This is a genomic window from Salinivibrio sp. PR919 (assembly GCF_001995355.1).
In the GTDB taxonomy this organism is placed as follows: domain Bacteria; phylum Pseudomonadota; class Gammaproteobacteria; order Enterobacterales; family Vibrionaceae; genus Salinivibrio; species Salinivibrio proteolyticus.
Window position 1 is genome coordinate 1 of sequence record NZ_MUFL01000006.1, and the last position, 57671, is coordinate 57671.

The following is a 57671-nucleotide window of genomic DNA, read 5'->3' on the forward strand; positions in this document are numbered from 1 at the left end:
GGGTGCAGCGTGCCCGTAGTGCGGGCACCAAAGCGGCGTTAGAAGCGGAATTTCGTCAAATTCAATCGGTTTACCAAGCTTGGTTCCCGGTGAGTGCGCCGGCTAACGCCGTGATGCACACCCAGCTATGTCAGCTAATCGATGCGGCAAAAGCGGCGCAGTGGATGGTGCATACTGACGCTACCATTGACCGCAAAGTAAGAGTGATCTCTGACGGGCAGCATTCATTGGCAGTGTGTCCCGATGCGACTCAAGCGGCTTTTGACTCAGAGGGCGTACTGGTTAAGCCGTTAAGTGTGTACGTGCGTGGCCCAGAAAACACCTTTATTGGTTGGGCACATCAAGCAGGATTAGCACCGACGAAAGTGACTGCCTATAAGTCAATCGTGAAATACCATGCCGAGTATCTCATTTGGCCACAAAACCAAGCAGATAGTTTGATGGTGATGCCCGTACCGACAACCCAAAAATAATCGATATAAACCGCCAGTTGGCGGTTTTTTCTTCATATAAAGGCAAGTACACTAAGGCCATTCTCGTTGTTGCGTGGAGTCGCCTGTGTCTGCCTTGTCTCGTCCTTTCTTTGATGCTGTTTTTCTCAAGCGTTTACTGTTAATTGCGATTCCCATTGCGCTGCAAACCATGATGTTTTCCAGCCGCAGCTTGGTGGATATTTTAATGGTGGGGCAGTTGAGTGAAGCCGATGTCGCGGCGATTGGCATCGCCGGGAAAGCGATGTTTGTCTCAACGTTATTGATTTTTGGCGCGATGACGGGTGGATCCATGCTGGTTGCCCAGTATTGGGGCGCAGGTAATATGCAGGGCTTTCGCGAGAAAATTGCACTCACGGTAACCTTGACCAATGCCACCGCCGCACTCAGTGCACTCATTTTTTGGCTCTACGCAGATTCGATTATTAGTGTTGCCAGTGATAACCCCACTGTGATTGCGTTAGGAAAAGATTATCTGCAAATCGCGGGTCTGTCGCTTTTTTGTCTGGCGAGTGTGTCAGGGTTAGCTGCTGGTTTGCGTGCCATGCACAAGCCAGGGATCAGCACGTTTTTCAGTGGCGTGGGGATCAGCGTTAACATCCTCTTGAACTGGGTGTTTATTTTCGGTCACTGGGGGGCGCCTCAAATGGGCTCCAAGGGTGCCGCAGTCGCGACYGTATTGAGTGGCATTGTAGAAATGCTGGCTTTATACCTGTACTTGTACCAGCGCCAACATCTTGTTGCTTTTTCGCGCGCGGAATGGGTCTCATCCCTGACACTGAAAGCCGTCAAGCGCTTCTTGGCATTGTCCTTGCCCACCGCCTTTAATTTTTTAATGTGGTCGTCAGGATTGTTCGTTTATCACGCGATTATTGGTCATGTGAATGAGGCCGGACTTGCCGCCATCGCGGTCATCACGCCGGTTGAATCCTTATCTTTATCGTTTTTGATCGGCACGGCTAATGCTGCCGCCGTGTTGGTGGGGAATAATCTCGGCGCCAAGCAAACCGAGACTGCGTACCAACAAGCTTGGCAAGTGGGCGTGTTTAATTTTATTGCCGGTGTGTTTATTGCGCTGGTGATGTTAGCGATTCAACCTTGGGTGCTAGGTTTTTTCCCTGCCTTGACCGGAGAAACGGCGCAAATCACCGCATACTTCTACTGGGCAATGTGCGCGCTTATCGTGGTAAAAACCATTCCRATGGCAATGATCGTCGGGGTGTTGCGTGCGGGTGGTGACGTGCGTTACTGCTTAGGGCAAGATTTTGTTGCCCAGTGGTTGATCGGTATTCCTGTGGTGCTGGCATCCGCGGTGGTGTTTGAGTGGCCGGTTTATTGGGTTTATGCCTTATTGGCGACCGAAGAGCTGGTAAAGTGGGTCGGCTCGCTCATCCGTGTTAAATCCGGTGTATGGCTGAACAATTTGGTTAGCGACAGCAATTGATTTTGTTATCAAATAATAATGGGAAGCTGCCCACAGTTTTTAGCCCTTTTCTCAGCGTGTTAATTGGGGTACATTGCGAATTCGTTCAGACAGTGTGACTTACTTCTCGTTTATCGCTGCTTTTATGACGTTAAAGGGTACGAATTGGCATGTTAGCAATTAAGGCGCTGTGTAAGGGCTATCAGGATGGAAGTGATTTTCATCCCGTGCTGCAAGGTGCCGCTTTGTCTGTTTCTCCCACCCATCAATTGGCCTTGATGGGGGAAAGTGGGTCGGGCAAAAGCACGCTACTTAATCTGATTGCCGGCTTGGACAAAGCCGACAGCGGTGAAATCTGGTTTGATGATAAACCGCTTCATCAAATGAATGAGCGCGAGCGTACCCAATTTCGTCGCCAGAATGTTGGCTCTATTTTTCAGCAGTTTAACCTACTACCAACCCTGACCATTGCCGACAACATCCGCTTTTGCCGTCAACTTAAAGGCTTGAAAGACGATGCAGCGCTGTGGCGTCAGATTGTCTCCCAACTTGATTTGATGCCGTTGTTGAATCGTTACCCCGAAGAAGCCTCGGGAGGGCAACAACAGCGCACCGCGATTGCTCGCGCGCTATATATGGAACCCAAGCTGTTATTGGCTGATGAACCAACGGGAAGCCTCGATGAGCGTAATGCGGATGCCGTCATGCGGCTACTTACCACATTAACGCGCCAACAAGAAGCGGGCTTGTTGGTGGTTACGCACAGTGAAACTGTTGCCAATTACTTACAAGGTAGCGTCATGCTGCAAGGGGGCGTGCTCAGTGTTCGGGCCCGTCGCTAATGCGTTATGGGGGCATTATCGCCGCCATCCTTTTCAAATTTTACTCGTTTGGCTGGGGCTTACCTTAGGTGTCTCCTTGTTGGTGGGCGTATTATCAATCAACCAACACGCGCAAAAAAGCTACCGAGAAGGGGCCAAGCTATTTAGTAATCCCTATCCGTTTAGCATTCATCATACTCAACGCACGCAGCGCGTACCGCAAGCGTTTTATATCGATTTACGTCGGGCGGGATTTACCCAATGTGTGCCGATCGAGCGTTTACAAGTTGTGACGCCGTCACTTGATGATCTCAACCTGATGGGCGTCGATACGATCGCGATGTTACCGATGCTCAGCGAAGGTGATGGCGGTGAGGGCATTTCTCCCGTCGATGCGATGTCTCCACCTTATCCCGTTTACGTTGGGGAAGCGATGGCGTCGCACAAGGGTTGGCAATCGGGACAAATGATCCCCTTGCTAGATTATCCGGCGATTGGCCCGTTGCGTATTGTCGATAACGATGCGCTTAGTATGGGCACCTACTTAGTAGCGGATATGGCGCTATTACGCGCCTTGGCTCCTCATGCCGGCATTAGTGAAGTCTTGTGTGGCACACTGAGTCAGGCCGAGCGCGAGCAGATCCGCCAATTATTACCCCCCGCTTTAACACTCGCGAAAACCCAAACTACCCAGTTAGGGCCACTTACCAACGCATTTCACCTCAATTTATTGGCAATGGGATTGCTCGCGTTCGTGGTGGGGTTGTTCATTTTCTATCAAGCCATTTCTCTTTCAATGACGCAGCGTCAGCCACTGGTCGGCGGCTTACGTCAATTAGGCGTAGACGGTCGACAGTTGTCACTGGTGATGGCGATTGAGTTAGTCGGCTGGGTCGTCCTAGGTGTGATCAGCGGGAATGTGCTTGGGTTATTGCTTGCTAAACAACTGCTTCCTGCGGTCGCCACGACATTGTCTGACCTATATGGTGCCGAAGTTGACTTGATCATGCACTGGCAATGGCAGTGGGGGTTGTACAGTGTGTTGTTAGCCTTGCTGGGGGCTGCAATGGCATCGGCTTGGCCACTCATCCGCTTAATAAAAACGCCTTCGGGACGCTTATYGCAGCGGATGACCTTATTACGCGGTACACGTCGAGAGTTTTCGGTACAAGCGGTATTGGCGTTGTTGCTTGCGGTAGCTGCGTGGGGCGTGTCGTATTGGCCTAGCAGCCAGTGGCAAGGCTTTACGTTAATTTCGCTAACCATGCTAAGTGCTGCGTTGGTCTTACCCTATTTGTGTGGCGGCTTATTTCATCTATTGGCGCAATGGCACCAAGGCGCACGTTGGCGTTGGTTTTTTACTGATGCGGCGGCCAGTTTAAGCTATCGCGGTGTGGCGGCAATGGCCTTTATGTTGGCGGTGTCGGCACATATTGGCATGGAAACCATGGTGGGCAGCTTTCGTGCTAGCACCGAAACATGGCTACAGCAGCGGCTGGCGGCGGATGTGTATGTTCGTCCTAGTAATGAGCTATTGCCCCGCATGGAATCTTGGCTGGTTAAGCAAGACAATGTCTCGCAGTTTTGGACAACGTATCGTCGTGAGCTCGAYGCACCGCAAGGCCGACTTGAAGTCCTCTCGGTTGGTAATCGTCCCCTCGAGAAACAAGCACTAGCGATCAAGAACGCCCAACCGGATTATTGGTCGCAGCTCCATCAGCAACGAGCCGTATTACTCAGCGAATCGCTGGCCGCAAAATTCGGTGTGGAAGCGGGTGAAATGGTGAATTTACCCGCCCCGATGGGAGAGCGATGGCAAGTCGCGGGTGTCTATTATGATTACGGGAACCCCTACGGTCAGTTAGTGGTATCTGCGCGCGGTGACGTAGGAAATTGGTTAACTGCTGGCAGGCCATCGATGGCGGTTGTCCTCGATCAAGGCGTTGAAAGCGACCTGTTTATTGCGCAGATTCGTCGGACATTCTCACTAAGTAACGGCCAAGTTCAAAACCAAGCCGATATCATGCAGTACGCGATGCGCATTTTCGACCGTACGTTTACGGTGACCGAAAGTCTGTGTGTATTGATGCTGATTGTTGCCATCAGTGGTCTGTTTTTCTCTACGTTGGCCACCGAATTGTCTCGCCAGCGTCAGTACAGTTTGTTGCGTTGTCTAGGGTTGTCGGGGCGCGAGTTGATTGCGCTCGGAGGCGGGCAGTTGGTGATCATCGGGGTTGCCAGCGCTGTGATCGCAATTCCGTTAGGGCTACTGCTGGCGGGGATGCTAATCCATGTGGTGCTCAAAGCGTCCTTTGGTTGGACGATGACCATGAGCTTTTTCCCGCTCACCTATGCCACCACTATCGGGCTATCAATGCTTGCATTAATGTTGGCTGGTGCTTGGCCCGTCTATCGCATGATGAAGCGTACTGCAGCCGTCTCTTTGCGTGACGCGCAGTAACGGCAGGAGTTAGTGGGATGAAAGTAAGTCGCAAACTGTTTGGCTCCATGCTGGTGATGATGTTAGCCATCGCGCTGGGGAGTCTGATTTGGTGGGGGCGTCAGCCTGCGCCCCAAAGCAGCGCATCGACAGGCTTTGATGTGTTTGCCCAGCAGTCTGGTTTTCAAGCCGTGACCCCCGATTATCACCCGGAATATCCGAAAGATATGGCGGCCCATCCTGGCTTTGCCACTGAATGGTGGTATTTAACCGCCACACTTGAAGATAGCCAAGGCCAAGCCTACGGCGTGCAATGGACCCTGTTTCGCCGCGCGATTCGACCCGAGCAGGCGCTTGGCTGGGCTAGCCCACAACTCTATATGGCACATGTCGCGATAACACGCGCAGATCAGCAGTGGGAATCAGAACGGTTTGCCCGCGGAGGCATTGGTCAAGCCGGCGTGACGTTGTCACCATTTCAGGCGTGGYTGGATGATTGGCAATGGCAAGGTCAAGCCGATCCTTTTCCGGCTACAGTTGAAGCACAATTTGAGGCACAGAATACTGAGGTGGGCTTTGCTCTGCAGGTTGAAGACAGTGGTCTGAGAGTGAAGCAGGGCGAACAGGGGTATAGCATTCGTCATGAAAGTGCGCCGTCGGCCTCTTATTATTTCTCGGTGCCCCAATTACGCATTACAGGCTCCTTGACGCTCGACGGCAAGTCTTTTTCTGTGACAGGGAGAGGGTGGTTTGATAAAGAATGGTCGAGCGGTGCCATGGCCGACGACCAATCCGGATGGGATTGGTTTGGTTTGAATCTAGACGATGGGCGCGCGCTGATGGTGACTCAAATCCGCGGCCCAAAGCCCTTTGTATTTGGCTCTTTGACTTCGGCCGATGGCAAGGTGCGATCACTTGATAAACATGCAATACGCATGGTGCCGGTCAACCACGCCACACTTTCCGATAAACGTACACTGCCAGTGGGTTGGCAAATACGTGTTCCCGATGAAGGGATCAACGTGACCACGCAGCCTCTAAACCCAGATAGCTGGATGGCGTTAAGCATCCCATATTGGGAGGGACCCGTGCGTGTCGAAGGGAGCGTGAGCGGCCGTGGCTTTATGGAAGCCACGGGTTACTGATCATAATTAGCTTAAACCGACCCAAGCCTGAGTTTGATGCGGGCGCCAAATCGGTTGACGATCGACGGTGATCACACCGGGTTGGTTGTCGCCTTCGGCGGCTGAAATAGCGAGGCTTAACGCGGCATCGCTAATCGCATCAAATTGCTGTGGAAGCGACTGCACCCCAAAAGGTAAAAAGTCCAAGATGCGACTGTCCCCGAATGTGGCAAAGTATAAGGCGGTCGGCGCAATGCCTGTTTGCCGGATAGCATCCAATACGCCCTCACATAGGGTGAATGAGGTGGTAAGCAAGGCATCGGGTAAATCGCCAGCGTTTATCCATTCAGTCATTAACCGTTGACCTTCGCTGCGGCTAAAGGCGTTGCCATAGCGCACTTGTCCATCCACATTGCCGACCTCCAATGCGTTACGAAAGCCTTTTTCACGCTCTTGCGAGATGGCTAAAGAGGGGACGGCACCAATCAATCCTGCCTGATATACATCGCTAGGCGCAATAAGTGTCTCGGTTAATTGATACGCACCTTTGGCATCATCACTCAATACATTGGCGAACTGGGTCGCGTCTAGTTGTCGGTCGATAGCCACCACAGGTGTGCCTTWTCGCTGCACATCAGGATAAAAAGCATTATCCGCTGGCAGACACGAGGCGACGATCAACGCGTCAATCTTTCGAGAAATCAATGTAGTGGCAAGGGTTTGCTCGCGCTGAGGATCATCATCCGAGCCGGTGATAATCACTTGGTAGCCTTGATCATGGGCTTTGCGCTCTAGCAATTTGGCCAAGAGGGCATAACTGCTGTTGGCAAGATCAGGAACCACCAATCCGAGGGTACGTGTTGTTCCTGCCCGTAGCGCAGTTGCGGCACGGTTGGGTTGATAGTTATGTTGGTCAACAACCGCCATCACCCGTTCTCGGGTCTTAGCGCTGATCCGATAACGATCGGCTTTTCCGTTAATCACGTAGCTGGCCGTGGTGCGTGACACGCCGGCAAGGCGTGCTATCTCATCGAGCTTCATAGAAAGGATCCCGTATCAGGCCAATCGTTATTGATGGCTTTGTGAATGCGATCAAAGTTTGCACACATCCGATCAAGATTATGTTTGCATTATAAGCTAAAACGATTCAGCCTTAAAGCTGAAAGGTTTCAGCTGTTCTGTATGACACTACTTTTGTCACATATTTTCCAAAGACAGGACGGCAAAGAGTGAGACCGGATTCAACGTTGCGATAAATAGACCCAAAGACAACACCTTTGAGGTCTGACTGTAACCAAAAGCTGAAACGATTCAGCTTGGCGTGAGTTGAGTGATACGAACCATCTCGCGCCTTCAAGGATTGAACAGAATGTGAGTCGATGATGCAGGCATCCGTCTGGCTCACCTTCTACGATTTACCATGCAGTTGCTGCGATGCGGTGATTGTAATGAGCCCAATATATTGCGTGCGCAAGGCGCACAAACGAAGAGGATTAACCTCATGCTCGCACTAACAGCACAAGATATCTATTTACAGCAGTCTGCCGCCTCGAAAGAAGAGGCGATCAAAGCTATGGCCACGCGACTGATTGACAAAGGATTGGTCGCGCCCGGTTATCAAGCGGGTATGTTGGCGCGAGAAGCGCAAACGAGCACCTATTTAGGCAATGGTATCGCGATCCCGCATGGCACCACAGACACCCGTGATCAAGTAAAACAAACGGGTGTGCAAGTGTGTCACTTCCCACAGGGCGTAGACTGGGGAGACGGTGAAACAGCCTATCTTGCCATCGGTATTGCGGCGAAGTCAGATGAGCACCTGACAATCCTACGCCAATTGACCCACGTGTTATCACAAGACGGCATTGAAGCGCAGTTGAAACATATTGAGAGCGCAGACGCTATATTGGCACTCCTCAATGGCGATACGAAGAAAAGTAATCAGGGTTTTACGTTTACCTCAGATATGATTTTAAGTGGTTTCCCAGCGCGAGATATCACCACACTGCAAGCAGCCGGCGCGGGACTTTTGAAAAATAAAGGATGCCTAGATACCTCAGGAGTTGGTCATCTGATTGCCGCAGTGCCTGTTCATTTGGGTGAGGGGCATTGGGTGTTAGGTATTGCAAATGGCGTGTCTCACACTGGGGTGTCGCTTGTCATGCCTTCTGAGCCATTGAATATCGGTGAGCATGTCGCCCATGCTTTATGGTGTTTTGCGGCCAATAATGACGCGCACATAGCCCTGCTTGCCAAGCTGACCCAACTCAAAGCAGAGGGTAAATTGAACAGCCTTATCAACCAATCACCTGACGCGCTTGTGTCGGCGGTCATGCATTCGGATGCCGCTGACATAGAGACTGTGCAGCCACCAGCACCCGCGGCGAATATTGAGGGTGAATCGGGACTATTTACCATTACCAATGCACATGGCCTGCATGCGCGACCCGGCGCCATGCTGGTGAACACCGCCAAAAAATTTAGCGCGGATATTCAAGTGGCCAATGCTTCCACCCAATCGACTGCCGTCAACGCGAAGAGCTTGATGAAAGTCATTGCTCTAGGAGTAAAACATGGCCATCAGCTTCAGTTTACCGCCCAAGGGAGTGATGCGCAGGAGGCGATAGCCGCCTTGGGTGAAGCTATTCGTCAAGGCTTAGGAGAACACGCATGAGTGCAATCTTAACCGTGACCTTTAATCCTGCTCTCGATATGACGGGGGCGCTTGGTATCTTGCAAGCTGGCGATGTCAACTTAGTGCAAAAGTACAACCTGCATCCTGCAGGGAAAGGGGTGAATGTGGCGCGGGTGTTGGCTGATTTGGGCGCTAAAGTGACGGTATCTGGCTTTTTGGGTGAGGAAAATCAAGACCCTTTTGCGCACTTATTTGTTGAGCATGGCATTTGTGATCGCTTTTTACGCGTACCGGGCGTGAGTCGAACAAATGTCAAACTGGTAGAAAAAGACGGTCGTGTCACGGATCTCAACTTCCCGGGAATGGCAGTGGAAGGGCGCGATATTGAGGCGCTCACGCATACCTTATTGGAATTAGCTGATGGGCATGACTGGATTGTACTGGCAGGTAGCTTACCGCCAGGCGTCAATGCTGATCAGCTCAGTGACTGGGTTCAGGCTCTCACCGAGGCCGGTAAGCAGGTGATTGTCGATACTAGTCAGCATGCTCTGCGTGCTGCGGTGTCCGCCAAGCCTTGGCTTGTGAAACCCAATGAAGCTGAGCTTGCTCAGTGCTTGAACGCGCCAATCAGTAATGAACTCGATACCTTATTGGCACGTGGTGAACAACTATTCCAACAAGGGATTGCCAATGTGGTGATTTCTCGTGGTGTAGATGGTGTGCTGTGGCGCAACCATCAAGGTTGGCTGCAGGCCGTCGCACCTGCGCAAGAGGTCGTCAGTACCGTTGGTGCGGGAGATTCACTGGTTGCTGGTTTGGTATGGGGATGCCAAGCCGGTGAAGAAAAAGCGACGGTACTTCGTCGAGCGGTCGCGCTATCTGCGCTGGCGGTCACCCAAGTGGGTGTCGGTGTCTCTGATATCGACCGCGTTTATCAAATGATAGAAAAAATTAGCGTGTCACCGGTCACTGTGTCCGCACACGCCGAATAAACAATCCAAGAGTGGGGTAAAAGGTATGAAACTGGTCATTGTGACGGCGTGCCCAAGTGGCGTCGCGAACACAGTTATCGCAGCAGGATTGCTTGAAAAAGCAGTCGGTGAGCGAGGCTGGCAAGCAACCATCGAATGTCAATCAAGCATTAAGGCGTCAACACCGGTCTCGTCTGAGGCGATTGCCGACGCGGAGCGTATTCTGCTCGTCGGTTCACCGGCGCAGACGGCACGTTTTAACGGTAAGCCGGTTTATCAGGCATCATTAAGTGATGTGATGGACAATGCGCAAGCGGTTCTTGATACGGTGGCATCTCACGCTGAGATTTATCAAGCGTCAGAGGAGCCTGAGGCGGACCAATCCATGCGTATTGTCGGCATTACCGCATGTCCGACCGGGGTTGCGCACACGTTTATGGCGGCTGAGGCGATTGAAGAAGCAGCCAAAGCGAAAGGCTACAGCGTTAAAATTGAAACGCGGGGCTCGGTGGGGGCAAAAAATGCGCTGACCGATCAAGAAATCGCTGATGCGGATGTGGTGTTTATTGCCGCAGACATTGAGGTTGATTTAAGTCGCTTTGATGGCAAGCGATTATATCGAACCAGCACAGGCGTCGCGTTGAAAAAAGCCGCTCAAAGCCTTGATGATGCGGTCGCCAATTCGGAGGTCTACCACGCAGCCAAAAAACACACCAGTGGACAAGCGAATGCCAGTCAAGGTGAGCGAACAGGGGTGTATAAACACTTGATGACTGGGGTATCGCACATGTTGCCACTCGTGGTCGCGGGCGGCTTGGCCATTGCACTGTCATTTGTGTTCGGCATTGAAGCATTTAAAGAAGAAGGCACATTGGCTGCTGCATTAATGCAAATTGGCGGTGGCAGTGCGTTTGCCCTGATGGTGCCTGTCCTCGCCGGTTTTATTGCCTTTTCTATCGCGGATCGGCCCGGTCTTGCTCCCGGCCTTATTGGCGGTATGCTCGCAGCCTCAACAGGCGCAGGGTTTCTTGGCGGGATTCTGGCGGGCTTTATCGCCGGTTACAGTGCCAAATTTGTCGCTGATAAAGTGCAACTGCCTGCAACCATGGAAGCCCTCAAACCCATTTTAGTGATCCCATTGGTGGCAAGCTTATTCACGGGCTTAGTCATGATCTACGTGGTGGGTGGTCCTGTTTCGGTAGCGATGGATAGCTTAACCACCTTCTTGCAAGGCATGAACTCAACCAACGCAGTGATCTTGGGTGTACTGCTGGGTGCGATGATGTGCTTCGACTTGGGTGGTCCAGTGAACAAAGCCGCATACACCTTTGGTGTGGGTTTGATCGACAGTGGCACCTACATGCCAATGGCAGCGATCATGGCCGCAGGTATGGTGCCGGCCCTGGGGATGGGACTGGCAACATTTCTGGCGAAACGTAAATTCAACGATGCCGAGCAAGAAGCGGGTAAAGCCTCGTTTGTGCTGGGGCTGTGCTTTATCTCTGAGGGGGCGATCCCTTTCGCGGCCAAAGACCCAATGCGAGTTATTCCGGCGTGTATTGCTGGGGGCGCGCTGACTGGAGCCATTTCGATGCTGATTGGCGCGAAGCTAATGGCGCCCCACGGTGGATTATTTGTACTGCTTATCCCCAATGCAATCACCCCCGTGTTTATGTACTTGGCTGCCATCGCCGCCGGTACGTTAGTCACAGGGATTGTTTACGCGTTGATCAAATCTGTCAGTCAGCCATCGCCGCTGACAGCTGCGAAGCAGTCATAGTTTGCTCTTTGCTTAGCAAAAAGGCCCATTCGGGCCTTTTTTTATGCTCTACACCTGATTACAGGCTTGCGGGCTCTGGGACCAATGGATAGCGAACGCCCATCATTTTCTCCATGCAATGAACCACTTGGCAGCTATAGCCAAATTCATTGTCGTACCAGATATACAGGACGCAACGGTTTCCATCCGCGATAGTTGCTTGGCTATCAACCACGCCTGCAAAGCGAGAGCCGATCAGATCGCTGGAAACCAACTCAGTAGATTGGGTAAAGTCGATTTGGCCGGATAGCGGCGAATACAAGGCAACATCTTGAAGATAAGCATTAATCTCATCTTTGCTTGTTGCGTTATCCAAATTCAAATTGGCAATTGCCATCGAAACGTTTGGCGTAGGGACGCGTACAGAATTCCCCGTGAGCTTACCTTTCAATGCAGGCAACGCTTTCGCGACAGCACTAGCGGCACCGGTCGAGGTGAGCACCATATTTAAGGATGCTGAGCGACCACGGCGATCACCTTTATGATAGTTATCAATCAGGTTTTGGTCGTTGGTGAATGAGTGCACCGTCTCGATATGGCCGCCATCAATGCCAAATTTGTCGTGCATGGCTTTAAGTACTGGCGTGATCGCGTTGGTGGTACAGCTGGYCGCTGAGATAATCGTATCATCGTCGTTGATAACGTTATCGTTGACGCCGAATACCACGTTTTTGATATCGCCTTTGCCCGGCGCGGTGAGCAAGACCTTTTGGGCGCCCTTGCTTTTTAGGTGTTGGSTCAACCCTTCTTCGTCACGCCACATTCCCGTGTTGTCGACCACTAATGCATTGTGAATACCGTATTGGGTATAGTCCACGTCTGCTGGGCTATTGGCGTAGATCACCTGAATAAAGTTGCCATTTGCGATTAACGCACTGCGGTCTTCATCAACGGTGATGCTGCCGTTGAATGGGCCATGAACCGAGTCGCGACGTAATAAGCTGGCACGTTTTTCTAGATCGCCTTCGCGTCCACCACGTACAACAATAGCGCGTAAACGTAACGGATAACCGGGACCGCTTTTCTCAACTAAAAGTCGTGCTAACAAACGACCAATACGGCCAAAACCATATAAAACGACATCTTTAGGCTCAACACTGTTGCCCGTTCCCACTAAATGGCCTAATTGACTGTGGAGAAAATCAGCAATGCCGTCTTGGTTGTCATGTGATTGCCAATAGGTCCAAGCTAATTGGCCGACATCGATTTTGCTCGGCGCGAGATCCATTTCCGCCATCACTTCAATCAAAGGCAAGGTTTGACTGGGTGCTAAGGTGCCTCCGGTGTAACGGCGGGCGACTCGGTGCGCCTTGATAATATCAATGGTACTGGCGTTGATCAGTTGACGGCCAAACAGTTGGATTTCGACCCCTTTTTGGCGATAAAGCTGACTGAGCAGCGGATACATGGTTTCAGAGTGATTTTGGCTGGTTTGCCAATCGAGTAGGTAGTGTTCTGGACTCATGAGTCAACCTTTTTTCACGAATGATAATGGAGTGGGCAGGGTGCCCAGCAGGGTTTTGACTGATCTTTTGCCAGCCTTATGATTTTGTGGCGCAGTCTATACGATGCAGAATTATTCACCTACTAAAAATAACTGACGTATTAAATGAGGGAAACGATTAAAAAATGGCGAGATTTTGATTGAGATTCGTTCTTGCCATGTGATGCTAATCAAATGAAGATTGCGATAGGATGCAAAAAGAAAGTTAATAAATTGAGGTTGCGCAATAATAGGCGTGTTTTATTTTATCATGTAAAATTAGTCACGGGTTCGACAAGGTGAGAGTGAGTCTTCCCAACCACTAACTATGGTGACGTTAATGGTTGGGGTACCCGAGTTTCAAAGGGATAACGATTAGATCCCTAGCTCGTCGAGTAGGTCATTATTGCCGCCACCCGTTCCTTTTTTCTCGGCAGGTTTCTTCTCAAGTTGACGCACGGTTTCTTCTTCCAGAATCGCATCTGGATTAACCTCTTCGCCTTCTTCAAAGTCTTGCAACTGGATGAATTCAGTTCGCTCCATCGCCAGCTCTAGATAGAAGATGTGGTTATTTTCAGTGGTAAAGCTCACTCGACGCGCCTGCGGCTTATCAATGTTGCTGTCCACGGAAACCGTGAGGTTTTTGTTCACTGCCATCATCTTCGGCTGATTCTGAGTGATAGAGGTTTGAATCGAGCGTTTAATTTTCCCTGTGAAGTCACCAATGATTTGGTTCATCAACTCGCCAAGTACGTCGCCGACTTCATCGGCAGTGTGCAAACTCGCAAGCTCTTCAGCGGGGATCCCCATGTGTTGCATATAGTTGTTGTAGATCTCCATTGCCGCAGCAGAGGAGAAGTTGATGACGACAAGGCCAGAGAAGCCGCCATCAAATAAAACAAAGCAGCCTAAATCAGGCTTTAAACTGGTTTTGGCAATTTTCTGTACCATCGCGGCGTGATGAACCGGCGAATTGGTGGCCTTGGTCAACACAGCGGTGGCTGACTGGCAAAGCTTGAGTAATATGTCCTCGGAGGTGACGACCTTGGTTTTTCTCATTATTCACTACCGTAGTTGTTTAAGTGTCTCTTACTCAGTGTGGCACTGGATTGCGCAATTTGTACACTGGTTTTACCGATATCCGGATATGGGATCACGTTATCCCTTGTCATCCGCCGCTGATACCGCTATTCCGACCCGTCCAGAATTTGCGCGATGGCTGCCTCGAGGCGAGGTAGTGCATGGTTGAGTTGGCGAAGCGCCGTATCTAATTCAGCGCTATCTTGTGCGTCCGCCGCTTTTTCTGCCGCTAGGCAATAGTGATACGTTTCTTGCGCCCCGATACTGCCTGCCGCGGATTTTTGTTTGTGTGCGGCGTCTTTTAATGCCGCCCAGTCGTGAAACGGTGGTGTGTGTTGTACAAGCTCATGTAGGCAGGGCAGGCTGCGTGTTTTAAAAACGGCGATGATGTCTTGGTAAGCATCCTGTTGCCCAGCATACAGTCGCGTGATCACGCTGGCGTCTAGGACGAGACGCTCGGCTGTCTGTTCCGCCTCAGGCGTGGTGTGCATATCGTCTGAGACAGGGACGCCTGAGGTGAAAGCGGCAAGCGCATTGTCGTCGTTCAACCACTTTTGTAAGGTCTCATGGAGTGCGTCGAGCTCAATGGGTTTGGTGATGTAATCGTCCATCCCAGCTTGAAAACAGCGGGTGTCTTCACCGCTCAGGGCGTTGGCGGTAATGGCTATGATTGGAATGCGTTGACCGCCTTGCTGTCGTTTTCTTAGTGCCGCGGTGAGATCGTAACCATCCATTTTGGGCATGTGGCAATCGGTGAGCACTAAATCCACCTCATGCTGTTGGTAAACACTGAGGGCATGTTCACCATCTTCTGCCATCAGCACATCGAATCCGAGATAACTAAGCTGCTGGACCAGCACTTGCTGGTTAGTGGGGTTATCTTCGACGACTAAAATTCGACCCCGTCCGGTTTTGAGTGGGGCTGACAGTGATAGCTCGTCACTATATTCGCCGAGCATACTGACATCGGGGCTTTCTAGCCCTAAGCAGACACGAAGACCGTGCACCAGTCGACGATAGGTCAATGGTGAGGCGAACAGTTCTACCACACGCTTATCTTGGTGACGAGTTAAGGAGAGGGTATGTCGCAGTGCAATCACATGGGCGAAAGTATACTGGTGAAGTTGGCTATCATTTAATACCGTTTCTGGGTCTTGGGTGATAATAACGAAGTGGGTGTTATCCGTTTGAGTTGAGCAGGGATGCGCATCAAGCGGTGTGAGCGTTTTATTGTGTGTCACTCGGTGTTTGATATCTAAGTGTTTTAAATAAGCGGTAATGGCGGTGCGTAACGCTCCGGCGGGTAAATCGATAAGTACCCACAGTGGCGCGCTCGATTCTGTGGCAATGGCGGGTTTAGTCTTTTCTGACAGGGGATTGATCGTGTACTCAAGCTCGACACGGAACTGTGTGCCTTTCCCTTCCTCACTGTGCACGCGGATCACGCCGCCAAGCAGGTCAACAATATTTTTACAAATCGCCAGTCCTAGGCCGGAACCACCATACTCGCGTGTGGTAGATGATTCAGCCTGATTGAATGGCTGAAAAATGGTTTCGAGCTTCTCTTGGCTAATACCAATTCCATTATCGGTGATTTCGATATCGAGCTTGGTTTTATCCGGCGAAGAGGCAGGCTGAGGCATGATCCAAACATCGACTTTCCCGGTCTGGGTCGACTTTCCGCCGGAAAACTTCACCGCATTACCAACCAAGTTATACAGCACTTGTTTAAGACGGTTGGGGTCTCCAATCAGCTGATCAGGAAGGCGCGGATCAATAAACAATGACAGTGTAACGTTACGCTTGTTGGCATGGTGACTCACCGTGTCCATGACTTGCTCGACTGTCTCCGAGAGTGAAAAGGTGACCCGTTCAAATTGGAGCTTGCCCGCCTCCGTGCGAGAAAAATCAAGAATATCGTTAATAATCGACAACAGCGATAATGCTGATTCTCGCACCGTTGCAATCAGACTATGTTGCGACGGTGAGAGCGGTGAGCGGCGTAACATATCAATCATGCCGATGACGCCATTCATTGGCGTACGAATTTCATGGCTCATGGTGGCGAGAAATTGAGCCTTCGCACGCGAGGCACTTTCTGCGCGCTCTTTTTCTCGCATCAGCTGTTCTCGTGCTTGGTTGCGAGAGATGATATGCGCACGGAATATCACTAAACCATGCGCGATTTTACCAACCTCATCGGTGCGTTCTTGGTAGTCACTGAGCGGGGGCGTCATATCGCCTTTCACCAAGCTTTGCATGGTATCGGCCAGGTTGACGATAGGTTGTGTGAATGTGCGGTAGATATACACATACATGGCACCGCTCACAAACAAAATAAATAGCAGCAAATAACCAAGATTAAGCTGATTGGAATGAAGAATATCTTGCAAATCAACCATTGAGCTGCTGACAACCATACCCGTTTCGCGTGCAAAGCCGGAAAGCGCATTTTCTAGCGCTTGATATTCCTGATCACTGAGCGTTCGCACCGCCTTCATAGCTTCTATTTTGGCGCGAGGTTGATAGTTATTGAAAATGGCAATGCCACTGCGCTTCAGGCTGGTAAAGTGCTGAGAAATTAATTCCAGCTTGTTCAGAGACAAGGGATCATTGAGCTCGAACTTCGCCAGTGATAGGTAGCGCTCGAATGTTGCCATGTCGTCAGTAAAGTCACGACGACTGTTTTCTTGACCATCGAGGTATTGGTTGAGCTCGGTGAGCATGTCGCCGTTTTCATCCACGAGCTCATCAAGGTATTGTAAAATCGCGACGTTGTCGGGTTGCGTCAGCTCTTGAGCGGCTTTTAATTCGGCGACGAGGCTATCGATCGGGCGGACCACATCAATCGATAAACGTAATACTTGCTTGCGAGCCCATTGCTCAGCAATCGGATCAAACTCGGTTAGTACTTTCTGATGAGCTTTACGTTGAAATCTTTCATACAGATGACGAATTTCCGCAAGCCGCTGGTGGCCACTTGGTTTGATCCGTGCCAGCTTGTCTAGTTGGTTCTCGAATTCTTGTTGGTTTTCAAGAAACACGGCCAATGATTCATGACGCCCCATGACATATTTGAGCATGCTGGCATTCATTTCACCCGCCGCCCGCAGTAAGGTCATGGTAATAATGGCACTGGGGATTTCTTGGTTCGTGGCTTGCTCAACATCCCGATTAACGCGCTCTTGCATCACGTAACTGGATACAGAGAGGCCGAGCACCATCAGGGTGATAAAGGTCATGATCAGCCCGATTTTGCTGACAATACTTTTGCTAAATGGGCGGGCACGGTTAGCTGTCATGCGTGTTTCCTACATCCTTGTGCGTGAATAGCGACGGGGTCATCCCGGCTTGTTGCCATTGAGGCCTCTGCATCTTTGCCAACCCCCAGCTATACTGCTGGTAGTTGCACTGGCGTTCAGTCCTTTGTATGAGCTTGTGCCTCAACACGGATTGTGGTTGTATGCTTGCCTAGCTCACGAATTTGACGACGTGTCGGTTCGACGTGGTCGCATGGCGTGCTATACACAATGCTATCTTATAGTATACATAGCGTTAAGCGGTGTACGAAGAAGCGTGACTAGCTTTCTAATTTCGTGCGCAAAAGGCGCATACACTTGACGATCGCGATACAATAGCGACATTAGAACAGTCTAAGGACAAGTAATCATGGTAGTAGACTCAGACGGGTATCAAGCACTGATCGAGCATTTTGCGTTTAATCTCTCTGTGTTTGAGCAACCGGGCGAAGCCATTGGCGATGATACGATTGCCGATATCGTCCATGATTTGGTCGCATCCAATATTATGACTATATGCGAGCAGAATCCTGGCCTTTCGTCAGCGTTGCGCTTTACCATCCTGAAAGAAGCTGACCGTGTGGTAGAAGATATGGAAGAAGTACTCGCGGGACGCTGGGAGCAACCTGTTACGGCAGAACAAGTGGGCTTTTTGGAAGAGTACATTGCACTCGTCAAAAATTTGTTTGATGGCGCTATGGTTGAACTGCGCTAAACAAAAGATCACTACATGCCACAGAGCTCAGTGTTGACTGGGCTCTTTTCTTGTCAGCACACCCCCTTTCAGCACTGCATCCTATTTTACTTTGCGTATAATAGGCGCCTTTATCGTTATTGCCTGCTTACCTTATGCCTAACGCAACCTCTTCCCATGCCATTCACCGCTTATACGAGAGGCGCCTTGCTCGCGCCACACGACCTTATCTTGCCCGAGGTGCAGGTGTTGAACGTTGTACCCAATGCATGTTGGTTCGCCGCTATTGTGTGTGTGAATACCGTCGCCAGTGTGAGACTAACGCCGCGTTTATGTTGATCATGTACGATGACGAAGTTCTCAAGCCGAGTAACACGGGGCGACTCATTGCTGACTGTATCCCTGATACCTCGGCGTATATTTGGTCGCGTACTGAGCCAGATCCTGAGATGCTGACGCGATTAGCCGATCCCGCTTACCAGCCTTATATTGTGTTTCCCGCCCAATATGCTGAGCCGTCTCGCGTTGTTTCTTCCCCAAAGCCTCATCCTAGCGGTAAACGTCCGCTATTTGTGATCATTGATGGCACATGGCGAGAAGCGAAGAAAATCTTTAGAAAAAGCCCTTGGCTTGATCGTTTTCCGGTTTTGAGTATTCAACCTGAGGCATTATCACGCTATCAAGTCCGTGACGCACACGGAGAGAACCAATTAGCGACCGCAGAAGTGGCAGCGCACGTGCTCGAAAACGCGGGTTACCGCCGAGCTGCGGTGCATTTAAGCCAGTGGTTTGATGTCTTTCGCGAACGCTATATTGCTGGGAAGCGACAAAAAGCGTTACCTGAGGGAGATGCGTTAACCCAGTTTATAGCGATGCGTGACCAAACATCTTACGCAGGATAAAATATCTTGTTCTAAAGTAACGAAATATGTTGCGGCTCACGGACATTTATGACCGTTTGCTGAATAATAATTTGTATAAATAACGACACACAAAGGTGGCTGGGCCATGTATTACGGCTTTGATGTGGGCGGAACCAAAATTGAATTTGGCGCCTTCGATAAACAACTCAATCGTATAGCAACTGAGCGCTATGCGACACCGACTAAGGATTACGCAGCCCTGATTGATATCCTCGCCATGTTGGTCGAAAAGTACGACGCGAAGTTCGGCGAAAAGGGGACGGTGGGGATTGGCATTCCCGGATCAGAAGCGGCAGACGGCACGGTGTTAACCGTGAATGTGCCAGCAGCAAACGGTATGCACTTGCGAGCGGATTTAGAAGCACGCGTCGGTCGAGAGGTGCGGGTGAGTAATGACGCCAATTGCTTCGCGCTATCGGAAGCTTGGGATGAGCAAGCCAAAGAAGCGAAAACCGTGCTTGGTTTGATTCTGGGTACCGGGTTTGGTGGTGGCTTGGTGATTAACGGTAAGGTGATCAACGGTAAAAACCAAATGGCCGGTGAAGTGGGTCATATGCGCATGCCTATTGATGCCTGGCTACGCTTGGGGGATAAACCACCCATGTTTGCCTGTGGATGTGGTAATCAAGGTTGTCTCGATAACTACTTGTCAGGACGCGGGTTTGAACAACTTTATGCCCATTATTACGCGCCGCTATCTGCCGTTGAGATCATCGAGCAATACCGCTTAGGTGAAACGAAGGCCGTTGCGTTTGTTGACCGCTTTTTTGATGTGTTGGCGATGTGCTTTGGTGGGTTATTAACCGCGCTTGATCCCGATATGGTGGTACTGGGCGGTGGTTTGTCCAACTTTGATGAAATTTATCATGAGTTGCCCAAACGTCTTCCTCATCACCTTTTGTCCGCGGCAAAACCACCGATGCTGATGAAAGCACAGCACGGTGATTCTGGTGGTGTACGCGGTGCGGCGTTTTTGCATCTCGCTCAGTAAGCAACGCCTGATAAAATACACAGCAAAAAGCCGACTTAATTGTCGGCTTTTTTTCAGCATGTGCGTATGTACCAAGCGTTAGGGCTAGGCTTGGCGGTTCTGACATTGATCAACCGCGTAGGCAAGTAGCTCAAGCGCGGTTTTATCTGTGGCGGGTAATTCTGCATCCGATTGTTGCAGTGGCGTGGTGCGTTCACCCCAACGAATCAATCCCGCTCCCCAAGTTAAACCAGCTCCAAACGCGGCGGTTAACAATTGGCTATGGGGTTTAACCACACCTTGTTCCACCGCTTCGCAAAGTGCGATAGGAATGGTTGCTGCCGAGGTGTTGCCATAGTGCTGAATATTCACAAATGCTTTATCTAGGCCAATGCCGGCGTGGTCACAAAGCGCTTCAATAATGCGTTTATTGGCTTGGTGAGGAACCACCACGTCAATTTGCTCAGCGCTGAGCTGGTTACGCGACAATACTTGATTCGCGGCAGCCCCCATTCCTTTTACGGCACGTTTAAAAATGTCGCGGCCGATAAAGTCAAACGCGAAGTGACCATTTTGCGGGTCAAATCTGTCCATCGCGGTACCAAAAGCAGGGATCGCTAATACATCGCGTCCTGCTGAGTCGCATCCGAGMTGGGCGTCGAGAAGGCCCACTTCTTGATCGGTTTGACTGATAACCACCGCGCCAGCGCCATCACCGAACAACACCGCAGTATCGCGTTTGCTCCAGTCGAGGTACCACGTTAAGTGTTCAGCCCCGATGATCAGCGCATGCTGATAATGGCCGGCTTGAAGCATCTTGGTTGCGGTTTCTAGGCCATAGAGAAAGCCGGTGCAGGCCGCATTCATATCAAATGCCGCCGCGCGCACCGCACCAAGATTACCTTGGACTTTGGAGGCAATGTTAGGAATTAAGGTATCCGGTGAGCAGGTCGCAACAATCAGCAGATCAAGTTGTGCTGCCTCAATCCCTGCGGCGGCCAGCGCACGTTGAGCGGCCACGGTAGCAAGATCCGAGGTTTCAACATGACTGACTCGGCGTGACTCAATACCGGTACGTGATCGGATCCACTCATCGTTTGTTTCAATAATCGTGCTGAGGTCATCATTGGTCAGCACGGCCGGAGGAAGACATTTTCCCCAGCCTGTAATTTCTGCAAATGCCATAGTTAGTTACGGTTAATGAAGCGTCGCAACAGTGTAAACCTGAAACTCTATTGAAACAATTTCGGGGTGAGAGTAGAGGAGAAAAACACTACCTAGCGCAAATGCTAGGTAGTGTGAGTGAACAGGGTTACCAGAATAACCAAGTAAAGACGGCTAAAACCATGATACAAATAATGTTTAGGTACAAACCAATACGCATCATGTCACGCTGTTCGATATGACCGGAACCAAAAACAATGGCATTTGGCGGTGTCGCGACCGGCAGCATAAAGGCACAGGATGCGGCAATCGCAATCAGTGCAGATAGCGCCACAGGGGAAACACCTAACGCTTCTGCAATCGTGGCAAACACAGGAACGAGTAAGGCAGCACTGGTGGTATTGCTGGCAAACTCAGTCAGAAAAATCACAAAGGCGACGACACCTAACATGGTGAAAAAGATGCCAGAGCCGGTCAGGGCGCTGCTTAGGTGGTTAGCCAAAAATAGGCTTGTCCCAGTGGCTTTGAGTACGTTGCTTAGACAAATCCCGCCACCGAAAAGAAGTAAAACGCCCCAATCAGCAGTCTTTTCGATCTCTTTCCATTTCACGACACGGGTTGCACCCAGCAGCACAATGGCAGATAGGGCGACGATGGAGTCAAACTTACTGAGGCCACCTAACAGAGAGTTTAGTGGTTTGCTAAAGATCCAAGCCGCGACGGTGAGTGCAAAAATGCCCATGGTGACTAAGCGAGGTTGCGTCCATTCGAAGTGACGCTTCTCTGCCTCAAAGGCGTGACTTAAATTAGGCTTGGTCAGCACATAGAGCACCAAGACGGCGATCGGGAGTAATACCAAGGTGATAGGCAATCCGATTTTCATCCAACCAACAAAATTCAGTCCCGCTTCTGCTGCGGCAATCGCATTGGGTGGGCTGCCGACGATGGTCGCAATCCCGCCGATACTCGCGCAATAAGCAATCCCCAGTAACACAAACACATAGGTTCCATGATCTTTTTGGTTACTGACTTTACGCAAAATGCCGAGCACAAGCGGCAGCATCATCGCCGTGGTAGCGGTGTTGCTTATCCACATTGACAAGGCCGCAGTGACCCCAAACAGCATCATCACGGCAACGGACATTTTTCCTTTCGCGACCGTCAGTACCTTATTAGCGATGGCTTGATCCAGACCTTGGGCCTGCAATGCCGCGGCAAGGGCAAAGCCACCCAAGAATAGGAAAATGATAGGGTTAGCAAAATTCGCCATCGCCGCAGGGGTTTCAAATACCCCTAAGACGACCGACAGAATGGGAACGAGAATGGCAGTGATGCTGACATGGATAGCTTCAGTGAGCCAGAGCACCGCGATAAAGACGAGAAGGCTGAGACCTGTAGTCACTTGAGGGTCAAAGGGCAGGCTGTAGTACAGCACGAAAAAAAGTGCGATATCGGCAAATAGGATCCACGCTTTTCTATCCAATCCGGAGGATTGGGAGGTCAAAGATTGCACATCCATAGGGCTTCCTTTTTGTTACAACGTTATCGTGCATGCAGCACGTATTATTATGTTTTAAACACCGCACAGCACCTGCTGTGTCAGACGGCGCTAATATACGCCTTATTGAAGAGGGTGTTAATCGATTGCACGCTACTTTTTGAACGCTTAATTAAAAAGATGTGAAATTTGTGAGAGGAAAGAGAAAGAAGGGGTGGATTTATACCCATTTACGATTCAGTGGCAGTGACACCATCAATTGGCTCTTTCGGGCCAGTAAACTTGGGTTTCACATTAAGGATAAAGCTATCTAACACGGCTTTAGTGCGTGCGAGCACTTCACGCAAACGGATCTTTATGCCAGCCCAGCCTTGTGGGCTTGCTACGGCATAGCAAATCGCATCAATATTGTTCACGTCAGCAAGAAATAAGGCACGCTCACAGTGAAACTGCTGACTGACAACGGTAAAGCGGGCCAAGCTGAATACCGTTTTTGCTCGAACCACGGAGTCGAGTGTACGAAATCCAGCATAATCAAGGTGAATGGCGTCGTCTGCGATCCCAGCTTTCAGTAGATCGCGCTTCATGGTCCAAGGTTCATTATAGGAGCGGTGCGCATTATCGCCGCTTAAGAGTAAATGACTCACCTTATTTGCTTTATACAGTGCCTCTGCGGCCTCGATGCGGTGGGTATAGTAAGGATTCGGGGTTTTACCAATATATTTGCTGGTACCAAGCACTAATGCCACTTGGCGTTTGGGCAGGTCGTCGACGTCGGTATAAACGCGGTCACGCGCATTGAGCGTGATCGCTAAGTCACTAGCTACCATGGTAACCAGTGCGAAAATCACTGCGATAAACACCAATCGTGCGAGGCGCCGGATCGCCATACTACTTACTGTCCCTTTCAGAAATGCCATGCGGATAAGGCGTCAAGGTTGGCGCCTCAAGTGAATGGAATCCTAGCAAAAAAAGCTCCTCGAAAGGAGCTTTTTGTGTCAACCGCTGGTTAAAACGACGTGCGTTTATACTCACGGTATCTGGGTTCCCAGAAGCTATCATCAATGCGTTTTTTCAATGCCTCATCAGACAGCTCGGCCGCGACGCCTTCTTCAATCGCCTGTTTCGCAACCGCAAAAGCAATTTGCTTTGAAACATAGGTAATATCTTCCAGTGAAGGAAGTAAGGCACCGGTGCCGCGCTTCGCTAACGGCGAACACTCAGCGAGTGCACGCGAAGAGGCCATTAACATACCATCGGTCACGCGAGTGGCGTCCACTGCAAGGACACCTAGGCCAATACCCGGGAAGATATAGCTGTTATTACATTGCGCGATTGGGAAGGTTTTACCATTGTCTAGGCGCACGGGTTCAAACGGACTACCTGTCGCAACCAGTGCTTGGCCGTCTGTCCAGCGAAGAATGTCAAAGGGAGTGGCTTCGACTCGGCTGGTTGGGTTTGATAGGGGGAAGATAATCGGCCGTTTACAATTATCATGCATGGCCTTAATTACATCTTCGGTAAAGAGGCCTGGTGCCCCAGAGACTCCAATGAGCACGGTTGGCTGGGCATTACGTACCACATCCAACAGTGAAATATTATTGTCTTCTAATTGCCAGTCTTTTAATGCGCTGCTCTTTTGAACCAGTTTTTGCTGGAAGTCGAGTAGGTTTGGCATGGCATCGATGAGTAAGCCCCAGCGATCAACCATAAAGACACGCGCACGCGCTTCTTGATCGGAAATCCCTTCCGACACCATTTGGGCAATGATAGCTTCAGCAATGCCACAGCCGGCAGAACCTGCACCGAGGAAGGTGATGCGTTGCTCGGAGAGCTTGGTGCCAGCGGCTTTACAGGCAGCAATTAACGAACCCACGGTGACGGCGGCCGTCCCTTGGATGTCGTCGTTAAAACAGCACACTTTGTCTTTGTAACGCTCAAGAATAGGCATCGCATTTTTCTGTGCGAAGTCTTCAAACTGAATGAGTGCATCCGGCCAGCGACGCTGCACCGCTTGGATGAATTCTTCAATAAAGTCGTCGTAGTCTTGGCCGCTTATCCGAGTATGGCGCCACCCCATGTACATAGGATCTGACAGACGCTGTGGATTATTGGTGCCCACATCGAGCACGATTGGAAGCGTATACGCTGGGCTAATGCCCCCACATGCGGTGTACAAAGATAGCTTTCCGATTGGAATGCCCATGCCGCCGATGCCTTGGTCGCCAAGACCAAGAATTCGCTCACCGTCGGTAACGACAATCACTTTCACATTGTGACGTGACGCGTTGTTTAAAACATCATCAATTCGATCGCGGTTTGGATAAGAGATARAAAGCCCACGGCCTCGACGATAAATATTAGAGAAGTTCTCGCAGGCAGCACCGACCGTTGGCGTATAGATGATTGGCATCATTTCGGTGATGTGATTCGACACTAAACGATAAAATAATGTCTCGTTGGTATCTTGAATATTACGCAAGTAAATGTGTTTATCGATATCGTTTTCAAAGCGTTGATACTGCTGGTAGGCGCGCTCGGTCTGCTCTTCAATGGTTTCAATGGCATCGGGTAGCAAGCCCTCGAGGTTAAAAAACTTACGTTCTTCGACGCTAAACGCACTGCCTTTGTTGAGAAGCGGGGTTTCGAGTAACGCAGGTCCCGCATAGGGAATGTAAAGAGGTCGCTTTTGATTATTCATGGGTTTTCAGACTCGGCATTGTCCAGGCTGGAATATGACTGACTTTTATTGCTCACTCAGTAACCTTATTCGTTAGAGTACGCATTATTAATGAGGCCTAATTGAGCAATTATATGAAACAAGGGGTAAAGTTTAGTCATTAATGGTGACCTAATTCAACTTTTTTGCATAGGAGTGGGCGGCCAAACACGTGTTTTTTGCGTGAAAGGGACGTGAGTATTCTTGTTATGCGTCATAACAAGGCCTTGCTTTGTGTATCAAGGTGTTGAATTGTAAAAAACAACAATGAGGAAGACTCATAAGCGCGTTTAAAATTACGCAGGGTGATTCTTCGCTGACTATACTCAGCAGTGATAACGGTTAGCACGGTGCTTGTCTGTGGCTGAGCCACAACCGCATGAACACCATGGTGTGGCAACCCAAAAGTAGCGTCATACATGAGTACGGGTTATCCGAATAATAATATTGGCTGGGCGTCTGTTTTTATGGAATGAACAACAAAGAGGTAGTCCAATGAAGTCACTCATTGCCGCCAGTTTACTGGTATTTTCAACTACGACAGTAGCTGCCAACCTAAGCGACTTAAATTATATCACTGAGGTTTATCCCCCTTTTAACTATGAAGAGAACGGGCAGTTGAAAGGAATTGCCGTGGATTTTCTCGAAGTGGCTACCGAAGCAGCGGGCGAACCGATTACCCGTGATCAAGTTAAGATCCAACCTTGGGCGCGTGGCTATGCCACCGCATTGTCTGAGCCAAACACGGTACTGTTTTCAACCACCCGCACGGAAGAGCGCGAAGATAAGTTTAAGTGGGTAGGTCCCATCACAGATACCAAAATTGTCGTGTGGGCACCGAAAAGTAAAGGGATTACCATTAATAGCGGCAGCGACTTTGCCAACTACAAAGTTGGGGTAGTACGTGACGATGTCGGTGAGCATTTGTTACGCAGCCTAGGCGTTAGCGATAACGCATTGCGTCTCTCACCTAAAGCAGATTTGCTGGCTAAACAGCTCGCGGCGGGCCGTGTTGATATGTGGGCGTATGAAGAAAACGTCAGTTCCTTCATCATGAGTCAAAATAATGTGGACACAAGCCAGTTTGAAGTGGTGTATGTGTTGAGTGAAGCGCAATTGTATTACAGCCTGAGCAAAAGTACGCCTGATAGCTATGTAGAGAAATTGCAAGCTGGGGTAGATAAAGCGATTGCAAGCGGGGCGCTCGATGAAATCAAAAGCCAGTATAAGTAGTGTTAGCTGATAACGACACTGTCTTTACAAGCAAAACGGGCCAAATGGCCCGTTTTTTGTGGCAGATGTTGCACATTAGTCGCGAAAGTTTTCGAACTGGAACGGCTGCTCAAAATCACTGTCTTTTACCAGCTGAATCACCGCTTGAAGATCATCGCGTTTTTTACCGGTTACTCGGACTTGTTCGCCTTGAATTTGTGTTTGTACTTTCATTTTGGCGTCTTTGATAGCTTTAGTGATTTTCTTGGCAACGGGGGTTTCAATGCCATTTTTGAATTTCACTTGCTGCGAGAAGCTTTTGCCTGAGTGCACCATATCTTGAATATCCATGGCACGAGAATCCACGCCACGTTTGGCAAGGTTATTACGCAGGATATCCATCATCTGGTTGAGTTGGAAATCTGCCTCTGCAATGACTTTCACGGTTTCTTTGTCCAGCTCGAAGCTCGCTTCAACGCCACGAAAATCAAAACGCGTCGCCAGTTCGCGACTTGCATTATCTACGGCGTTCTTCAATTCAACCTTGTCGATTTCAGACACAATATCAAAAGAGGGCATAGTTCTGTCCTTTTCTCACATGACGGATGTCATGTCGCTGATAAATAATTAATAGGCTTGATGTCGCTTAGCACTTGCAGTGGCCAGTCGCTCAAGCAAGCGTTCAGTATCCTGCCAGCCAAGGCAAGGGTCGGTAATAGACTGGCCATATCGGCGCGTCGCGCTATCACCCATAGGTTGGTTGCCTTCTTCTAAAAAGCTTTCTGCCATAATACCCGCAATGGCGGTACTTCCGTTAGCCAGTTGCGTTGCAATATCCTCTGCGACATCTAACTGACGGCGATGCTGTTTCTGGCAGTTGCCATGGCTAAAGTCTACCACTAATTTGGCCGGCAACCCGAAGCTCGATAAGGTTTCTGAGGCCGCTTGCACATCTTTTTGGTAGTAATTGGGTTGATGGCCGCCACGTAAAATAACGTGGCCATCAGGGTTACCCGCTGTGCGATAAATGGTCATGGTGCCATGCTTGTCTGGCGAGCAAAACAGGTGTGACTCACGGCTCGCACGAATGGCATCGACAGCGATACGAATATTGCCATCAGTGCCATTCTTAAACCCTACTGGGCAAGACAAGGCGGATGCCATTTCGCGATGGATTTGAGACTCGGTTGTACGCGCACCGATGGCCCCCCAACTGATCAAGTCGGCAATATATTGACCGGTGATCATATCGAGAAACTCGGTCGCAGTGGGTAAACCCATTTTATTGATATCGAGTAACAACTCACGGGCAGTGAACAGCCCAGCACGAATATCACCGCTCCCATCAAGGTGAGGGTCGTTTATCAAACCTTTCCAACCGACAACCGTGCGCGGCTTTTCAAAGTAGGTACGCATGACAATCAGTAACTGATCGGAGTAAGTCTCTGCCAATCCTTTTAACCGTTTGGCGTATTCGCGTGCAGCGTCAGGATCGTGCACGGAGCAGGGCCCAATCACCACAAGTAGGCGCGGGTCATGGCCATTAAGAATTTGGCTGATTGCATGACGCGAAGCAGTAATATGGCGAGCAACATTGTCGCTGATGGGGTGGGCGGCTTCCACCTCTGCGGGCGTGGGCATGGTATCAACCACGCGGGTGCGAAGTTCATCGGTTTTCAGTGGCATAGAGGACAGCCTTCCTCACATCTTAATCTGTTGCGAAGCCAGTAAGATAGCAAAAATCGCGGCCCTTGAAAGCATGAATGTGATATCCGTAGCGTTTTTAAGGCGATTTTGACCAGAAAAATGCTGGTTAGGGCTGACGACGAGCTAAGTTTTTTGCCCGTCATCAGTCACTGATAGTTAGGACGAACAGCTCAATGCAAGGCCTTTATTATCATCCGTTGGCGGGTTGGCCAAGTGCGCGAGCGACGGGTGCTCATCGAAGGGGTGGGCAAGTACCGTCATTAAATCATGGGTTGGTTGTAAGTCCCCTTTTTCAGCCGCCTCGATGGCCGCTTGGGCCAAATAGTTGCGTAAAATGTACTTTGGATTGGTGCGCTGCATACAGGCCAGACGAGTCGCATCATCCAGTGTATGGACGCGCTGTTGATACGCGGATAGCCATTCAGTTAATGCCTGCGTGTCTTGGCAGATGGATTTGAACTGGTTCAGGGTGCCGGCTGTTAGGAGTGCGTCACCGCGATACTGACTGAGTTGATAGAAAAAACACGTATAGTCGGTTTGGTTTTCCTCTAGCAATGCAAAGAGCTGATTAAACAATTGACTGTCTGACGGCTGTGCGTCGGACAAACCCAGCTTATCGCGCATGGCGCGGCTATAGGCAACTTGTAGTCGATGTTCAAAGCTGCCAAGAATATCGTTAATCACATCCTTGTCCACGAGAGGCGTAAAGGCATAGCCCAGTGCGGACAGATTCCAGAGTGCGATGGCAGGTTGCTGATTAAACGCATAGCGACCACTGTAATCGGAATGGTTGCAGATATAACCTGGGTCGAAATCGTCTAAAAAGGCATAAGGGCCGTAATCGAAGGTCTGGCCGAGAATCGACATATTATCGGTATTCATCACACCGTGGTTAAAGCCGATGGCTTGCCATTGGGCAATCATATCCGCCGTTCGTTCGACAATTTCTTGTAGCAGTGCCGCATAGGGTTTTTCGGCCTCGGCCAGTTCAGGGAAATGACGTGCAATCACATAGTCGGCCAGCGTGCCTAGTGCCTCATGCTGCTGACTGTAAAACAAGTACTCGAAGTGGCCAAAACGGACGTGACTCTCGGTAACGCGAAGTAGCGTTGCGGCAGTTTCGATGCGCTCGCGCATCACCGGGGTATCGCTGGTGGCCATGGCTAATGCCTGAGTGGTCGGAATGTTGAGCCCTGTCATGGCGGCACTGGCGAGATACTCGCGGAGCGTCGAGCGTAACACCGCTCGTCCATCACCGTGGCGGCTGTATGGCGTTTTTCCCGCCCCTTTTAGGTGCCAATCCCACAAGGTGCCATCGGCATCGCGCCATTCCCCTAATAAGACACCACGGCCATCGCCGAGCGCGGGGTTATATTGACCAAACTGGTGACCGGTGTATTTCATTGCAAACGGTGTTCGGCCGGCTAACGGCTGCTCTGCGGATAAAATCGCCCGAAACGCTTCCGAGGTGAGGTCAGATTCATTCAATCCAAGCTGTTTTGCCAGTTGGGCGTTATAGGTGAAAAGCCGACCGTTTTCGAGCGCGGTTGGCGTAACGTGTTCGCCAAATGCACTGCCAAGCTGGCTAAAACTAAAGCTGATGTGTGAGCCGTTAAATACTGCCATGAATTCCCCCTATAGTCTTCACTCAAGCCTAACAGGGATTGGGCCGCTAACAAGAGACAGAAAGTAGGGGTATAGCGGGAGATAGGCAGTGCTTGAGGGTTTTTTATCCGTTTGAGTGGTGTTTTGGCTGCGCATATCAGGGTGAAATTGCGTATACTCACCGCCATTACTTTCTACAGCGTTGAGACAATGATTAAACTAGGCCAATACAACACATTGACGGTAGTGAAGCAGGCAGACTTCGGGGTATTTCTTGATGGTGATGAGTTCGGCAATATTTTGCTACCAACTCGGTACGTCCCTGAGAATACCCGTGTCGGCGACGAGCTCAAGGTGTTTATCTATTTCGATTCCGAAGACGATATTATCGCCACTACTGAAACGCCATTGGCCCAAGTGGGCGAGTTTGCGTCTTTGCGCTGTGTTGGTGTCAATTCGGTTGGCGCGTTTGTCGATTGGGGCTTGAGCAAAGACTTGCTGGTGCCTTTTAGTGAGCAACGCACGCGAATGGAAGAGGGTAAACCTTATGTGGTTCGCGTCTACACGGATAAAGCCTCGGGCCGTATCGTGGCTAGCCGCAAATTCAACAAGTTTATCAGCGACGAAAAGCCTCGTTTAAAAGCGGGCGACAAAGTGTCGGTAATCATTACGGATATCACGGACCTCGGCTTTAAGTGTGTGGTGAATAATCAGCACTGGGGGCTTATTTATCGCGCTGAAGCGTTCGGGAAGCTGTTCATCGGTAAGAAGCTGAGTGCGTTTGTTAAAACGGTGCGCGACGATGGTAAGTTGGATCTTGCTCTACAAAAACACGGTAAAGCGCGGGTTGATGATTTAAGCGATAAAATTTTGCAAACCCTAGATAAAAAAGGGGGCTTTTTGCCGCTTAACGACAAAAGCTCCCCGGATGCGATTTTTGCCTTGTTCCGCACCAGTAAAGCGACCTTTAAAAAGACTTTGGGTGGCTTGTACAAGCAACGCAAGATTCGTATTGAAGCGGATGGCATTTACCGCGTTAAGTGACGGCGTCACGTTAGACAAGACAAAAAAAGGCTCGGAACGTCCTGTTCCGAGCTCAGGGAAAGGGCTCATTGGAGCCAGATGCCAATTTAGGTTGTGATTCCACTAAAGTGTAGTTTATCAATACAGCTTTGCCAGTTTCTTTCCCTGTGAACTATTATCAACACCATTTCATATCGATTAAAACAAGTTGCTATCGCGAACTTGATCGCGAGGTAGGCCATTTTTAATCCGATTCCCGACCCATTTGCCGAGTCCGAGCACGTCCCCTTGATAGGTCACAATAATATCGCCCTTATCTGGCGTTTGATCGGGCCAAATGTCGCGTCCTTGATACCATTCAACGGCTTGTGTCTTGGTGAGCGCAATGGTTTTACATTCAGCGAGTGACTGGGTGCTCAGTGCGATAATCGCCTCGTGTTGCCAGCGATAACCTTTGCGGTGGGTTTCGGCTAACTTGATCCCAATGCGGTCAAACTTCACTTCGCCTAACATAGGTTCGATAGCTGAAGGGAAAAGCCATACCTCTTTGTCACGTAACCATAGCGTGGCCTCATTCGGCAGMGATAGCCCGAGTTCCTTTTTAAAGGTGGCGCTTATCTGTTGATTGTCTTTTTGACTTGCCGGTGAGAATGGAAATTTGCCCAGTCGCTTTTTTACACTCGGTGGAGTGGCGGATGCATGTTTACGAATGCGGGCGACAAAAAAGCCCTCGCTGTCAAAAATCTGAGGGTAGAGATGTAAAAAGCCTTCCTCGGTCAGAGCTTGTTCGGCACCCGGGAATAAATCCTTTAGTGACTCAAAAGTGACAGCGTCACCGTAAGTTTGCTTGAGCCAGTGGCAAACCGACTGATTTTCGGTGTGGTTCAAGGTACAGGTTGAATACACCAGCACGCCGCCCGGTTTCAGTGCGTGAAACGCGCTATCAATCAGGGCTTGTTGGGTCTGCGCAATATCATCGACTGAGGCAAGGCTCCAGTTATTCATTGCATCAGGATCTTTACGAATAGTTCCTTCACCAGAGCAGGGCGCGTCAAGCAGAATGGCATCAAATTGCTCGGGTAACCAGCCGCCGAATACACGGCCATCAAAGTGAGTCAGTGCAACGTTTCTTACCCCGCAGCGTTGTACATTGGCATGTAGCCCTTTGATGCGGCTCGCTGAAAACTCATTCGCGACCAAAATACCGTTGTTTTGCATGGAGGCTGCCAACTGAGTGGTTTTTGAACCTGGTGCGGCCGCAACATCAAGCACTTGCTGCCAATCAGGGGCTTGGCCCGGTTCATGCTCGCCTGCCAGCAAGGCAGTGACCGGCATCATAGAGCTTGCTTCTTGAATGTAAAACAGTCCCGCCATGTGTTCAGCCGTATTGCCTAATGGCACTTTGTCATCGTCTTGTCGCTCAATCCAAAACCCTGTGTCACACCAAGGTACGGGAGTCAGTGTCCAATGATGCTCTGCGGCACGTTGCTTAAATGCATCGACGGAAATTTTTAACGTATTGACACGAATACTGCGGCGCAGAGGACGCTGACAGGCAGCGACGAACTCCTCCATGGAGAGGTGCGAGGGCATTGTCGCCTGTATTTGGGCTAAGAAAGCCTCTGGCAGTGAGATATTGGGGTGCAAAACAGGATCTCTTGTTGATGAACTCGAAATTAGCAGCGCAAGATTGTAAACAGATCTTGGTCTTGAGTGTAGGTCGCGGGAGGAGAAAGTCGGTATTTTTACTCAAAAAGGGCAGCCAAAGAAAAAGGCTGCCCGAAAAGATAGCGCTAGGGTTTCGGGATCGCAGTGCGCCACTCACGCCACTCTGCTTTGGGTTCTCGATGCAGTAGGTAGTGGCGTTTGTCGTTAGCTTTGGGGGCCAATGGAGAGGTGTCGGGTGTTGCAAAGGCGATCCCACCTTTCAGTAGGCTATCAATGGTGCCGCTTTTTAGGTTGGCACCGGTCAAACCAATCGACACATCCACACCGGATTGATTCCAAAACACCGTGTTTTCTCGAACCAGATGTGCATACTGCGGCGTGATCTGGACACTGAATAAAACGCGGTCAGCAAACTCGCCCAATTGCACTTTGGAGACAGTGCCTACCTCCATATCGCGATAGAGGATTGGGGTGCCAACAGCAATGGAATGACGTGCATCACTTTCGAGCACCAGTGATAGGCCCCGCGGATATTTGGGGGAAGCATGTAATTCGAATTCTTGCTTAAATTCGCCCGCTCCGGGTACGACAGAGATATAGGCCCCAAACAAAGAATCTAAGTTCTCAGTTTTTGTAAGGCTTAATACCGGATGGGTTAGCCAGTAATAGCTCCCTTGACGGGCAAGTTCATTTTTATATTCAGGGTACAAACGACTGTGCACGCGGACCGATTGAGTTTTAAAATCCGGTTCTAGTTGGGTAATCTCGCCAACATCCACCCCTTGATAACGGATTACGCTGCCAACCTTTAACCCTTTGGCTTCGTCCGTGTTGAGTACAATATCGACCCCGTAACGTGCCGCGTCTTTTCGTGAGGGGTAGAGCTTCCAGTCGCCTTGGCGTTTGTTGCTAATGCCCGGCATAGAGCCAAAGGCGATACCGCCACTGAGTAAAGAGCGAAGCGAGCCTGTGTTGATTTCTACACCACGTAAGTTGGCTTTGATGTCGAGACCGGATTGATTCCAAAATACGGTATCGCGGTTTATCAGGTGGCGATAGCGATTGTTCACGGCAATCGATATCGTGACGCTTTTTCCATTCAGCTGGTAGCCTTCCACTTGCCCGACGACAAAATTGCGATACATCACCGGACTGCCCTCGTTAATGCTGGGCAGTGCATCAGCCACTAGGGTAAAGCGGGTTTTGCCTTGCGCGTCTTCTCGCGCGTGTTTGGCTTGGATACGTGAGGTATAGAGCGGATAGCTATCGCGTACACCTTGCTTGCCTTGGCTAGTAAAGCTTAATGCGGGATCGGCGATTTGCTCCATAGCAGGCACTACCACATCGAGCCCATTGCCGCTCAACTCACCGGTAATTCCCCCTAATATAAAGAATTGCGATTGTTGTTTGACAAGATGGCGGTATTGCGGATAGATCACCGCTTTTATCGTGACGGTGTCACTTTTATTGAGGCCGATGTGATCAATAAAGCCCACCTGAATGCCACGATGAAGCACTTTGGTGCGAGGCGTAAGGCCGTAAGCGTCATCGGCGTCGAGCGTAACTACCAAGGCATCGGCGGCCTCTTTTTGTTGCTGCTGCCACGTGCTGGCTGAGAAGCGATAATGACTATCAACAGCTGGAGCATCAGGGGAGCCGGGCACCACGGATAAGAAGTTACCCAACACCAAGTTGCCGATATTTTTAAGACCGTTAAAACCAATCTGTGGTTGTTCGATGGTGATTTGGGTCTCTTGATTGAACAGCCACAGCATGCTCGGGTCTATGGCGGCCGTGGCAGACGCGTTTTGGGTGTCTGGATCGATGCGAATCTCGGTAATCTCACCGATCTGCAGTCCTTGATAGGTGACTCGGGCGCCAGCGCCTTGAATACCGTGGTTGGTAGGCAAGGCAATTTCAATGGTTTGGCCACGTTCTGCAGCACTCAGGCTTGGGTATAACCTAAAGCTGTCATTATGCGTCGCTTGTGGGCTGGTACTCGGTGAATCAAACGTCACACCGCCGGCCACTAAGCTGGCAAGACTATCAAGTTCGACATCGACCCCAGACAGATCGACATTCGCTTTCAAACCACTGACGGACCAAAACCGCGTGTCTTGCTTCACCAACGAACTGAACTCAGGTTTGATCAATACAGACAGGGTGACGCCTTGATTATCATCATCAAGACGATAACTGTAGATCTCGCCGACTTGGATTTTACGGTAATAAAGTGGCGAGCCAATATTGAGCGAGCCCAAGGTCGGTGCGTGGAGCTTAAAGGTCGTGCCAGCTTTATCGGTCGTATCAGCCGGGGGCTCATCGCGCGCGGTAAAGCGAAGGCTAGGTTCACCCTTTCCCGGTTGAAGGGCGATGTAATTCCCCGACACCAGTGTTTCAAGGCCGCTAATCCCCGTTAATGACGCGCGTGGTTTCACTAACCAGAATTCACTGCCGGTCGTGAGCAACTGCTTGGCTTCTGGGTAAATCGTGGCATCGACATAAATGCCATTGAGATCATCCGCCAAGGTGATATTGCGAACTTTCCCGACTTCTAGCCCTTGGTAACGAATGGTTGTTCGCCCCGCTTCTAAGCCTTGCGCATCGTTGAACAGAATTTGAATCCGCTGTCCGGCTTCATTAATGGATTGAAAAACGAGCCATCCCGCTAAGCCTAGCGCCAAGATAGGCAAGATCCATAAAGGAGAAAGGCCATAGGTCGTCTTAATGGTTGGCGTCGGCACGTCGTGTTTGTCGCTCATGATGATCCCATATCAAACGCGTATCAAGAAGGTCAGTGGCCAGCATAGTGAGTACCACCACAATACCAAAAGCAATGGCGCCAGGGCCGGGTGTAAAGTCCATAATGCGGCCACGATCAACGAGCGCGACCATCAATGCAATCACGAATAAGTCCATCATTGACCACTTGCCAATCCATTTCACGCTTCGATATAGCCACATGCGTTGGCGTGGCGTAATGGCGACAGAGGTATGCAAGCTAATCAGAATGAAACCAAGTCCGAGAATCTTTGCCACTGGCACAATGATACTGGCGGTAAAAATTATCGCCGCTATTCCCGGCATACCATTGTTAATCAGGCTGGCAACGCCAGAAAAAATCGTGTCTTCGAGTCGGATGCCATTCGAGAAAAAAATCGAGATTGGATAAAGGTTGGCGGGCAACAAAAAGACCGCAGCGGTGAGCAGACACGCCCATGTTTTTTGCTCGCTGCGTAGCAGGCGAACGTGTAGGGGACGTTCACAACGTTGGCAATGGGTTTGAGTGCTATGGTGTTGCGTCAAACCACAGTGATCGCAACGAATCAAGTTATGGATACTGTTGACAGGTTTAGGGGCTAAGAACGCATCCCAGTAGCGTCGGGTATTGACACGTACTAGCAGCACCGAAAGCAGAATTTGTAACGTGGCGTAGCAGGCGAGCCCCAATGAAAAGCGAAGATCGGCATAGTCTTGGATTTTAAAGCACGCAATCGCGAGGCTAACCATAAACACATCCGCCATGACCCAATGACGGAGGTGATCAATCAGCGTCACGGTTGGACGGAAAAAGCGAATGTTGCCGTGACGGCGCGCCAAGTGCATGACCAGAATGGCTAAGGTAAAAAGGAGTGGTGCAAGGCTAGCACAAAAGACCACCAGCGCGGTGACAAAGGGGTAGCTGGTCCATAGAAGGTTCGCGCCGGTCAGCACAGATGCGCTTATTTCCTTGCCTAATAAGTTGATTGATAACAGCGGTAGCCCATGGGCGGGTAAAAATAACACCAGTATGGTTAACGCAATGGCCAACTCACCGTTAAACGATAATCGACGCCCTTGCTGCAATTTAGTGGCGCAGCGTGGGCAGATGGCAAGGTGATCCCAAGCGGTTTCGCAACCGGTCAACACAAGATCGCAACCGGGACAGCGAATTAACCCTGTCCGAGGTTGAGGCTCAAGATGAGTGACCGGTTGCACGCGCATGCTATTTCCCTGCTGCCTGTTGAATGGTGCCATAAAGTGTTTGGTATACGCCCGGGGCGGTAACCAACTCACCGTGGGTGCCTTTTTGGGTGACTTGGCCATCCTCCAGCACGTAAATCAAATCCGCTTCTTTCACCGCGGAGAGTCGATGCGCCACAATCAGCGTGGTGCGACCGGCTAAGAAGGTATGCATCGCTTGGTGCAGTGCCCGCTCCGTTGCGGTATCTAATGCCGACGTGGCTTCATCTAGAATGACCAGTTTAGGGTCGCCAAGCAACATTCTTGCGATGGCGACACGTTGACGTTGCCCGCCCGATAAACGGATCCCTTGTCGTCCCAGCGGTGTATCGAGCCCTTGAGTGAGCTTATTCACGACATCACCAAGTTGCGCCTGTTCTAGCGCGTGCCAAAGCTCGCTATCAGTCACATCTCGCCCCAAGCTCAAATTATTACGTAGGGTATCGTTAAACAACATGGGTTGTTGTAGTACCACCGCAATCTGTTGGCGAAGCGCGGCTAAATTAAGCTGATTGATCGAATAGCCGTTATAGCGGATATCGCCGCGTTCAACCGGATAAAGGCCCAGCAACAATTGGATCAACGTTGATTTACCGCCACCACTGGCGCCGACCAATGCGACACGCTGTCCCGCTGGGATATGCATATTCAAGCCATTGAGAACAGATTTATCTTCATCATAGGCGAAGTGCAGATCCTCAATCTCGATATCCAAGGCTGTATTGTCGCTATCACTTGGATTTTGGCCGTCAGGACGGCGTGCCTCTTCTTGCAAACTCAACACATCGTTGACTCGATTCATGGCTGCTTTAGCGCTATACCATGCAAACTGGATCCCTAACAGTTCCTGAACCGGGCCCAACATAAACCAAAGATAGCCGAACACAGCAAACATTTGACCAATGGTCAGATCACTAAAAAAGACCATGCCCATCGCGACAGCGCGGAAAAGTTCAAAGCCAATCAAAAACATCAAAAATGATAAGCGTCCCGCGGCCTCTGACTGCCAAGCATATTTATCGGCACTGACCTTAATATCGCCTGCACTTTGATCCAATTGATGAAGGTATTCACGCTCTCGGTTGGCGGCGCGGAGTTGGTAAAGCCCATCGAGTGTGTCGACGAGACGTTGCTGGAAGCGCTCAAACGCTTGGTTTTCTCGTTTTTTAAGATGTTTAACCCGTTGGCCTAGAGCGCGACTTAAGGCAACCACGATCGGGTTGATGAGCAAAATAAAAAGCCCTAATCGCCAATCCAGCCACAAAAGCACCACCGCGGTGCCCATTACGGTGAGAATGCCGATAATAAACTTACTCAGCGTAGTACCAATAAATTTATCAATGGTTTCGACATCGGTCACCAAATGAGACGTTAACCCGCCACTGCCGCGCAGTTCATACTCTTGCATACTCACACGGCCTAATTTTGCAATCAGGTGTTGACGAATTTTATAGGTAATGGCTTTGCCGACCAGGGTGAACTGACGGCTTTGAAGGATGTTAAGCGCTTGGCTGGTGGCACGCATCAACACCACAATGACAAGCACCGCCGCGATATAAAAAGCGGCATGTTGCCAAGCTTGTGGCAATACGTGGTTTAGCACCGCGAGCCCCCAATCGGGTTTATCGAGCAGCACTTCATCGACCAGTAATGGCATCAATAACGGAATGGGCACGCTGATCAGGGTGGCGACAATTGCCACAATATTGGCCCAAATCAGGCGGGTACGATGAGGTCGGGCTTGGTCAAGAAGCCAGCGCCAAGTAATCATAAATCAAGATACTCAATTGAAATGTCTTTGGATTATTTCTATTGTAATGGTCTTGTTGTTTGAGATGCAGTGATTTATGGAAAACAAAGCTGATTTTTACCGTCTGTTAACCCAACAAGCGGTTGCTTTATGTGAGGGCGAGCCAAGTTTGATTGCAAAACTGGCGAACGTGAGCGCATTACTGAATAGCCAACTTGAAGACATTAACTGGGTGGGTTTTTACTTGAGTGATGGCAAAGAGTTGGTGTTGGGACCATTTCAGGGCCTGCCGGCGTGCGTTCGGATCCCATTTGAAAAAGGGGTTTGCGGTGCCGCCTTTAGCCAAGATAAAGTCATGCGGATTGAAGACGTACACGCATTTGAGGGGCATATCGCCTGTGATGCCGCCAGTAACGCTGAACTTGTCGTCCCGGTTAGAATCGACAACCAACTCCAAGCCGTGCTTGATATTGATAGCCCAACAGTGGGTCGTTTTGACCAAGAAGATGAACAGGGCCTGACTACCTTGGTCAAAGAATTGCAAAAACACCTGTAATTTCGTCAATCTCGGTAGTTTTTTAATATCAGGTATCTATAATACGCACCACTTTCATACTTAAATACACGTAGATATTCTGCTGCAGCTTGACTACAGCAGGCCAGGAAAAAACATGGAAAATACTGAAAAGCTCGCGAACAGCAAAGAAGTCATTGCCTACATTGCTGAACGTTTCCCTAAATGTTTTACTGTTGAAGGCGAAGCCAAGCCACTAAAAATTGGCATTTTTCAAGATCTTGCAGAACGCTTGAATGATGACCCTAAGGTAAGCAAAACCCAATTGCGAGCCGCGCTTCGCCAGTACACGTCTTCCTGGCGTTATCTGCACAGCGTGAAACCGGGTGCGTCACGCGTCGATCTTGATGGCAACGCGTGTGGCGAGCTAGAACAAGAGCATATAGATCACGCGGCTCAAACTCTTGCTGAAAGCAAAGCGCGTGCGGCGGAACGTCGTAAGCAACAAGCGAAAAAAGCAGACGGTCAAGGCAAAACGCCAGCCAAAGGCAAAAAAGCGGCAGCTCAAACGGCAAAAGCTCGTACGAGTAAACCAAAGCCAGCTAAAATGACTAAGAAAGCTAAAGAGCCACGTCGCGAACTCAGCGCCAGCGACGTTGTCGTAGGAAAAGACGTAAATGTGAACATGGGCAATGGTAATCTGCCAGCGACCATTGTTGAAATTAACAAGGATGAGGTGCGTGTTCGTCTTACTAACGGTTTGACCATGTTAGTGAAAGCGGAGCACCTCAGCGCCTAAAGGAGACTCCTCGACGCATGTTTTGTCGACGCCGCTTTTCGGCTATCGCTGCCAGCTTGATGCTGGCAGCGTCTGCCCAGGCCGTAGAGGCCAACTTTCAACTCAGTGATTTGCCAACACTTTCCGCTGAACCCCAACACAAAACCGCTTCAAAGCGTGTCACCTCGCGCTTTACCCGCTCGCATTACAAGCAGTTTTCTCTCGACGATGCTTTCTCGGCCGGGATCTTTGAGCGTTATCTCGAGACGTTAGATTACAACCGTGTCTTTTTAACCCAGAGCGATGTCGATACCTTATCGCGTTGGAAAGACCGGCTGGACGATCAGCTCAAAGAGGGGGAAACCGACGCGGCCTACGAAATCTACAATTTGGTACTCAAAAAGCGCTTTGAGCGATACCAATATGCACTCGAGGTTCTCGATAAGCCGTTTGATTTCTCTAAAGACGAGTCAATGGTTCTCGACCGTACCGAACTGCCTTGGGCGGCCAATGAGCAAGAACTCGATGCGATTTGGGATAAGCGAATTAAAAATGATGCGTTGAATCTCCGTCTAACGGGGAAAGACGATGACGATATTCGCGAAACCCTAGGTAAGCGCTATAACAGCGCATTGAAGCGCCTCACCCAAAGTCACAGTGAAGATGTGTTTCAAGTCTACATGAACGCGTTTGCGCGAGAAGTGGACCCGCACACTAGCTATCTTTCTCCGCGCAATGCTGAGCAGTTCCAATCTGAGATGAACCTGTCACTCGAAGGGATTGGTGCGGTTTTGCAGGTGAAGGATGAATATACAGTGATTCGTTCGTTGGTGGCTGGTGGCCCTGCCTCAAAGTCTAAACAGTTATCGCCGGGAGATCGCATTATCGGTGTCGGTCAAGAAGACGAGGCGATGGTGGATGTGATTGGCTGGCGACTCGATGATGTCGTCGAGCTGATCAAAGGACCGAAGGGAAGCGAGGTCCGGCTACAGATTTTGCCTGAAGGCGCCAACGCTAAAAGTTACAGCGTCACTATTACTCGTGACAAAATCCGCTTAGAAGACCGCGCGGTCAAATCCGACGTGATTGAACGTGGCGATCAAAAAGWAGGGGTGCTGACGGTGCCGGGCTTTTATGTCGGTTTGGCTGAAGATACCAAGAAAGAGTTGGCAGCGCTCACCGCGCAAAATGTCAGTGGTATTGTGGTGGACTTGCGTAATAACGGTGGCGGCGCTTTGAGTGAAGCAACAGCGTTGAGTGGCTTGTTCATCGACAAAGGTCCGATTGTGCAAGTGCGCGATAGCTACGGTCGGGTTAAGGTCAACAACGACAGTGATGGCAAGAGTTTCTACAACGGGCCGATGACGGTACTGATTAACCGTTACAGTGCGTCGGCGTCAGAGATTTTTGCCGCGGCCATGCAAGATTACCACCGTGCAATTGTGCTTGGCGAACAGTCATTCGGTAAAGGTACAGTGCAGCAGCACCGCTCGCTAAATCATATTTATGATTTGTTCGAAAAGCCTTTAGGTTACGTGCAATACACCATTCAAAAATTCTATCGCATCAGTGGTGGCAGTACCCAAAATAAAGGCGTGGTACCCGATATTGCGTTTCCATCGCCGGTATCCCCCGATGAAACTGGTGAGAGCATGGAAGACAACGCGTTGCCATGGGATCAAATTGCCCCTGCGGAATACTCGGCAATGAAGCTGCCTGATGACGTGATTGATGCGTTGACCAAGCGCCATCAAACCCGCATTGCTTCAGACCGTGAGTTTGGTTTTATCCGCGAAGACATTGCGCTTTATCAGCAGGAAAAAGATAAAAACAGTATTTCCTTGAATGAGAAAGTGCGCCGGCAGGAAATGGATCACGAGGATAAAGAACGTTTGGCGCGCCTAAATGCACGTCAAAAAGCCATGGGCGAACCGCCGTTTAAATCGCTCGAGGATGTGCCGAAGGATTACGAAGAGCCGGATGCCTACTTAGAGGAAGCGGCGAGCATTACCAATGATCTTGCCACTCTAATCGCTAATCGTTGATCATCCTCGGTTGGTGTCACGACAAGCCTAGGCAATTGCCTAGGCTTTTTTTATGACATGGAGATGACGCGTAGATGTTGATGAACCGATAAAACGAGATCAATATCAAAAAATTGTAGCATTTTGAGATCTACGTCTAACCTTATTGATAGGAATAACGGTCAGTGGGGTGAGATATGCGTCTCTTACTTGGGTGTATGTTAGCGATCATCGTGTCGCTTCCGGTTCGCAGCGAAGAGCTCTCTCGCGTGGATTTCCCATTACTGCTGGGGGATTGGTATTGGTTTAGCGACATGCCCGTTGAGCAAGCCCCACATCCTTACAAAGCGATTAATCTGTCTTTTAATTCCAATTACGAGTTTCGTATCGATTTGTTACGTCATGATGGACAACTCGAAACCGCTGCAGGGCAGTACGACATCAACGAGAACATATTACGCCTGTACGATAATGAAGGCATCGAGCAGCGGCATGCCTATCAGCTCAATCATAACCAATTGCAACTGCAAGGTGCGGTCTTTACCAAGCTCCTGCCAGAAGATTTAAGCGGTTTGTGGCGTTCCCACAGCATCTCAGGCGAAGATGTGAGTGAACACGTTGACGGGGTGTCGCTGCAATTACGGCCCGACTTCTTATTCGCGATGCAGGTGCGCGGGGATGATGGGAGCTCAGTCACTCATCGCGGGGTCTATTTGGTGGAAGGCGACAACCTGATGTTGATCTACCGTAACGGTCGGCACTCATCGCAATTCCAACTGGCGGCAGATACCTTGCGATTAACCAATGATGTGTTTGGAATGGAAGCGATTCTGGAACGGCAATAGTGCCCCAAACAAGACAACCAGCCCGTCACGCGATGAAAAAAATGCCCGTATCACAGCGGGCATTTTTGTACCTGACTCTTTAATCAATCAGTCTAAATGCCGCTTTCAGCGCACTCAAATGCGCCTCGTCTTTACAAATTGCTTTGTTTGGCTCATCGGAGATTTTGGCGACGGGTTTGCCTTGGCAGCTAGTGAGCTTGATCACCACGTTAAGGGTTTTCACGTCGGGTAGATCACAGGTTAATTGGGTACCAATTCCAAACGATGTTTGCACCCGCCCTGAAAAATGGCGATAGATATGAATAGCCTTGGCCAGCGTGAGGCTGTCAGAGAAGACCAACGTCTTAGAGTCAGGGGCGATATCGTGATGCTGGTAGTGGGCAATGGCTTTTTCTCCCCAAGCGATGGGATCGCCACTGTCATGACGCAGACCGGTAAAGGCTTGCGAGAGTTCGCTGTCAAAATCACGAAGGAAAGCATCCATATTGATGCAATCGGTCAGAGCGATGCCCAGACTGTTTGGATATTCTTTTAACCAAACACGTAGCGCAAGCTGTTGTGAATCGGCCAACGCTCCCGCCAGCTGCTGATGCGCTTGAAACCACTCATGAGCTTGGGTACCAACTGGGGGCAGGCCAAGCTCTTTCGCTAACCAAACATTGGAGGTGCCTTTTAGCGGGGGATAAGCGGCTTTCAGGCGTTTAACGATGGCATAGTGCACATCACGCGAGAAGCGGCGACGTGTGCCGAAGTCGACCAATTGAAAGTCATCGGCAAAGCCGTCTTCGGGTAAATGATTCAGTTTCTCCTCAAGTCGGGCCAATGCGTGCTCCACCCCGAACGTGGGGTAGCAGATGCGATTCCGTAACTCACAGATAATCGCGAGTAATGGCACTTCCCAGAGAATCACTTCGCACCACGGACCAGCAATATGAATCGCCAGCTGTCCTTCTTCGATAGTGACAGTAACTTGCTCTGGGCGAAGCTGAAAGTGCTTCAGGTATGAGAGAAAATCTGCTTGATAGAGCTCGAGCGAGGCCAGATAATTTAACTCCTGCTCAGTAAAACGCAGTGAGCCTAGCGCGTTCACTTGCGCTATCACCGCGTCTTTTAGCGGAGTTAAATTCTCATCACTCCGACAATAGAAGTCCGCGGTGACGTGAACGTCACGATAGTGATGAAAGACGGCTTGCTGCATATTCAGCTTGTATGCGTCCGTATCCAGCAGTGAAGTGATGATCGGATTGTGCATGCGTGTGGAACGCCTTACGTGTTACAAAACGAAATTGGCGTCATAGTACCGCAATTTCTGTAAAATTTAACCGTCGTCACATTATATTTCCTGCCGGATTGGCAGCCTGCGTTGACAATATGCTGCATAATTCGCCAATTTGAGAGGTTTTATCGTCACATTGACAGTTTGTGAGGCGTTTTTTACACATCGCATACGCAAACAATTGATAACAAAGTGTTAAACCTATAGTCATCTTTTTGCGAGCGCGGTATGGTATAGCACGCTGCTCGCCAAGGTTGGCGTCAGGCAGTCACTGACACGATTTGTTGGCTGAGGTACACCCAATAATAAGGATTCAACATGTCTCAACAACCCACTGCGAAATATCGTAAAGATTATCGCGCCCCTGATTTTACCATTACCGACCTAAACCTAGAGTTTGATCTTGAGCCGAACGCAACCTTGGTAACGGCCGTGAGCCAAGTGAAGCGTTTAAATGACAATGCGACCGACATTGAACTGGATGGCGAAAACCTAAAGTTAGTGCGTATCGACATCAATGGCGATGCATGGACGGCCTACAGTGAGGAGTCAGGCAAACTCATCGTCCGTGATGTGCCTGCGGCGTTCACGCTCACGATCCAAACCGAGATCGACCCAGAAAATAATTCGGCCCTTGAAGGTTTGTATATATCAGGCGGTGCGTATTGCACGCAGTGTGAAGCAGAAGGCTTCCGCCGTATTACTTACTATCTCGATCGCCCGGATGTATTGGCACGTTTCACCACCAAGGTGATTGCGGATAAAGCGTCTTATCCATACTTGCTGAGTAACGGTAACAAAATTGCGTCGGGCGAGTTGGATAACGGTCGTCATTGGGTTGAGTGGCATGATCCGTATGCAAAGCCAAGTTATCTGTTTGCGCTAGTTGCTGGTGATTTTGATGTGTTGCGTGACAGCTTTGTGACGCGTTCAGGTCGTGAAGTGGCCCTCGAAATTTTCGTGGATAAAGGCAACTTAGATCGCGCCGATCACGCCATGGTTTCGCTTAAGAATGCGATGAAATGGGATGAAACACGCTTCGACCTTGAGTATGACCTTGATATCTACATGATCGTGGCCGTTGATTTCTTCAACATGGGTGCTATGGAGAACAAAGGCCTCAATATCTTTAACTCCAAGTATGTGCTTGCCAATGCAGAGACGGCAACCGATGCCGACTATTTGGGGATTGAGGCGGTTATTGGTCATGAATACTTCCATAACTGGACGGGGAACCGAGTCACCTGTCGTGATTGGTTTCAGCTGAGCCTGAAAGAAGGGTTAACGGTTTTCCGCGATCAGGAATTTTCGTCTGATTTGGGCTCTCGCTCGGTCAACCGTATTGAAAATGTTCGCATTATGCGCGGCCCTCAATTTGCTGAAGATGCAAGCCCGATGTCGCATCCGATCCGCCCAGAAAAAGTGATCGAAATGAATAACTTCTACACCCTGACAGTGTATGAAAAGGGCAGTGAAGTGATTCGTATGATGCACACTATTCTTGGCGAAGAAGGGTTCCAAAAAGGCGTGAAGCTCTACTTTGAACGCCATGATGGCACAGCAGCAACGTGCGATGACTTTGTGCAAGCGATGGAAGATGCCTCAGGGATTGATTTAACCCAATTCCGACGCTGGTACAGTCAATCGGGCACGCCGGTTCTCAATGTATCTTCAACCTATGACGATGCGACTAAACAACTGGCATTGCATGTGAAGCAACATACGCCAGCAACGGCCGATCAAGCGGAAAAACTACCATTGTATATTCCGCTCGATATTGAACTGTATCGCGCTGATGGCAGTGTGATTGAGTTACAGCGTCATGGAGAGCCTGTACACCATATCTTGGCGGTGACTGAAGCCGAACAAACCTTTATTTTTGATGCGGTGGATGAGCAGCCAGTGATTTCGTTGCTACGCGAGTTCTCGGCACCGGTGAAGCTTGAGTATGATTACCAAGATCAAGACTTAACCTTCTTGCTGCAACACGCGCGCAATGACTTTGCTCGCTGGGATGCGGGACAAAGCTTGCTGGCAAAACACATCAAGGCCAATGTGGCACGCGTACAAAATGATGAAAAGATAGTGATCCCAGCGTCAGTGGTTGATGCTTTCCGTGGAGTACTACTGAGCGAGAACACTGAACCGGCATTGATTGCAGAAGTGCTCAAGTTACCTTCTGAAAACGAAGTGGCGGGCTGGTTTGATATTGTGGATGTGGATGCGATTCACATGGTCATGGCGGCTTTCAAACAGCAATTCGCGGATGAAATGGTTGATGAGCTGGAAACGGTTTATCGCCAATATACACAAGCGTCATATGAAATCAGCCATAAAGCGATTGGTGAGCGTGACTTACGCAACACGTGTTTAAGCWATCTTGCACATACTGAAAACGGCAATGATTGGGTCGAAGCACAATACCGTAATGCCAACAACATGACCGATACAATGGCAGCACTGCATGCGGCCAACGCCGCCCAACTGCCATGCCGCGAGTCCTTGATGAAGCACTTTAGCGACCAGTGGCAGCATGACGGGCTAGTGATGGATAAGTGGTTTGTGCTGCAAGGTATAAATCCGGCAGAAAATGCCTTGGAAGGGGTGAAAGCACAAATGGCTCATCCGGCATTTAGCCTTAAGAATCCAAACCGAACCCGTAGTTTGATTGGTGCCTTTTGTTCGCGCAACCCCGCGCACTTCCACGCCAAAGATGGGAGTGGCTACCGATTCTTGAAAGAGATCTTGGTAACCTTAAACGAATCGAACCCGCAAGTGGCTTCGCGTTTAATCGATCCATTGCTTAAACTGGCGTATTACGACACCGAACGTCAGCAGCATATGCGCCAAGTACTACAAGAGTTGGCTGACATGGATAACTTGGCTAACGATTTGTACGAGAAAGTGCAAAAAACGCTCGAACAATAGGGCGAGCGAATCGTGATCCAATGATCATCAAGCCGTCCAATTTGGGCGGCTTTTTTGTTACCCTGTCGCAGAGAAAAAATGACCGAGTATCAACACGATGGATTATCGTTTTAACGTCAATATTTCCTATTCAGAGTATCAGCTCTATTACAGTGGCGCCGCGTCGAGTGTGGTGGTCACTACCGACAAGGGACTACGCTTGCAAATTCCCGCCGCACGCTTTCGTCCTTATCTCTCACAACTCGGTATACGAGGCCGTTTTAAACTTACCACCGATGAGGAGAATCGCTTTCGTTCTCTCGAGCGCATCGCCTAACCAAACGTAGCTAAGGAAATAGCTACACCAGTCACATTCTCGCGAAATTCGTATAAATCCAGCTGTTTAGATATAACGTTTTTGTGTAGCAAGCCTTACACTAGGCAGTGCGTATGTTAACGCAATGTTTACCTCTAATACTTACTACAAAGATAACGTCTAAAAAAGGACTACGGAGTTCCAGAATGACCTCGCGTGACCCTATAGTACCGGTGTTACTTGAGAAAGTTTATCAACTGATTGCCGATAAACTGGATGATACTCAACAGCCACTCGTCGATGCATTAGCCAAAAGGATATTGGGTCAAATTTCTGATAATGATTTGCAGGAACRCAATGAATCAGATCTCTATGGTGCCGTGATGAGCATGTGGCACCATCTCAACACATTCGAACAAGATAAAATATTCGTTAAGGTCTTTAACCCCAGCCTCAGTGGTAACGGTTGGCAATCAACCCATACCATTGTCGAAATCCTCGCCCCGGATGCGCCGTTTTTGGTGGATTCCGTCCGTATGGCCCTCAATCGATTGGGGATCACAACACACCTGATGCTAAACACGCCTGTGAAAGCGTTGAAAAACCAACAAGGTGATGTGGTTGAGATCAGCGGTGAGAACGGCCAATTCCAAAGCACTTTCCACATCGAAATCGATAAGATGTCAGAAGATGCTGAAATGGCAGCGTTGGAAAAAGAACTCCATGAAACGCTGACCGATGTGGTGATGGTCGTGAATGATTGGCAGCCARTGCGCGAGCAAATGCTGTCTTYGGTGAAATCACTGAAAGAGGCCGCGCTGCCGTTTGATGATGAGCGCCGTCAAGAAGCGATTGAATTTCTGACCTGGATTACCGAAAACAACTTTACCTTCATGGGTTACAAGTGTTTTGACCTTGTGGCCGTTGAAGGTGACTATGAGCTTTCCGCCTCCAGTGAATGCGATGCACTCGGTCTGGCCAAAAAGCATAAATCACCGAATGTGGTGCGCTTGTCGGAAATGCCAGAGTCTGCGCGTGCAACGGCATTAAAGAAAGAGCTATTGGTACTGACCAAAAGCAATGCGAAATCGCGTGTGCACCGACCTGCCTATGTTGACTATATCGGCATCAAAAAATTTGATGCGCAGGGAAATGTGATTGGTGAGCACCGCTTTACGGGGCTTTACGCGTCATCGGCGTATAACCAATCGACCTCCAGTATTCCGGTATTACGCAATAAAGTACGCCGAATTCTGGATAACAGCGGCTTCTATCAAGAGTCACATTCGTGGAAAGCACTGGCGAACATCCTCGAAAACTATCCGCGTGATGAGCTGTTCCAAGCGACCGAAGATGAAATGCGTAATGTCGGTATGGGCGTCGTGCAAATGCAAGACCGTGACATGCTGCGTGTGTTCGTCCGTCGCGATCCGTTTGGCCGCTTCTTCTCATGTATGGTGTATATCACGCGTGAGCGGTACAACACGGAATTCCGTCGTCAGACGCAACGTATTTTCCAGCAGTACTTTGGTTCTGATCAGGATGTTGAGTTCAACACCTTCTTCTCTGAAAGCCCATTGGCACGCACGCATTACATTGTGCGGGTCGATAATAACAACTTCGATATTGATGTGAAAAAGATTGAGCAAAACCTTACCGAAGCGGCTTCATCATGGGATGACCGTTTACAAGAAGCGGTGATTGCCAACTTTGGCGAAAACCGAGGTACGCCGATCGCGAAGCGTTACCTACGCGCGTTCCCTCGTTCCTATAAAGAAGCGATGTTGCCTGGTTCTGCGGTGGCTGATATTGAACGTTTGGAAGGCTTAAGTGACGACCATAAGTTGGACATGTTGTTCTATCGTCCACAAGAGGTGAGTCATCACTCGAATGCGGTGAGCCTGAAACTGTTCCAAAAAGGTGAGCCGATCCACTTATCCGATGTGATGCCGATGTTGGAAAACCTCGGTCTGCGTGTCATTGGTGAATCGCCCTATGAAGTCGAAACCAGTCATGGTGACGTCTATTGGATTCTCGACTTCTCGATGTTGCACAGTGCCGGTTCAGCCTTCAACTTGTCGAAAGCGCGGGATCGTTTCCAGCAGGCCTTCGCTGATATTTGGCACGGACGGTTARATAACGATGGATTTAACCGTTTAGTCTTGAATGCAGGACTATCGGGTCGTGAAGTGACTATCCTTCGTGCCTATGCGCGTTATATGCGACAAGTCGGTTTTCCGTTTAGTCAGGCATACATTGAAGAGACGCTGGCGTCCCATCCTGATCTAGCGAGTTTGCTGGTTCAACTGTTTAACAAACGATTTGATCCAGCGGCGAAGAATACCCAGCGTGCGCAAGACAAATTGATCGCCCAGATCGAAGACGCGCTTGAGCAAGTGGAAAGTCTGGATGACGATCGGATTATCCGTCGTTATATGGAAATGATGTTGGCGACATTGCGCACCAACTTCTTCCAAAAAGACCCAGAGAATGGCCTGGATAAGCCGTATCTATCATTAAAATTGCAACCTGCAGACATTCCTGAGATCCCTCAACCGGTGCCAGCCTACGAGATCTTCGTATACTCACCCGATGTGGAAGGTGTGCATCTGCGCGGGGGAAAAGTCGCTCGGGGTGGTTTGCGCTGGTCAGATCGTCAAGAAGACTTCCGTACCGAGGTGCTTGGCCTCGTTAAAGCACAACAGGTGAAAAATACCGTGATTGTGCCGGTAGGCGCGAAAGGCGGATTCGTCTGTAAACGCCAACACCAGTTTACCGGTCGCGATGAGATCTTTGCAGAAGGTCAACGCTGTTACCGTATTTTCATTCAAGGTCTGTTGGATATCACGGATAACATCATCGAGGGCGAACTAACCCCACCAAATGAGGTGGTGCGCCATGATGATGATGACGCTTATCTGGTGGTTGCGGCGGATAAAGGCACGGCAACCTTCTCTGATTTGGCGAACAGTGTCTCAGCACAATACAACTTCTGGTTAGGGGATGCCTTTGCCTCTGGTGGTTCCAATGGTTACGACCATAAGAAAATGGGCATTACCGCGAAAGGGGCCTGGGAGTCGGTAAAACGCCATTTCCGCGAGCTAGACATCGATTGCCAGACGACAGATTTTACCTGTGTTGGCATTGGTGACATGGGCGGCGATGTATTTGGTAATGGCATGTTGCTTTCTAAGCATATTCGCTTGGTCGCGGCCTTTAACCATATGCATATCTTTATTGACCCAGAACCGGATGCCGCAAAAAGTTGGAAAGAACGTGAGCGTTTATTCAACTTGCCTCGTTCTAGTTGGGAAGACTATGACAGTAAGCTGATTTCAAAAGGCGGCGGCGTTTTCTCTCGTCGTGCGAAATCCATCACCTTGACGCCAGAGATCCAAAAGCTATTGGGTACGCGTAAGCAATCCATGGCGCCGAACGACTTGATCAAGCAGATCCTGCAAACCAAAGTGGATCTGCTCTGGAATGGCGGGATCGGGACGTACGTGAAAGCCGCAAACGAGACCCATACAGAAGTGGGTGATCGTGCGAATGACGGATTACGTGTTAACGGCAAGGAAGTGGGCGCGCGCATTATCGGTGAGGGCGGTAATCTCGGCATGACGCAATTAGGACGTATTGAATACGCACTAAAAGGTGGTCGTGTTAATACTGACTTTATTGACAATGTGGGTGGCGTTGATTGCTCGGATAACGAAGTCAACATCAAGATCCTATTGAATGGCTTGGTGGCATCCGGCGATCTTACCTTGAAAAAGCGTAATCAACTGCTGGAGAAAATGGAGAATGATGTTTCTGAGATTGTGCTGGAAGATGCCTACAGTCAAAGTGAATCTATCTCTGTCACGCACAATCAGCAAGCGTCGTTGCTCAAAGAGCAGATCCGCTTTATTCATTATCTCGAGAAAGAGGGCAAGTTAGATCGTGCGCTTGAGTATCTACCTGATGATGAAACGCTCGCGGAACGTAACTTACGAGGAAATGGTTTAACACGTCCAGAAATTGCCGTGCTGGTTGCATATGGCAAAATGGTGTTAAAAGAGCAGCTGGTGGTCGAGGAGGTGACGCAAGATAGTCACTTTGGCCAACTGCTCCCCGGTTATTTCCCCAAAGAGTTACAACGTCACTATCGTCAAGAGATGGAGTCGCACCCACTGCGTGGTGAGATCATTGCGACTGTGCTGGCGAACCAAATGTCGAATGATATGGGCTTTAACTTTATCACCCGTATGCAAGACGAAACCGGTGCCAGTGTGAGTGACATTGCTAAATCTTACGCGATTGCTCGCGAAATCTTTGGTTTTGAACAGATATTTGATGATGTTCGCGCATTGGATAACCAAGTGAGTGCGTCCGTTCAATACGATATTTTGTTCCGTTGTCGTCGCATGTTGCGTCGCGCAACCCGCTGGATGCTTCGCAACAAACGCAAAGGCGAGAGCATTGAAGCGCAAGTGGCGTTTTATCGTCCCGCGTTACAAAACTTGGCAGCGAACCTGGATAGCTACTTGGTCGACAGTGAGATTAAAGAACACGATGATCAGGCGGAGAAACTGCGCAAAGCGGGTGTACCTGATGAGTTGGCAAGCAAAGTGTGTCGTTTGACCAGCATCTTCTCGGGCCTCGACTTGGCGCAAGTATCCGAGCAGTTAGATAAACCGTTCGAGCTGGTGGCACGCTTATACTATGTGCTGGGTGATAATTTATCGTTGCATTGGTTCTTGAAACAAATCAACAACCAACCGGTCGACAACCACTGGCAGGCTCTGGCGCGTGCTTCATTCCGAGAAGATTTGGATTGGCAGCAACGTTTGCTGACTGCGCGTATTGTTTCAGAAATGGATCCGAAACAAGATGCAGAAGCGGGACTCGACGCATGGATGGAAGAGCATGCCATGATTCTGGGCCGCTGGCGCAGTATTGTGGATGAGTTCAAAGTCGGCTCGGTCCATGAATTTGCAAAATTCTCGGTTGCGCTGCGTGAATTATCGCTTTTAAATTTGAATTAAAGCAGTAATAACGCAATAATCTAGCCCCGTTTATAACGGGGCTTTTTTATTAGGAGGGATAATGCTATACCGCCTCGCCAGACCGGCAATCTTTCAATTGGATCCAGAAAAAGCACACGACTTAACGATCAGCTCGCTTTCCCGTTTTCATTCGACCCCCCTTCGTTTTATCTACTCTCAGCATCTTCCTCCTCGTCCTGTTACCGTTATGGGACTCAACTTCAAAAACCCCGTTGGCCTCGCCGCAGGGCTTGATAAAAATGGTGAGTGCATAGAAGCGTTTGGAGCGATGGGGTTTGGCTTTGTCGAAGTCGGAACGGTGACACCACGACCACAACCAGGAAATGATAAGCCGCGATTGTTCCGCATCAAAGATGCAGAGGGGATTATTAATCGCATGGGCTTTAATAATCTGGGTGTGGATGCGCTGATTGAAAACGTTAAAAAAGCCAAAGGGTTTGATGGGATCCTTGGTATCAATATCGGCAAAAACAAAGATACGCCGATTGAGAAAGGCACGGACGACTATGTCATTTGTATGCAAAAGGTATATGCGCACGCCGATTACATTGCGGTGAATATCTCGTCTCCCAACACGCCTGGGCTGCGAAGCTTGCAATACGGTGAAGCGCTAGATGAATTGCTGAGCACCTTGAAAGCGGAACAAGCACGCTTGAGCGAAGAGCAGGGCAAGTATGTGCCGCTTGCGGTCAAGATAGCACCTGATCTGACTGAAGAGGAAATTGAGCAAGTTGCGCAAACATTAGTGCGAAATCAAATTGATGGAGTGATCGCGACGAACACGACCTTAGATCGCGCATTGGTTGACGGTATGCCACATTACCAAGAAGCGGGTGGCCTCAGTGGTCGACCTGTTCAACTGAAGAGTACCGAGATTATTCGCCGTCTTCACCAAGCCCTAGAGGGTGCCTTACCCATTATTGGGGTCGGCGGGGTTGATTCGGTGATGGCGGCTCGCGAAAAAATGGCAGCGGGTGCTGCACTGGTACAAGTTTACACTGGACTGATTTATCACGGTCCGGGCTTAGTGAAGCAATTAGTACGCAATATCTAACCATCACTAAAATTTTGTATAAAAAATAAAGGTTTTAACGCGAAAAGGGGAAGGTTTCTTCCCCTTTTTTTTTGCCCTTAAGCCATTACACTTCGGGAATGTGGCACATTTGGCAAAGCCAGATACCCCATTAGATGTATCGTCGCGGGAGCTGAGTATGTTAAAACCTAACAATGCATGGACATGGTATTTCGACACCGAGTCGGAATCGCTAATGCTTGATTTGGGCGATGACATGCTATTTCGCGTCGCCATCAGTGCCAAACACCTCATCCCCGATGCGTTCTCTGAGTCCCCATTCTCTGTAGAGGACGCATCCCTTTTTCAGAGCATGACAGATACTTTGTCATGCCTCGATTTGTCGGCTCCTCGGCGAGCCGAACTCGCTTTGAACGCAGTGGCAGCCTATCGCTTCCACAAACCTATCTTACCGAAAAGTTGGTTTTTTGACCCTCAGCTTGAACCGCTCTCAGCACCTGAGTGTGGGCAGGTTGTGGAGCTTCAAAGCCAAGCGGGAGATAGGGCGCCATTTCTAATCATAGAAAACGCAGGCTCGGCTTCATTGTGCATGCTCGCTCGTGAGGCCGATTTTCAGCTTAGCGACAATAAAACCTTGGCGTTTTGTGGTGCGATTAAAGTAATGAACGACCGGTTATCTCAATTCATACCTCAAACAAATAACCGAAAAGGTCGATTTGCGTTAGTGGGCTGAGTACCATTTTTGGTACCAGCCCACGCTTTATTTGCTTCCTACCTCTCATAATCTCCGTTCATCATTCATGAATTTTCTCCGCTTCTTTGGCTAAATTCGTTTCTATTTACGAACAGCCTAACGATTAAAATGTGATCTATATCTACTGATTGAACAAAATTCGTGCGAAAAGTCGCACCACTATGGGGCCAATCTGACTTAAAAAACACCGTTATTGCGGCAATCTATTACCGTTTCCTTCCTATTTTCCCGTGCTATACGCTTTTAAATATATCTCATGGTCTATACCAATTTGGGTGGGCGTTGTTGTTGCCTGATGGGATTTAATCTGTCTATTTAAAAACACGATGGCCTTGTTTGCGTGAGTTTTGTTCATAGTGAATGCTTACCAATGGCTATATAGAGTCGCCGACAACCCTTGCCACGAAAGGGATTCATGCTGGTGTTTCTATTTGGAAACAGACTTTGATTGCGGACAGACACACTTGTGTCTTGATGGAAACAGTTGTCTTGGTTGGATTGATTCTTATCAGAAACAAATCGGTGGTGATTATTTCAACAATCAATGTGGATGATGTGGCTTAATCCCACGAGTAGGTTCAGTTTGATGTATAATCGGCGCCAATTTGATAAATGACGCCCCAAGGGTGTAGAGAACCAATGAAATACTATCTCGCGATAACCGCTCGAGGCCTCGAGCACTTGCTTGCACAAGAGCTAGAACAACTCGGTGCCACCAACCTCAAACAAGTTCACGCAGGCGTGAAGTTTAAAGCCGACGACGCAACCCTGTATCAGTGTTGTTTATGGAGCCGTATTGCTTCTCGCTTTGTGTTGGTACTGAGTGAGTTTACGGTGCGCGATGATATGGATCTCTATCTCGGCGCCACTGCCATCAATTGGCCGGATTACTTTCATTCCAGTCAGCGTATTGCCGTCGACTTTAACGGGACTAACCGTGAAATCCGCAACAGCCAATACGGTGCACTGAAAGTAAAAGACGCTATCGTCGATAAGTTTGAAAAAATGAACTTCCCTCGACCGAGTATCGATCGCGAGCAGCCCGATTTACGCATTCACATGCGCTTATCTAAAGAGCAGGGCGTGCTCGGTATCGATATGGTTGGCAGTGGTTTGCACCAACGCGGATATCGTACACAAGCTGGTGCGGCGCCATTGCGTGAAACCCATGCTGCTGCACTGGTAAAACGTTGTGGTTGGCAGCCTGAACAACCGTTTATGGATGTGATGTGTGGTTCAGGCACTTTGGTGATTGAAGCGGCGATGATCGCGGCGAACGTGGCTCCGGGCTTGAAACGGAAACGTTGGGGGTTTGAATCATTACTTGGGTTGGACAGTGACGCTTGGAAGAGCATTAAAGCTGAAGCGAGCGTTAAAGCAAAACGTGGCGTGAGTCAGTGCCAAACCCGCTTTTTTGGCTTTGATAATGACCCGCGGGTGGTCGAAACGGCGAGGGCGAATGCAAAACGCGCTGGGGTTGGCGAACTGATTACGTTTGACGTTGCCGATGCCACTCAGGTTACGCTACCTGAAGGCTTTACTGGCGGCCATATTCTCTCCAACCCACCTTATGGTGAGCGTCTTGGCACAACCCCAGGTTTGATTGCGCTATATACCCAACTTGGTGATCACCTCAAGCAGAGTTTTGCCGGTAATCAGGTATCACTGTATTCAGGCTCTGAGGAGTTGCTGAGCTGTTTACGTATGCGCGCGGATGACAAGTTCAAGCTACGCAATGGCGCGATTGATTGCGTAATGAAAACATATGGTATTACCGCGCGTGGCGAGAAGCCCCGATCCGATCAGGATAAAGAGGCGCACGGGAGCACGGATGTCGCGCCCGACTTTGCCAATCGCTTGCGTAAAAACATGGCCAAGTTAGATAAATGGGCGAAAAAAGAAGGGTTAGAATGCTATCGCCTATACGATGCGGATTTGCCGGACTATAAAGCGGCCATTGATCGCTATCGTGACTATTTAGTCATTCAAGAGTATGCCGCGCCCAAGACGATTGAACCAGAGAAAGCGCGTCGTCGTTTGCTGGATATGGTTCGAGCATCGATCGCGGTGACCGGAATTGACGTCAACAAAGTTGTCCTCAAAACCCGCGAAAAACAAAAAGGGAATAACCAGTATCAGAAGCTGGCGGCAGGCGAACGTACCATGACGGTCCATGAATATGGGGTTGCCTTGGAGGTTAACCTTTACGACTATCTCGATACCGRCTTATTCCTCGATCATCGCCCAACGCGCAAACTCATTGGCCAGAAAGCCGCGGGTAAAGACGTGTTAAACCTTTTTGCCTATACCGGCAGTGCATCCGTCCACGCGGCGGTTGGGGGCGCTCGCTCAACAACCACGGTCGATATGTCCAAAACCTATTTGGCCTGGGCCGAACGTAATATGAAGCTCAACGGCATTGTGGGTCGTCAACATCAATTTGAAAATGCCGATTGCTTGCAGTGGATAAGCCAATCAGATCGCCAGTTTGACTTGATTTTTATTGATCCACCGACGTTTTCTAACTCCAAACGCATGAACACGACGTTTGATGTTCAGCGCGATCACGTCGATGTTTTGTTAGCACTGAAAGAGCGGCTTCGCCCAGACGGTGAGATCATTTTCTCTAACAACAAACGGCATTTCAAAATGGATACCGACGCGCTGGCTGAAGCTGGCTTACGCGTTGAAAATATAACTAAGCGCTCGATACCAGAAGATTTCGCGCGCAATCCTCATATTCATAACTGTTGGATCATTCGTCACCAAGAGGCCTAAGTATGGCATTAATGCTCTACAGCACGGAAGGCTGTCACCTCTGTGAGCAAGCCTATGAACTCTATCAGTCGTTGGGGTGCCAGACACCCCTCGACACCCAAGATATCGCCTTCGATGACAATTTATTTGAGCGTTACGGTGTCACTATTCCTGTGATTGCCGTGCTGACGCCGGGAGGACAGGTGAGGGCAGAGCTTGGCTGGCCATTCGATTCAACACAATTACAGGCTTGGTTAATAGAACATGGCATTGATTAAAATTACCGGCGCACAGTTAGCGTACGGCGATAATCCTCTACTCGACAACACGGACTTTATTTTACAACCGGGCGAACGCGTATGTTTGGTGGGACGCAACGGCGCGGGAAAATCGACGTTGATGAAGGTGCTTGACGGTCAAGTTCAACTGGATGATGGCTCGATTCAACGCCAATCTGAATTAAAAGTCTCGCGTCTTGAGCAAGATCCGCCGCGCGACAGCGATGGTACTGTCTTCGATTATGTCGCCGAAGGGTTGGCCGAGGCGGGCGCGAAACTCAAGGAATACCACCAGTTGATCGCGACGATCGAAACCGATCCTAGCGATCGCAACATTGCCGCGCTTGCGCGTGTACAAGAAGCTCTTGACCATGCAGACGCGTGGCGTTTCGACAATCAGATTATGGTGGTATTAGGCGCATTAGGTTTAGACGGCAACACCGCATTAAATGCACTCTCGGGAGGTTGGCAACGTAAAGCTGCACTAGCGAGAGCATTAGTCTGCGAGCCCGATGTACTGCTGCTTGATGAGCCAACAAACCACCTTGATGTATCGACCATCCTGTGGCTAGAACAGTTCTTAAAAGACTTTAAAGGCGCCATTGTCTTTATATCTCAYG

Annotated in this window: 41 protein-coding genes (1 of these 41 running past the window's edge); 25 read left to right on the forward strand and 16 right to left on the reverse strand. The window is 49.7% G+C overall.

The genetic code is table 11. The features are described 5' to 3' along the window. The 5 genes from BZG83_RS01865 to BZG83_RS01885 form a co-directional block, all read left to right on the forward strand. Positions 1 to 473 (forward strand): DUF2913 family protein (locus BZG83_RS01865; protein WP_108744043.1); only part of this gene is annotated, 473 nt, incomplete at its 5' end. Positions 474 to 558: 85 nt separating this feature from the next. Further along, positions 559 to 1935 carry an MATE family efflux transporter gene (locus BZG83_RS01870; RefSeq protein WP_274532429.1) on the forward strand — a complete coding sequence of 459 codons (1377 nt, stop codon included), beginning with the start codon at positions 559 to 561 and terminating at the stop codon, positions 1933 to 1935. Positions 1936 to 2084: 149 nt separating this feature from the next. After that, the gene (locus BZG83_RS01875; protein WP_077479149.1) at positions 2085 to 2756 is read left to right on the forward strand and encodes an ABC transporter ATP-binding protein; all 672 of its coding nucleotides are present in this window, start codon (positions 2085 to 2087) and stop codon (positions 2754 to 2756) included. After that, positions 2737 to 5196 carry an ABC transporter permease gene (locus tag BZG83_RS01880; RefSeq protein ID WP_077479150.1) on the forward strand — a complete coding sequence of 820 codons (2460 nt, stop codon included), beginning with the start codon at positions 2737 to 2739 and terminating at the stop codon, positions 5194 to 5196. Before BZG83_RS01875 ends, BZG83_RS01880 begins: the two co-directional genes overlap by 20 nt. Before the next feature lie 17 nt (positions 5197 to 5213). Beyond that, complete coding sequence (locus tag BZG83_RS01885) at positions 5214 to 6320, forward strand: lipocalin-like domain-containing protein (protein WP_077479151.1); 1107 nt, start codon at positions 5214 to 5216, stop codon at positions 6318 to 6320. Positions 6321 to 6326: 6 nt separating this feature from the next. On the opposite strand, the gene cra is transcribed toward BZG83_RS01885, so the two are convergent. Continuing rightward, entirely contained in the window at positions 6327 to 7340 is a 1014-nt protein-coding gene (gene cra / locus BZG83_RS01890) for a catabolite repressor/activator (RefSeq protein WP_077479152.1), read from the reverse strand. Between the two features lie 460 nt (positions 7341 to 7800). Here cra and fruB point away from each other — a divergent pair, with 460 nt between their 5' ends. The 3 genes from fruB to fruA are packed head-to-tail and all read left to right on the forward strand — an operon-like array spanning position 7801 to position 11685. Beyond that, entirely contained in the window at positions 7801 to 8973 is a 1173-nt protein-coding gene (gene fruB, locus BZG83_RS01895) for a fused PTS fructose transporter subunit IIA/HPr protein (RefSeq protein WP_077479187.1), read from the forward strand. Continuing rightward, entirely contained in the window at positions 8970 to 9926 is a 957-nt protein-coding gene (gene pfkB, locus BZG83_RS01900) for a 1-phosphofructokinase (RefSeq protein ID WP_077479153.1), read from the forward strand. Before fruB ends, pfkB begins: the two co-directional genes overlap by 4 nt. 25 nt (positions 9927 to 9951) lie before the next feature. After that, positions 9952 to 11685, forward strand: coding sequence for a PTS fructose transporter subunit IIBC (fruA, locus tag BZG83_RS01905; RefSeq protein WP_077479154.1), 1734 nt, complete (start codon positions 9952 to 9954; stop codon positions 11683 to 11685). Positions 11686 to 11743: 58 nt separating this feature from the next. Here fruA and BZG83_RS01910 read toward each other — a convergent pair whose 3' ends face one another. From BZG83_RS01910 to BZG83_RS01920, 3 genes are all read right to left on the reverse strand, one after another. Beyond that, complete coding sequence (locus BZG83_RS01910) at positions 11744 to 13189, reverse strand: glyceraldehyde-3-phosphate dehydrogenase (RefSeq protein ID WP_077479155.1); 1446 nt, start codon at positions 13187 to 13189, stop codon at positions 11744 to 11746. 393 nt (positions 13190 to 13582) lie between these two features. Beyond that, positions 13583 to 14266, reverse strand: a complete 684-nt coding sequence (locus BZG83_RS01915) for a DUF3334 family protein (protein WP_077479156.1) — start codon at positions 14264 to 14266, stop codon at positions 13583 to 13585. 128 nt (positions 14267 to 14394) lie between these two features. Next, entirely contained in the window at positions 14395 to 17589 is a 3195-nt protein-coding gene (locus BZG83_RS01920; protein WP_077479157.1) for a hybrid sensor histidine kinase/response regulator, read from the reverse strand. A 367-nt stretch (positions 17590 to 17956) separates the two neighbouring features. On the opposite strand from BZG83_RS01920, the gene BZG83_RS01925 reads away from it, so the two are divergent. From BZG83_RS01925 to nagK, 3 genes are all read left to right on the forward strand, one after another. Then, the gene (locus BZG83_RS01925; RefSeq protein ID WP_069588527.1) at positions 17957 to 18301 is read left to right on the forward strand and encodes a DUF3802 family protein; all 345 of its coding nucleotides are present in this window, start codon (positions 17957 to 17959) and stop codon (positions 18299 to 18301) included. A gap of 134 nt (positions 18302 to 18435) precedes the next feature. Beyond that, positions 18436 to 19182: a tRNA-uridine aminocarboxypropyltransferase gene (locus BZG83_RS01930; RefSeq protein WP_077479158.1), complete on the forward strand. Its 747-nt coding sequence runs from the start codon at positions 18436 to 18438 to the stop codon at positions 19180 to 19182. A 106-nt stretch (positions 19183 to 19288) separates the two neighbouring features. Beyond that, entirely contained in the window at positions 19289 to 20194 is a 906-nt protein-coding gene (nagK, locus tag BZG83_RS01935; protein ID WP_077479159.1) for an N-acetylglucosamine kinase, read from the forward strand. Between the two features lie 84 nt (positions 20195 to 20278). Here the strand turns inward: nagK and BZG83_RS01940 are convergent, their stop codons facing one another. The 4 genes from BZG83_RS01940 to BZG83_RS01955 form a co-directional block, all read right to left on the reverse strand. Then, positions 20279 to 21358 carry a ketoacyl-ACP synthase III gene (locus BZG83_RS01940; RefSeq protein WP_077479160.1) on the reverse strand — a complete coding sequence of 360 codons (1080 nt, stop codon included), beginning with the start codon at positions 21356 to 21358 and terminating at the stop codon, positions 20279 to 20281. A 127-nt stretch (positions 21359 to 21485) separates the two neighbouring features. Next, complete coding sequence (locus BZG83_RS01945; RefSeq protein ID WP_077479161.1) at positions 21486 to 22856, reverse strand: SLC13 family permease; 1371 nt, start codon at positions 22854 to 22856, stop codon at positions 21486 to 21488. A 209-nt stretch (positions 22857 to 23065) separates the two neighbouring features. Beyond that, positions 23066 to 23725 carry a SanA/YdcF family protein gene (locus BZG83_RS01950; protein ID WP_077457021.1) on the reverse strand — a complete coding sequence of 220 codons (660 nt, stop codon included), beginning with the start codon at positions 23723 to 23725 and terminating at the stop codon, positions 23066 to 23068. 119 nt (positions 23726 to 23844) lie between these two features. Continuing rightward, the gene (locus BZG83_RS01955) at positions 23845 to 25536 is read right to left on the reverse strand and encodes an NAD-dependent malic enzyme (RefSeq protein WP_077479162.1); all 1692 of its coding nucleotides are present in this window, start codon (positions 25534 to 25536) and stop codon (positions 23845 to 23847) included. A 513-nt stretch (positions 25537 to 26049) separates the two neighbouring features. On the opposite strand from BZG83_RS01955, the gene BZG83_RS01960 reads away from it, so the two are divergent. Further along, positions 26050 to 26787, forward strand: a complete 738-nt coding sequence (locus BZG83_RS01960; RefSeq protein WP_077479163.1) for a substrate-binding periplasmic protein — start codon at positions 26050 to 26052, stop codon at positions 26785 to 26787. 75 nt (positions 26788 to 26862) lie between these two features. Here the strand turns inward: BZG83_RS01960 and BZG83_RS01965 are convergent, their stop codons facing one another. The 3 genes from BZG83_RS01965 to BZG83_RS01975 form a co-directional block, all read right to left on the reverse strand. Next, positions 26863 to 27345 carry a YajQ family cyclic di-GMP-binding protein gene (locus BZG83_RS01965; protein WP_077457015.1) on the reverse strand — a complete coding sequence of 161 codons (483 nt, stop codon included), beginning with the start codon at positions 27343 to 27345 and terminating at the stop codon, positions 26863 to 26865. 48 nt (positions 27346 to 27393) lie between these two features. Next, positions 27394 to 28452, reverse strand: a complete 1059-nt coding sequence (locus BZG83_RS01970) for a 3-deoxy-7-phosphoheptulonate synthase (protein WP_077479164.1) — start codon at positions 28450 to 28452, stop codon at positions 27394 to 27396. 177 nt (positions 28453 to 28629) lie between these two features. After that, positions 28630 to 30099, reverse strand: coding sequence for a protein adenylyltransferase SelO (locus BZG83_RS01975; RefSeq protein WP_077479165.1), 1470 nt, complete (start codon positions 30097 to 30099; stop codon positions 28630 to 28632). 189 nt (positions 30100 to 30288) lie between these two features. Here BZG83_RS01975 and BZG83_RS01980 point away from each other — a divergent pair, with 189 nt between their 5' ends. Beyond that, positions 30289 to 31122, forward strand: coding sequence for a CvfB family protein (locus BZG83_RS01980; RefSeq protein WP_077479166.1), 834 nt, complete (start codon positions 30289 to 30291; stop codon positions 31120 to 31122). Between the two features lie 177 nt (positions 31123 to 31299). On the opposite strand, the gene rsmF is transcribed toward BZG83_RS01980, so the two are convergent. From rsmF to BZG83_RS02000, 4 genes are all read right to left on the reverse strand, one after another. Beyond that, entirely contained in the window at positions 31300 to 32748 is a 1449-nt protein-coding gene (rsmF, locus tag BZG83_RS01985) for a 16S rRNA (cytosine(1407)-C(5))-methyltransferase RsmF (protein WP_077479167.1), read from the reverse strand. A 146-nt stretch (positions 32749 to 32894) separates the two neighbouring features. Further along, positions 32895 to 35531, reverse strand: a complete 2637-nt coding sequence (locus tag BZG83_RS01990) for a PqiB family protein (RefSeq protein ID WP_077479168.1) — start codon at positions 35529 to 35531, stop codon at positions 32895 to 32897. Further along, positions 35494 to 36753 carry a paraquat-inducible protein A gene (locus BZG83_RS01995; protein WP_077479169.1) on the reverse strand — a complete coding sequence of 420 codons (1260 nt, stop codon included), beginning with the start codon at positions 36751 to 36753 and terminating at the stop codon, positions 35494 to 35496. The genes BZG83_RS01990 and BZG83_RS01995 overlap by 38 nt, the downstream gene beginning before the upstream one ends. 1 nt (position 36754) lies before the next feature. Beyond that, the gene (locus tag BZG83_RS02000) at positions 36755 to 38542 is read right to left on the reverse strand and encodes an ABC transporter ATP-binding protein (RefSeq protein ID WP_077479170.1); all 1788 of its coding nucleotides are present in this window, start codon (positions 38540 to 38542) and stop codon (positions 36755 to 36757) included. 76 nt (positions 38543 to 38618) lie between these two features. On the opposite strand from BZG83_RS02000, the gene BZG83_RS02005 reads away from it, so the two are divergent. The 4 genes from BZG83_RS02005 (at position 38619) to BZG83_RS02020 (ending at position 42682) form a co-directional block, all read left to right on the forward strand. Then, positions 38619 to 39077 (forward strand): GAF domain-containing protein, encoded by a 459-nt coding sequence (locus tag BZG83_RS02005; protein WP_077479171.1) that lies wholly within the window; start codon positions 38619 to 38621, stop codon positions 39075 to 39077. Between the two features lie 115 nt (positions 39078 to 39192). Then, entirely contained in the window at positions 39193 to 39834 is a 642-nt protein-coding gene (gene proQ, locus BZG83_RS02010; protein WP_069589069.1) for an RNA chaperone ProQ, read from the forward strand. Between the two features lie 17 nt (positions 39835 to 39851). Continuing rightward, entirely contained in the window at positions 39852 to 41858 is a 2007-nt protein-coding gene (gene prc / locus BZG83_RS02015) for a carboxy terminal-processing peptidase (RefSeq protein WP_077479172.1), read from the forward strand. A gap of 176 nt (positions 41859 to 42034) precedes the next feature. Next, positions 42035 to 42682 carry a hypothetical protein gene (locus BZG83_RS02020; RefSeq protein ID WP_077456730.1) on the forward strand — a complete coding sequence of 216 codons (648 nt, stop codon included), beginning with the start codon at positions 42035 to 42037 and terminating at the stop codon, positions 42680 to 42682. 79 nt (positions 42683 to 42761) lie between these two features. Here BZG83_RS02020 and pncB read toward each other — a convergent pair whose 3' ends face one another. After that, on the reverse strand, positions 42762 to 43934 hold the full coding sequence (pncB, locus tag BZG83_RS02025; RefSeq protein ID WP_077479173.1) for a nicotinate phosphoribosyltransferase: 1173 nt from the start codon (positions 43932 to 43934) through the stop codon (positions 42762 to 42764). A 342-nt stretch (positions 43935 to 44276) separates the two neighbouring features. On the opposite strand from pncB, the gene pepN reads away from it, so the two are divergent. From pepN to uup, 8 genes are all read left to right on the forward strand, one after another. Next, a complete protein-coding gene (gene pepN / locus BZG83_RS02030) occupies positions 44277 to 46886 on the forward strand; it encodes an aminopeptidase N (RefSeq protein WP_077479174.1) in 2610 nt (869 codons plus the stop codon). Between the two features lie 97 nt (positions 46887 to 46983). Continuing rightward, positions 46984 to 47202 carry a DUF2835 domain-containing protein gene (locus tag BZG83_RS02035; RefSeq protein ID WP_069587733.1) on the forward strand — a complete coding sequence of 73 codons (219 nt, stop codon included), beginning with the start codon at positions 46984 to 46986 and terminating at the stop codon, positions 47200 to 47202. A 185-nt stretch (positions 47203 to 47387) separates the two neighbouring features. Beyond that, positions 47388 to 52208 (forward strand): NAD-glutamate dehydrogenase, encoded by a 4821-nt coding sequence (locus BZG83_RS02040; RefSeq protein ID WP_077479175.1) that lies wholly within the window; start codon positions 47388 to 47390, stop codon positions 52206 to 52208. A 61-nt stretch (positions 52209 to 52269) separates the two neighbouring features. Continuing rightward, the gene (gene pyrD, locus BZG83_RS02045; protein WP_077479176.1) at positions 52270 to 53283 is read left to right on the forward strand and encodes a quinone-dependent dihydroorotate dehydrogenase; all 1014 of its coding nucleotides are present in this window, start codon (positions 52270 to 52272) and stop codon (positions 53281 to 53283) included. 157 nt (positions 53284 to 53440) lie between these two features. Next, the gene (locus BZG83_RS02050) at positions 53441 to 53995 is read left to right on the forward strand and encodes a cell division protein ZapC (protein WP_077456720.1); all 555 of its coding nucleotides are present in this window, start codon (positions 53441 to 53443) and stop codon (positions 53993 to 53995) included. 660 nt (positions 53996 to 54655) lie between these two features. After that, positions 54656 to 56794: a bifunctional 23S rRNA (guanine(2069)-N(7))-methyltransferase RlmK/23S rRNA (guanine(2445)-N(2))-methyltransferase RlmL gene (gene rlmKL / locus BZG83_RS02055; protein WP_077479177.1), complete on the forward strand. Its 2139-nt coding sequence runs from the start codon at positions 54656 to 54658 to the stop codon at positions 56792 to 56794. 2 nt (positions 56795 to 56796) lie between these two features. After that, complete coding sequence (locus BZG83_RS02060) at positions 56797 to 57051, forward strand: glutaredoxin family protein (RefSeq protein WP_077479178.1); 255 nt, start codon at positions 56797 to 56799, stop codon at positions 57049 to 57051. After that, positions 57038 to 57671 carry the start of an ATP-binding cassette ATPase Uup gene (uup, locus tag BZG83_RS02065; RefSeq protein WP_077479179.1) on the forward strand. Its footprint extends 1289 nt past the window's final position, so only the first 634 of its 1923 coding nucleotides appear in the window; the start codon lies at positions 57038 to 57040; its stop codon lies beyond the right edge, outside the window. The genes BZG83_RS02060 and uup overlap by 14 nt, the downstream gene beginning before the upstream one ends.

What these genes read in the sequence shown, in the direction of transcription:
- BZG83_RS01875 (WP_077479149.1), top strand. Translation starts at nt 2,085, where the DNA reads ATGTTAGCAATTAAGGCGCTGTGTAAGGGCTATCAGGATGGAAGTGAT.
- fruB (WP_077479187.1), top strand. Translation starts at nt 7,801, where the DNA reads ATGCTCGCACTAACAGCACAAGATATCTATTTACAGCAGTCTGCCGCC.
- pfkB (WP_077479153.1), top strand. Translation starts at nt 8,970, where the DNA reads ATGAGTGCAATCTTAACCGTGACCTTTAATCCTGCTCTCGATATGACG.
- fruA (WP_077479154.1), top strand. Translation starts at nt 9,952, where the DNA reads ATGAAACTGGTCATTGTGACGGCGTGCCCAAGTGGCGTCGCGAACACA.
- BZG83_RS01915 (WP_077479156.1), bottom strand. Translation starts at nt 14,266, where the DNA reads ATGAGAAAAACCAAGGTCGTCACCTCCGAGGACATATTACTCAAGCTT.
- BZG83_RS01920 (WP_077479157.1), bottom strand. Translation starts at nt 17,589, where the DNA reads ATGACAGCTAACCGTGCCCGCCCATTTAGCAAAAGTATTGTCAGCAAA.
- BZG83_RS01925 (WP_069588527.1), top strand. Translation starts at nt 17,957, where the DNA reads ATGGTAGTAGACTCAGACGGGTATCAAGCACTGATCGAGCATTTTGCG.
- BZG83_RS01930 (WP_077479158.1), top strand. Translation starts at nt 18,436, where the DNA reads ATGCCTAACGCAACCTCTTCCCATGCCATTCACCGCTTATACGAGAGG.
- nagK (WP_077479159.1), top strand. Translation starts at nt 19,289, where the DNA reads ATGTATTACGGCTTTGATGTGGGCGGAACCAAAATTGAATTTGGCGCC.
- BZG83_RS01945 (WP_077479161.1), bottom strand. Translation starts at nt 22,856, where the DNA reads ATGGATGTGCAATCTTTGACCTCCCAATCCTCCGGATTGGATAGAAAA.
- BZG83_RS01950 (WP_077457021.1), bottom strand. Translation starts at nt 23,725, where the DNA reads ATGGCGATCCGGCGCCTCGCACGATTGGTGTTTATCGCAGTGATTTTC.
- BZG83_RS01960 (WP_077479163.1), top strand. Translation starts at nt 26,050, where the DNA reads ATGAAGTCACTCATTGCCGCCAGTTTACTGGTATTTTCAACTACGACA.
- BZG83_RS01965 (WP_077457015.1), bottom strand. Translation starts at nt 27,345, where the DNA reads ATGCCCTCTTTTGATATTGTGTCTGAAATCGACAAGGTTGAATTGAAG.
- BZG83_RS01970 (WP_077479164.1), bottom strand. Translation starts at nt 28,452, where the DNA reads ATGCCACTGAAAACCGATGAACTTCGCACCCGCGTGGTTGATACCATG.
- BZG83_RS01975 (WP_077479165.1), bottom strand. Translation starts at nt 30,099, where the DNA reads ATGGCAGTATTTAACGGCTCACACATCAGCTTTAGTTTTAGCCAGCTT.
- BZG83_RS01980 (WP_077479166.1), top strand. Translation starts at nt 30,289, where the DNA reads ATGATTAAACTAGGCCAATACAACACATTGACGGTAGTGAAGCAGGCA.
- BZG83_RS01990 (WP_077479168.1), bottom strand. Translation starts at nt 35,531, where the DNA reads ATGAGCGACAAACACGACGTGCCGACGCCAACCATTAAGACGACCTAT.
- BZG83_RS01995 (WP_077479169.1), bottom strand. Translation starts at nt 36,753, where the DNA reads ATGCGCGTGCAACCGGTCACTCATCTTGAGCCTCAACCTCGGACAGGG.
- BZG83_RS02000 (WP_077479170.1), bottom strand. Translation starts at nt 38,542, where the DNA reads ATGATTACTTGGCGCTGGCTTCTTGACCAAGCCCGACCTCATCGTACC.
- BZG83_RS02005 (WP_077479171.1), top strand. Translation starts at nt 38,619, where the DNA reads ATGGAAAACAAAGCTGATTTTTACCGTCTGTTAACCCAACAAGCGGTT.
- proQ (WP_069589069.1), top strand. Translation starts at nt 39,193, where the DNA reads ATGGAAAATACTGAAAAGCTCGCGAACAGCAAAGAAGTCATTGCCTAC.
- BZG83_RS02020 (WP_077456730.1), top strand. Translation starts at nt 42,035, where the DNA reads ATGCGTCTCTTACTTGGGTGTATGTTAGCGATCATCGTGTCGCTTCCG.
- pncB (WP_077479173.1), bottom strand. Translation starts at nt 43,934, where the DNA reads ATGCACAATCCGATCATCACTTCACTGCTGGATACGGACGCATACAAG.
- BZG83_RS02035 (WP_069587733.1), top strand. Translation starts at nt 46,984, where the DNA reads ATGGATTATCGTTTTAACGTCAATATTTCCTATTCAGAGTATCAGCTC.
- pyrD (WP_077479176.1), top strand. Translation starts at nt 52,270, where the DNA reads ATGCTATACCGCCTCGCCAGACCGGCAATCTTTCAATTGGATCCAGAA.
- BZG83_RS02050 (WP_077456720.1), top strand. Translation starts at nt 53,441, where the DNA reads ATGTTAAAACCTAACAATGCATGGACATGGTATTTCGACACCGAGTCG.
- BZG83_RS02060 (WP_077479178.1), top strand. Translation starts at nt 56,797, where the DNA reads ATGGCATTAATGCTCTACAGCACGGAAGGCTGTCACCTCTGTGAGCAA.